Genomic DNA, 43544 nt, shown 5'->3' with positions numbered 1-43544 from the left:
CGCCGCCGGCGAAGGGCTCCGCGCGCGCGGAGCCCTTCGCCGGCGGCGCGGGAGGCCGGGACCGGGTGACGGCCGGGGTGACGAGCGGCCGGTCCGCCGTCACCTTCCGTGAGGCCAGGGGGTGCCGTTCCCACGCGCGAGTGACGGCAGGCCACAGGTAAGGCAAGAATGAACGAGCGGCACCGGTCGTCCGTACGGTGGAAAGACCCCTCGGACCGGCCGGTCCTGCCGCCGGACCGCGCGGAGCGGTCCGCTTCCTCGGGGTGGGCCCGGTCTGCGGCAGCGCGGCTGACGGCCCTATGAATTTACGGGCCTTAGGAGGGCCGGGTGACGACCTATGACGACCAAGCGAGCCTGACCGATCTGTCCACCACCGTCGAGCGGGTGCGCCGTTCGGTGGAGAGCGTGATCGAGGGCAAGCCCGAGGTCGTGCGCCTCTCCCTCACCGTGCTCCTCGCCGAGGGGCACTTGCTCATCGAGGACGTGCCGGGCGTCGGCAAGACCATGCTCGCCAAGGCGCTGGCGCGTTCCGTGGACTGCTCGGTGCGGCGCATCCAGTTCACTCCCGACCTGCTGCCCTCGGACATCACCGGGGTGAGCGTCTTCGACCAGCAGCGGCGGGACTTCGAGTTCAAGCCGGGCGCGATATTCGCGCAGATCGTCGTGGGCGACGAGATCAACCGCGCCTCCCCCAAGACCCAGTCGGCGCTGCTGGAGTCCATGGAGGAGCGGCAGGTCACCGTGGACGGCACCACGTACGAGCTGCCGAGCCCCTTCATGGTGATCGCCACGCAGAACCCCATGGAGATGGAGGGCACCTACCCGCTGCCCGAGGCGCAGCGGGACCGCTTCATGGCCCGGATCTCCGTGGGCTACCCCAGCGTGGACGCCGAGATGCGGATGCTCGACGTGCACGGCGGGGTCTCGCCGCTGGACGACCTCCAGCCGGTGGCCCACGCGCACGAGATCGCCAAGCTGGTGGAGACGGTGCGCACCGTGCACCTGGCCGAGCCGGTGCGGCGCTACGCCGTGGAGCTGGTCGCCGCCACCCGCAACCACCCCGAGCTGCGGCTCGGCGCCTCCCCGCGGGCCACCCTGCACCTGGTGCGGGCGGCCAGGGCGGCGGCGGCGCTGGACGGCCGGGAGTTCGCGCTGCCCGACGACGTGCAGGCGCTGGCCGGTCCCGTGCTGGCGCACCGGCTGCTGCCGACCGCGCAGGCGCAACTGGGCCGCAGGACCGCCGAGCAGGTGGTGGCGGACATCGTGCGGCGGGTGCCCGTGCCCGCCCCGTTCGGCCCCGACGTGCGGGGCGCCGCCGGCCGGAGGGTGTGATGGCGTCCCTGGCGTCGCCCGCGCCGCCGCCCTGGCCGGGGCCCGGTGACGCGGAGCCGGGCGACGAGGGCGGCCGGGCGCCCGGGGGCCGGGGCGGGGTGCGCACGGCGCTCGCGGGCCTGACCACGCGGGGCCGCTCCTTCCTGGCCGCGGGCGCCGCCGCCGGCGTGTGCTCCTACCTGCTCGGCCAGCCCGACCTGCTGCGGGTGGGGCTGCTGCTGGCCGCGCTGCCGCTGGTGTGCGCCGCGGTGCTGTACCGGACCAGGTACCAGGTTGCGGGCAGCAGGCGGCTGTCCCCCTCGCGGGTGCCCGCCATGTCCGAGGCTCGGGTGCACCTGCGGATGGACAACGTCTCGCGGCTGCCGACCGGGCTGCTGATGCTCCAGGACCGGGTGCCGTACGTGCTCGGCCCCCGGCCCAGGTTCGTGCTGGACCGGGTGGAGCCGGGCGGCTTCCGCGAGGTGTCCTACCGGGTCCGCTCCGACCTGCGCGGCCGGTACCCGCTCGGCCCGCTCCAGTTGCGCCTGTCCGACCCGTTCGGCATGTGCGAGCTCACCCGCTCCTTCAGCGCCTACGACACGCTGACGGTGGTGCCCGCCACCGAGAGGCTGGCGCCGGTGCGCCTGGCCGGGGAGTCCCCCGGCTACGGCGACAGCCACGCCCGCGCGCTGGCGCTGGCCGGCGAGGACGACCTGATCCCGCGCGGCTACCGCCACGGCGACGACCTGCGGCGGGTGCACTGGCGCTCCACGGCCCGCTACGGCGAGCTGATGGTGCGCCGCGAGGAGCAGCCGCAGCGGGCCAGGTGCACGGTGCTGCTGGACACGCGCCGGCTCGCCCACCAGGGCGCCGGCCCCGAGTCGTCGTTCGAGTGGGCGGTGGCCGGGGCGGCGTCGGTGTCCGTGCACATGCTGGAGCGCGGCTTCGCGGTGCGCCTGGTCACCGACACCGGGGACGCGGTTCCCGTGACCGACAACGGCGAGGGCGGCACCCGCGAGGCCGACACCGCCGGGCTGCTGCTGGACGCGCTCGCGGTGGTGGACTTCTCCGACGGCGCCGGGTTCTCCCGGGCGCACGACGTGCTGCGCGGCGGCGCGGACGGCCTGCTGGTGGCCTTCGCCGGGGCGCTGGACGCCGAGCAGGCCACGGTGCTGGCCAGGATGCGGGCCCGGGTCGGCGGCGCGGTGCTGTTCTGGCTGGACGGGCCGCGGTGGCAGGTGCCCGACGTGCTGCGCGGCACCGCGGCGCCGCACGCCGCGATGGGCGAGCCGGAGCGGATCCTGCGCGAGTCCGGGTGGAACGTGCAGCAGGTCGCGCCCGGCGACGAGCTTCCCGACCTGTGGCGGCGGACGGACACCTCGGGTGAGCGGTACCACGCTCCGTCCCACGGCGCGGGCGGCGCGGGCCCCGTGTCGTCCGTCGAAGGGGTGACGCGATGAGCGGGCAGATCCGGTTGACGCTGTGCGCCGCGCTGGCCTCGGTGCTCACCGCCTGCGCCCTGCTGCCGCTGGTGGGCTCCTCCTCCTGGCTGGCCCAGGCGGTGGCGCTGGTGGTCGCGCAGGCGCTGGTCGGGGCGGTGGCGCGGCGGGTGCCGCTGCCGCAGCCGGTGACGATACTGGTGCAGCTCGCGACGGTGCTGGTGCTGTTCGTGCTGGCGTTCGCCCGCGAGCAGGCGCCGCTGGGACTGCTGCCCGGCCCCGAGGCCATGGCGCATCTGCGGGACCTGCTGGACACCGGTGTCAACGACGTCAGCGAGTACCAGACCCCGGCCCCGCTCACCGACGGCATCCAGTTGCTGCTGGTCGGCGGGGTGGTGCTGATAGCGGTGGTGGTGGACGCCCTGGCGGTCACCTTCCGCAGCGCCGCTTCGGCGGGCCTGCCGCTGCTCGGCCTGTACTCGGTGGCGGCGGGCCTGGCGCCGGAGGACGAGGGCAGCCGCTGGCTGTGGTTCACCCTGGCCGCGGCGGGCTATCTGGCGCTGCTGCTCGCGGAGGGCCGCGACCGGCTCTCCCGGTGGGGCAGGGTGTTCTCGGCCGGGCCGCAGCGGGACGCGCAGGAGCAGCTCGGTCTGCTCGGCGGCCTCGGCGGCGGGCCGCGCACCCCGGCGGTGCGGGCGGGCCGCAGGATCGCGGGCGTGACGCTGGGCCTGGCGCTGGTGGTGCCGCTCGCGCTGCCGTCGCTCGGTGACGGCGTGATCGGGCCGGACGCCGCCGGCGGCGGAAGCGGCGTCGGCGGCTCGCCGGTCGCGGTGAACCCGCTGGTGTCCATGCAGGACAGCCTCAACCAGCCGGAGAACCGCGAGGTGCTGAAGTACCGGACCAGCGCGCAGAGCAACAGCGAGATGTACCTGCGGATCGTCGCGCTGGACGAGTTCGACGGCGCGGCCTGGCGCATGCCCGAGCGGGCCGGCACGGTCGTGCCCGACCAGCTACCGCCGCCGGAGGGCCTGTCCGAGGGCGTGAAGCGCACCCGGATCAACACCTCGCTGTCCACCGCGGGCTGGTACCGGCAGGAGTCGCTGCCCATGCCGTTCCCCGCGATGCAGGTGGCCGTGGACGGCTCGTGGAGCTACGACCCGGTGAGCAGGGCCCTGGTCGGCGACCGCGGCCAGAGCGCCGCGGGCCTGACCTACCAGGTGTCCAGCCTGGTGGTGGAGCCGACCGCCGAGCAACTGGCCGGTGCCCCCGCCCCGCGCCAGGTCATCGCCGACCGCTACACGCAGGTGCCGGAATCCCTGCCGGACGGGGTGGCCGCCGAGGCCCAGCGGATCACCGCCACCGCGGTGAACGACTACGAGCGGGCCATGGCCCTCCAGGAGTGGTTCACCGGCAGCGGCGGCTTCACCTACGACACGCGGGTCAGGTCCGGGACGGGCACCGGCGCGATCACCCGGTTCCTCCAGGACAAGCGGGGCTTCTGCGTCCACTTCGCGTTCACCATGGCCGCCATGTCCCGCACCCTGGGCATCCCGGCGCGGGTCGCGGTGGGCTACGTGCCCGGCACGCCCGACCCCAGCGGGGCGTACTCGGTGGGCCTGAAGGACGCCCACGCCTGGCCCGAGCTGTACTTCGAGGGCGCGGGCTGGGTCCGCTTCGAGCCCACCCCGGCCCGGGGCAACACCCCCGGGTACGCCGAGCGGCAGATCAGCGAGGACAACGCGGCCGTGCCGCCGGTGGTGCCGACGCCCACCCCTTCGGCGTCCACCGGCCCGTCCGCGCAGCCGGTGTGCGACGCGCGCGCCCAGCGCGCGGGCGAGTGCAGCACCGAGGACCCGCGGGCCGCGGGCGGCTCGGGCGGCGGCGGCTCGGACGACTGGCCGGTGGTGGCCGCGACGGCGACCGGTGTCGCGCTGCTCGCCGGGCTGCCGCTGCTGCCGCTGCTGTGGCGGCTGCGCACGCGCCGCGTCCGGCTGGGCGCGGGTGGCCTCGCCGCCTGGCAGGAGCTGCTGGACACGGCGTGGGACCTGGGTGTGCCGCCGCGCGCCAGCGAGACGCCGCGCCGGGCGGCGGAGCGGCTGGTCACCGAGGGCCGCCTCACGGGCGAGGCCGCACAGACCGCGCGCCGGGTCGCCAGGGCCGTCGAGCAGATGCTGTACGCCCCGGTGCCGGTCCCCGCGGCCGGTCTGACCGCGGACGTGCGCGCGCTGCTCGCCGCGCTGCGCGGGGCGGCGCAGCGGGGCGCCCGGGTCCGGGCGGTGCTGCTGCCCCGCTCGGCGGCGCGCGTGAGCTGGGCGCTCACGGTCCGCTGGGCGGCGCTGACGGCCAGGTACTCGGCGGCGGTCCGCCGCCTGCCGCTGCCGGGCCGGTCCGGCTAGCCGCCGGCCCGAGGGCGTACCGACGCTCCGGCCCCCGCCACTGCCCGTGGCGGGGGCCGGAGCGTTTGGCGTGGGAGCGTACGGGCAGCAGGGCCACACCGGAGGGGACACGCGGGTGCGGCGGGACAGCGGGAGGTCGAGGGGCCCGGCGGGGCGGCGGGCGGCCCGGTGAGGAGCGTGTGGGCGCGGGAGCGGGAGCCCACCGGGAGACGCCGGTCGACGGGCCCCGGCGGCGGGCGGCCCGGCGGCAGAGCAGGGCCGGGCACGGAAGTGCGTCAGGAGGCACGGGGCGGTGGGCAGCCCGGTGAGGAGGCGGCCGGGCACGGGAGACCGCCCTGGGGCGCCGGAGCGCGAGTGGCCCGGCGGAGAGGCGTGCGGGCGCGGGAACGCGGGATCGCCCGGGGGCGCCGGGTGGCGCGGGGCCGGCCGGAGGTGGGTGGCATCCGAGAGGGCCGGACCGCCTGGTGGGGCGGTCCGGCCATCGTCACGAGGTGGAGGAGCGGAGGCTCAGGGGCCCTGCTGCTCGTCCCTGCGGCGCTGCCACCGGTCCTCGATGCGGTCCATCATCCGGCCGCGCCTGCGTGGACGGCCCGTACGGCGGCCGCCCCCGACACCGGGGGCCGCCTGCTCACCGCGCTTGGGCGCACGGCGCCACCCGGTGATCGCGAGCGAGGCGCACCCCAGCATCACAAGGAACCCGACGACGCTGACCCACCACTGCTGGCCCACCATCCCGGCCATCAAGAGCGCGATGCCCACCAAGAAGCCCGCGACCGCCTGGTACACACGGCGTCGGGTGTATGTGCGCAGCCCGCTTCCCTCAAGCGCTGTCGCGAACTTGGGATCTTCGGCGTACAGCGCTCGCTCCATCTGCTCGAGCAGTCGCTGCTCGTGCTCCGAGAGCGGCACGGAGTCCTCCTACTCGTCGGTCGCGGGGGCGACCGGTGCGACCCCTTTCAAGGATAGGCAGGGAATCGCCGTCATGAAACCCGCCCCACTGCGCATGGCTCCTCACAGGCGCACTCGGCCGTCCTGTGGGACGATCTCCCACCGGCCGCCCGGGCACCCCTGTCCAACCTGGCATGTCTCCCCGTGTCGGAGCGCCGCACCAACGCTGATGTTGGGTGGTGCATTCCCCGTCCGTCGGCTCCTCATGCCGCACTGCCTCACCCAGATCATACGGGCCCGACCGGCTGATCGGGGGGCCCGCGAGGAGATGCCGGGGAGGCGGGCGGGAGCCGCGCTTCAGCGGCGCTCGGCCAGCACGTGAAGCTGGGTGGCGAACGAGTGGAACGCGGGCAGCTCGGCCGCCGCCGACTCCAGCCGCAGCAGCGCCTCCAGGGCCCCCGGCTCGGCGTCCACCAGCACGCCCGGCACCAGGTCGGCGAAGACCCGCACCCCGTGCACGGACGCCACTTCGAGGCCGGCGGTGGTGACCAGCTCCGTCAGGCTCTCCGCGGTGAAGCGGCGCGGCATCGGGTCGGCCTCGCCCCAGCGGCCCTCGGTGTCGGTGAGGGCGTGCCTGGCCTCGGTGAAGTGGCCCGCGATGGCCCGGGCCAGCACCGCGCCGTTGCGGTTGGCGGCGAGCAGGCTGAGGGTGCCGGTGGCGCGCAGGGCGCCCACGACGTTGCCGACCGCCTCCGCCGGATCGTCCACGTACTCCAGGACGCCGTGGCACAGGACCACGTCGTGGGCGCCGCGCTCCGCCACGTCGAGCAGGCCGTGGGCGTCGCCCTGCACGCCGCGCACCAGCCCGGCGACCCCGGCCTCCGCGGCCCGCCGCTCCAGCGCGAACAGCGCGTCCGGGCTGGGGTCGACCACGGTGACCCGGTGGCCGAGGCGGGCGACGGGCACCGCGAAGTTGCCGGTGCCGCCGCCGGTGTCCAGCACGTCCAGGGCGTCCCGGCCGGTGGTCTTCGACTGCCGGGTCAGGGCGTCGCGCAGCACGTCCCAGACCACGGCGGTACGCAGGGAGGCACGGGGACGCAGCGGGTCGGGCACGGCGGGCGCTCCTCGCATCGGTCGCGGTGGTGACCGGGGCACGGTCGGTTCGACGACCCCCACCATAGGGCCTCGCGCTCCCGCCCGGCCGCCCGCGGGCGGCCGGGCGCGCTCCCCGTACGGGCCTCACCCCGCCCGCGGTATTCGCTTCTCCGCCGGCGGGGCCGGCTCGCCCTCCTCCCCCTGGGCGGGCAGCGTCGGCTGGAGCGAGAGCAGCCGCTCGACCAGGCGCAGGAACATCCCGGCGGCGTGGATCAGGTCCTCCGCGTCCCGCTCGTCGGCGGCGCCGGCGATGCCCGCCTCGGCGCGCTGGCGGCGCGGGGCGCCGGAGGCGAACAGCGCCGCCCACTCGGCGAGCTCGGGCGCCACCTCGGGCAGCACCTCCCACGCGCTGCGGATGCGGCGCCTGCCGCGGGCGGTGGGCTCGGGACGGCCGCGCACGGCGAGCACCGCTGCGGCGGTGCGCAGCGCGGCGAGGTGGGCGGTGGCGTAGCGCTCGTTCGGTGTCGGCAGGGTGACGGCTTCCTCCAGCCCGCGGTGCGCCTGCGCCAGGAGATCCAGGGCGGCGGGCGGGGCCGGGCTCCTGCGGAGCACGGGGTGGACGTCGGCGGCCGGGCCGGAGCCGGGACCGCGGTTGGCTGCGGCGGACAGCGTCATGAGCAGCCTCCTCCATCTTCCTCGCCGGCGTCCGTGGCACGGACGCGCCGGCGCTCGAAAGTCCCCTGGCCGGGCTGGCCCGGGGCCGTTCACCGACATAGTGGGGCACACCACTGACAATCCGCTCTGACCTGCGGAAACGTCTCAACGCAAGGAGGAGGGAGGCGAAATGGGGAGGGACCGGCGGTCACGGGCGCCGGGCCGCGGCGGGGCGGCCGGCCCGGCGGGCAGGGCTCGGCGGACAGGGCGCGGGCAGGCGGCCGGAGGGGCCCCGGCAGGGGCGCCCACGAGGTGAGGGGGGCTCAAGCCGGGCCGGGTGGACGGCGCGAGGGGCGGCGGTCGCGCGGGTCCCCGCGGGGGCTCCCGGCGGGCGGCGGGGCCGCTCGGCGGGACGCACGGGGAGGGGGCGGAAGGTCCTGGGCCGGAGGCGCGCCGCGGGCGGGAGGGGCCCGAGGAGGGCCGGGAGGGCGCCGTGGAGGGGGGCCGGGCGAAGGGCGGGCCCCGTGGACGCCACGGGCCCCCGCGCGCCCGCGGCGTGCGGGCGCCGGTGGGCGGGGCCGGAGATGGGACGCCCGGCCAGGGGGTGGCCGGAGCCGGCCCGACATGAGCGGCTGGTGCCGTGTCAGGTGGCCTCCGACCGGCCGGGCGTCCCGGTTCGTGAGCGGCCCGTGCGGGCCGGTGGTGCGCCCCGGGCCCGGCGGCCTCCGGCCGGGCCCGGGAGCACGGGCGGGCAGTTTCCCCTCCGGTGCGGGACCGGTCACGGCGCCGTACCGCCGCCCCGTGTCGGCGGTCCGGCGCCGCACCGGCCGTGATGACGGCGGATCCGTCTTGCCTGCCGATCCCCCGTCGGACCCGCCGCCGGCCTGCCCCCGTTGGCCACAACTCTGTCGTTCCCGCCGGTGGGCCCCCATCCGTACAGGTACTCAACTCCGCGCCTGGGTAGGCGTACTCAACGGGTCCGCGTCCCTCCCCAGCCCGCCGTCCGCCGCGCCCGGCGCGCGGAGCGGCTCGGTTAGCATCGCTTGTCGCGCATACGGCTTGTCGCGCATACGGGGGGACGGAGGACGAGAGTGTCGGTGCTACCTCTGGTGTTCACCAGCGGCTGGGCCAGCGGGATCAACGCCTACGCCGTGGTGTTCCTGCTCGGAGTGCTCGGCGCGACCGGGGTGAGCGACGACGTGCCCGGCGCGCTCCAGCGCCCGGACGTGCTGGCCGTCGCGGGCGTGCTGTTCCTGTGCGAGGCCGTCGCGGACAAGATCCCGTACGTGGACTCGGTGTGGGACGCCGTGCACACCGTGGTGCGGCCGACCACGGGCGCCGTGGTGGCCGCGCTGCTCGCCGGGCAGGACGGCTCTGTGCCGCAGTTGGCGGCGGGCGCGCTGGGCGGCGGGACGGCGCTGGCGAGCCACCTGGTGAAGGCGGGCACGCGGATGGCGGTCAACACCTCGCCCGAGCCGGCCAGCAACATCGTGCTCAGCGTGCTGGAGGACGTCACCGTCGCCGCGCTGGTGGTGTTCGCGCTGTTCCACCCGGTGGCGGCGGCGACGATCGCGGGGCTGCTGCTGGTGGGCGGCCTGGTGGTGCTGGTCCTGGTGGCGCGGCGGATCGCGCGGTTCCTGCGCGGCCGGCGGGAGCGCCGGGCGGAGCGGGCGTTCGCGCGGGGCCGGACGCGGGTGTACCCGCCGCTGCGGTCCTGACCCGCCGGGCCCGGGCGCGGCCCGGCGGCGCGGCCCGGCGGGGGCTCCGGGCCGGTGTCAGTTCCCTTCCCGCTCGCCCCGGTTCGGGTCCGGCGCGCCGGGCCGGATAGAGTCCGTCTGCATGGCACGGATTGTGGTAATCGGCTCGGGTATGGGGGCGCTCGCCGCGGCGGCGCGGCTGGCCACCGTCGGGCACCGGGTCACGGTGTGCGAGCGCGCGGGGACGCACGGCGGCGCGGTGGGGCGCCACACACGGGGCGGGTTCTCCTTCGACACCGGGCCCGGCCTGCTGAACCTCCCGGCGGTGTACCGGGACCTGTTCATCAAGACGGGCAAGCGGACGCTGGAGGACAGCGTCGAGCTGCGCGAGGTGGACCCGGCGATCCGTCACCTGTTCCCGGACGGCACGTCGCTGCGACTGGCCAACGCCTCCCGGGCGGCCGTGCTCAAGGAGCTGGACACCGCCTTCGGCGCCGGCGCGGGCGCGCGCTGGTCGGACCTGCTGAACCGGGCCCGCGACGTGTGGGACGCCACCCGCAGGCCGCTGCTGGAGGAGCCGCTCGGGGACCGCGCGGCGCTGGCCGCCGACCCGTACAACCCCGTCCGCCCGCCGTGGCTGCGGCGCGGCCAGCCCACCCTCGCCGAGGTGGCCAGGCGGGAGCTGCGGCACTCGGGTCTGGCCGCGCTGCTGGAGGAGTACGCGCTGCGCCACGGCCTTGACCCGCGCACCGCCCCGGCCGGCGCGGTGGTGCTGCCGTACATGGAGCACAGCTTCGGCACCTGGTACGTGACCGGCGGGACGCGGGCGCTGGCCGACGCGCTGTTCAAGCGGTGCGAGGAGCGCCGGGTGGAGTTCCGGTTCGGCGCCGAGGTGGTGGCGGTGCACCGCAAGGACGGCCGGGCGTGCGGGGTGGAGCTGGCCGGCGGCGCGCACCTGGAGGCGGACGCGGTGGTGTGCGGCGTCCACGAGGCGGTGCTGGCGCGGCTGCTGGACGAGACGGCGGCGGAGCCCTCCGGGCCGGTGCCGCCGGGCCGGTTCTCGGTGTTCTGCGCGCTGCGCGGTGAGCGGCCCGCGGACGCCGTCCACCGCACGGTGGTGCACTCCCCCGACCGCAGCGCCCAGTTGACCGCCCTGTTCGGGGAGCGGCCCGCGCCGTGCGACCGGCCGACCGTGGAGGTGCTGCGGCCCGACGACGCGTCCGCGCACCCCGAGGGGCACGAGGCGGTGACGCTGCGGGTGACGGTGCCGCCGCAGGGCGCGGTGGACTGGACGGCGCCCGGCGTGGCGGACGTCTACGCGGAGCGGGTGCTGGACGCGGCGGAGGAGGCCGTCCCGGGGCTGCGGGAGCGGCTGCTGTGGCGGCACCCGCACACCCCGGCGGACACCGAGGCCGCCACGGGCGCGCCCGGCGGCGGGCTGCCCGCGCCCGCGCTGGCCGGGCAGGGCGGGGCGTTCCTGCGGGCGGACAACCGCTCGCCGGTGGCGGGTCTGTACCTGGTGGGCGCCTCCGCGCACCCGGGCGGCGGGCTGCCGCACACGGGCATGTCGGGGGCGATCGTCGCGGGGCTGATCGGGACGCCCTGACGCGGCGGCCCGCCCCGGCGCGGCCAAGGCCCGCCCCGGCGCGGACGGGGCGGGCCGGGCGGGCTCAGTGGCGGTACGGGTCGTAGCCGGCGGGAGGGTCGTTCGCCTCGGGCTGCCACCCCTGGCCCGGGTCGCCGGGGTCCGGCTGCGGATACGGTTCGGCGGAGGGCTGCTGGGGCACCCACACCCCGCCGGGCGGGGTGCTGTACGGGTCGTACGGGTCGTAGCCGCCCTCGCCGGGGTACGACGGGGCGGGCGGCTGCTGGGGCCAGCCCTGGCCCGTGTCCCAGGTGCCGTCGTGGGCGGGGTCCGCGGCGTAGCCGTGCTGCTCGTCCCAGCCCTGGCCGCCGTACCCGTCCTGCCAGCCGTAGCCCTGCACGTCCCGCACGTCCTGGGTGTGCGGCGGGTAGTCGGCCCAGCCGTGGCCCGCGCTCTGCTGGGCCACGGTGTCGTAGCCGGCCCACTCGCCGCCGGGCGGGGCGGCTTGGGGCTCGGGTCCGACGGTGAACGGGTCGTGGGCGCCGGGCGCGGGCGGCTCCTCCGGCGCGGCGGCGAAGGAGCCGTACGCCGCGTAGCCGCCGGTGTCGTCGTCCATGGTGTGCGGCTGGTACACGGGGGCGGCGGGCTCCGCCGCGGCGAGGTCGCCCTCGGGTTCGACCGGCGACACCGCGAGGGTGGGCGCCGATCGCCCCGCGCCGCGGCGGCGCCCCGGCACGGAGGGCCGCCCGGCCAGCGCCCACCCGGCGGAGAAGCCGCGGCGGTAGGACATGGTCACGAAGGTCTGCCCGGCGGCGAACGCCATCGCGCCGACCGCGATCAGGACGACCGACTTGGCGGCCACGCCCCCGACCACGCCGAGGAACCCGGCGAACGCCAGCACCCGCCACCTGAGCTGGGCCTTGTACTGGAACAGCACTTCGCCCAGCAGCCACAGCGCGACGACCCCGAACGCGATGTAGAGCACCGTGTACCCCATGGGCGCACTTTCCTTTTGCCGTCGATGGATGCCGTCGGCGGCCGTGACCGGCCGGTGGCACAGTGGTACGGCGCCGGGGCTTCCATCGGACGGTCAGACCGGTTGGTGCAGCCCGAGGTTCTGGTAGATCTCCAGCGTCGCCGTCGAGTGGTTCAGGGTAATGAAATGGAGGCCAGGTGCGCCTTCCGCAAGGAGCCTCTCGGACATCTTTGTGGCGTACTCCACCCCGATCGCGCGCACCGTGGCCGGGTCGTCCTCGACCGTGCGCAGCCGCTCGGCCAGCGCCGGCGGGAAGGCGGCATTGCTGAGCTGCGCGAAGCGTTCGATCTGCCGGACGTTCGTCACCGGCATGATCTCCGGGATGATCGGGGTTTCGCAACCGGCGGCGGCCACCCGGTCCCGCAGCCGCAGGTAGTCCTCGACGTAGAAGAACATCTGGGTGAGCGCGTAGTCGGCGCCGGCCCGGCACTTGTCCACGAAGTGGCGGACGTCGCTCTCCCAGTCGTCGGAGCGCGGGTGCTTCTCGGGGAACGCGGCGACGCCGACGCAGAAGTCCCCGGACTCCTTGATCAGCCGCACCAGGTCGACCGCGTAGGTCAGGCCCTTCGGGTGCGGCACCCACCGGCCCTGCGGATCGCCGGGCGGGTCGCCGCGCAGCGCCAGCATGTTGCGGATCCCGGCGTCGGCGTACTGGCCGATGATGTTGCGCAGCTCCGCGATCGAGTGGTCCACGGCGGTCAGGTGCGCGACGGGGGTGAGGGTGGTCTCCGAGGCGATCCGCTCGGTCACGCGGACGGTGCGCTCGCGGGAGGAGCCGCCCGCGCCGTACGTCACGGAGACGAAGGTGGGAGACACCGCCTCGATGCGGCGGATCGCGTCCCACAGGCTCCGCTCGCCCTTGTCGGTCTTCGGCGGGAAGAACTCGAAGGAGTAGGAGCGGTGCCCGGAGGCGATCAGGTCGCGGATGAGAGCCGCGCGATCGGTGCGGGTGGAAGGTCTGCCCAAGGCCATGGCGGAAGGCTAACCAGCGGAGCGGACCAGCGAGAACTCCGCGAAGGCGCGGTCTCACCCTCCGAGAGCACGACTGGAGCGCGGCTCCACCGCCGCGTCAGCCGCGCCGGGGCCGGGGATGGCCGGATCCCGGCGGGCACGGCGCCCGCCGGGACCCGGCCCCCGGGCTACGCCCGCTCCCGCAGCCGCTTGGCGAACTCCGCCGCCGCGGCGCCCGGGTCGTCCGCCTCGGTGATCGCGCGGACGACGACGACCCGCCGCGCCCCGGCGTCCAGCACCTGCTCCAGGTTGCCCAGGTCGATGCCGCCGATGGCGAACCAGGGCCTGGCCGGGGCCAGGCCCGCGGTGTACCGCAGCAGGTCCGGGCCAGGGGCGGGGCGGCCGGGCTTGGTCGGGGTCGGCCACACCGGGCCGACGCAGAAGTAGTCCACGCCGGGTTCGGCCACGGCCGCGTCCACCTCCGCCCGGGCGTGGGTGGACCGGCCGATCAGCATCCCCTCCCCGACGACGGCCCGTGCGGCGGGCACCGGCAGGTCGCCCTGGCCGAGGTGGAGCACGTCGGGGCCCGCGGCGTGGGCGACGTCCGCCCGGTCGTTGACCGCGAGCAGCCTGCCGTGGCGGCGGGCGGCCTCGGCGAACACCTCCAGGTGCGCCAGCTCCTCGCGGGCCTCCATGCCCTTGTCGCGGAGCTGGACGATGTCCACCCCGGCGGCCAGGACGGCGTCGAGGAACTCTGGCAGGTCGCCCTGCCGGGTGCGGGCGTCGGTGCACAGGTAGAGCAGGGCGCCGGCGAGCCGTTCGCGCCGGGTGCCGGCCCTCCCGTCGCTCACAGGGCGAGCGCCTGGGCGCGGCGCTTCACCTCGGTGCCCCGGTTCTCCCGCAGGGCCCGCACGGGCGTTCCCGGGAGGGTGGGGTCCTCGGTGAACAGCCACTCCAGGGCCTCCTCGTCGCTGAACCCGTCGTCCTTGAGGAGGGTCAGCGTTCCGGTGAGGCCCTTGACGATCCTGCCTTCGCCGATGAACTCGGCGGGGACGTGCAGCGCGCGGTTCTCGCCCCGGCGCACGGCGATGAGCAGGCCTTCCTTGACCATTTGCCGCACCCTCGTCACCTCCACGTCCAGCCGCTCCGCGATGTCGGGGAGGGTCAGCCAGGAGCCCACGAGTGCGTCAAGCTTCGCGTCGATCTCGGTCACGAAACAAGCGTGCCATCCCGGTGGGACATCCGGGTACTCACGACCCCCGCCCGTCCGGGCGAGACGGAGGCGCGGGGACCGCGCGGGGCGCGGAAGGGGCACGACGGGAAGACGCGGCGCGCCGCCGCGGGGGCGGGGCGGGGGCCCCGCCCCGTTGCCGTGCCGCCGCCGGGGAGGCGGGGTCTCAGGCCACCGCGGACTTCAGGGGGACGGAGGCGTCGGCGAGGAGGGGCCGGGCCATCGCGGCGCCCTTCTCGATCAGCTTGCGGCCCTGCGCCAGGTCGCGGGGGCGGCCCACCGCCAGCAGGGCGGCCAGCACCCCGTCCCGCAGCCAGCACACCGACCACGCCGCCTCGCCCGGGTCGCCGCGCCACACCAGCTCGTCCGCCGCCGAGTGGTGCCCGGCGTACTGGACGAAGCGGCCGAACTGCTCCGACCAGAAGTACGGCACCGGGTCGTACGCCGTCTCGGCGCCGAGCACGTTCGCCGCCACCGCCTTGGGCCCCTGCACCGCGTTGTCCCAGTGGTGGACCAGCAGCCGGGTGCCGTACCTGGCCGAGGGGAAGGAGGCGCAGTCGCCGACGGCGAACACGTCGGGCGCGGTGGTGCGCAGCCGGTCGTCGGCGAGGACGGACCCGTCGGGCCCGAGCGCCACCCCCGAGCCCTCCAGCCAGGCGGTGGCGGGCCGCGCCCCGATGCCGACCACGACGGCGTCGGCGGGCAGCCGCCGCCCGTCGGCGAGCAGCACCGAGCCGACCTCGACGGACCGCACCGCCACCCCGGTGATCAGCTCCGCCCCGGCCTCGGCGTACCAGGGCCGCATCCGCTCCCCGACCTCACCGGGCAGCGCCCCGGCGAGCGGGGTCGGCGCCGCCTCCACGACGGTGACCGGGCACCCGGCCTGCCGCGCCGCCGTGGCGAACTCGGCCCCGATCCACCCGGCGCCCACCACCACGGCCCGGTCGCCCCGCTCCAGCACGGGCCGCAGCGCGACCGCGTCGTCGAGGGTGCGCAGCACATGGACGCCGGGCGCGGCCCCGCTGCCGGGCAGCAGCAGCGGCTCCGCTCCGGTGGCCACCACCAGGCGGTCGTACTCGACGGGGCCCGCGTCGGTGAGCAGGGTGTGCTCGGCGGGCCGCAGCTCCACGGCGCGGCGGCCGAGCAGCAGCTCCACGTCCAGGGCGGCGAAGTCCACGTCGAACGCGGAGCTCTCGGCGGTGCCGAGCAGCAGCCCCTTGGACAGCGGCGGCCGGTCGTACGGCGGGTGGGTCTCGTCACCGGCCAGGGTCAGCCGCCCGGTGAATCCCTGTTCGCGCAGGCACACCGCCGTCTGCACCCCGGCCATCCCGGCTCCGACCACCACGACCCGCCGCATCCGCACTCCTCGTCCAAGCCATCGACAGACACTTCCCAGCAACCGGGGGCCGCGGGTGCGCCGCCCTCGGGACGATCACCGGCAGTCGGCCGCCGCGTCCACCTGCTCCACGACGCTGGTGCCGCTGCCCTCCTGGGACTCCCACTCCCAGGTCTCCTCCAGCCGCAGCCTGCCGTCCGGGAGCTCCACCACGGTGCTCACGCAGTGCCCCGACGAGGTGCCCCCGTCGGTGCGCAGTTGCACGTAGCGGAAGTCGAGGCGGTCGCCCTGCCTGGTGCCCACCAGATACCCCCGCTCGATCGAGCCACCCTCGTACGAGGCCCAGATCCGCCCGTCCGCCTCCCGGTAGCGGAAGCGGGTGAGCGTGCCGACCTCACCGCCCTCGGGGTCGGCCACGGGGGCGAGGACGAGTCCGTCGAGTGAGCGGGTCACGGAGGGCTCCGGGGGTGCGGTCGGCGGCAGGGGCTAGGCTGGGCAGGGTAGAGCACACGCGGGAGCCCGGACTCGACCGGGCTGAGAGTGGGGCTGGGCGGCCCCTGACCGTACGAACCTGATCCGGGTCATGCCGGCGAAGGGAGGGCACGTTCGTCATGCGATCCTCCGGTGGGGCGCCGCACCCGGACGTGGTGGTGGTCGGCGGCGGGGTCGTCGGCCTGGTCACCGCGTGGCGGGCGGCACAGGGCGGCCTGCGGGTGGCGGTGGTGGACCCGGAGCCGGGCGGCGGCGCGGCGCGGGTCGCGGCGGGCATGCTGGCCCCGGTCACCGAACTCCAGTACGGGGAGCAGACGCTGCTGCGGCTGAACCTGGCGTCGGCGGAGCGCTTCCCCTCGTTCGTCGCCGAGCTGGAGGAGGCGTCCGGCTACGACTGCGCGTACCGGGCGTGCGGCACGCTGGCGGTGGCGCTGGACGCCGACGACCGGGCGGAGCTGCGGGAGCTGCACGCGTTCCAGACCTCCCTCGGCCTGTCCGCGCAGTGGCTGACCGGCCGCGAGTGCCGCCGCCTGGAGCCGATGCTGGCCCCGGGGGTGCGCGGCGGGCTGCGGGTGGACGGCGACCACCAGGTGGACCCCCGCAGGATGGCGCACGCCCTGGTGCTGGCCTGCGAGCGGGCCGGGGTGGAGCTGGTCCGCGCCGCGGCGGCCGGGGTGCGGGTGAGCGGGGACCGGGCCACGGGGGTGGTGCTCGCGGACGGCTCCGTGCTGGCCGCGGACCGCACCGTCGTGGCGGCGGGCAGCCGCAGCGACCGCCTGGCGGGGCTGCCCGCGGAGGTGGTGCCGCCGGTGCGCCCGGTGAAGGGGCAGGTGCTGCGGCTGCGGATCCCGGCGCCGTTCGCCCCGTTCCTGTCCCGCTCGGTGCGGGCGGTGGTGCGCGGCGGGCACGTCTACCTGGTGCCGCGGGCCGACGGGGAGCTGGTGATCGGGGCGACCTCCGAGGAGCTGGGGGACGACACCACGGTCACCGCGGGCGGCGTGTACGAGCTGCTGCGCGACGCGCACGAGCTGGTGCCCGGCATCACGGAGCTGCCGCTGGCCGAGACCTGCGCGGGCCTGCGGCCGGGCTCCCCCGACAACGCCCCGCTGCTCGGGCCGACCGCGCTGCCGGGGCTGCTGCTGGCCACCGGGCACCACCGCAACGGCATCCTGCTGACCCCGGTCACCGGAGACGTGATGGCCCGGATCCTCACCACCGGCGAGGTGCCCGAGCTGGCCCGCCCCTTCTCCCCCGGGCGCTTCCCCGCCGCCGTCCCCCGCCGGGCGGAGCGCGCGCCCGCCCGGGCGGGGCACGCCGCGGGGCGGGCCCCCGAGCAGTCCGACGCGCATTCCGACGAGCGGAAGGTTGCCCCATGACCTCGACCGTCACCGTGTCCGTCTCCGTCAACGGAGAGCCCCGCGACGTCCCCGGGGGCACCACCCTCGACCGGCTCGTCGCCGCACTGACCACGGCGCCGTCCGGCGTCGCCGCCGCCGTCAACGAGGCCGTGGTGCCCCGGGGCCGGTGGGCGGCGACGACCCTGCGGGACGGCGACCGCGTCGAGGTCCTCACCGCGGTCCAGGGAGGCTGAGCACCACCATGGCGGACGACCCGCTGACCATCGCAGGCACCACCTTCGCCTCCCGGCTGATCATGGGCACGGGCGGCGCGCCCAGCCTGGACGTGCTGGAGCGCGCGCTGCTGGCCTCCGGCACCGAGCTGACCACCGTCGCCATGCGCCGGGTGGACCCCACCGTCAAGGGCTCGGTGCTCGGGGTGCTGCGGCGCAACGGCATCCAGGTGCTGCCCAACACCGCCGGGTGCTTCACCGCGGGCGAGGCCGTGCTGACGGCGCGGCTGGCCCGGGAGGCGCTGGGCACCGACTGGGTGAAGCTGGAGGTCGTCGCGGACGAGCGCACCCTGCTGCCGGACCCGGTGGAGCTGCTGGACGCGGCGGAGACGCTGGTGGACGACGGGTTCACCGTGCTGCCGTACACCAACGACGACCCGGTGCTGGCGCGGAAACTGGAGGACGTGGGCTGCGCCGCGGTGATGCCGCTGGGCTCCCCGATCGGCTCGGGGCTCGGCATCCGCAACCCGCACAACTTCCAGTTGATCGTGGAGCGCGCCGGCGTCCCGGTGATCCTGGACGCCGGGGCGGGCACCGCGTCCGACGTGGCGTTCGCGATGGAGCTGGGCTGCGACGCGGTGATGCTGGCGTCCGCGGTCACCCGCGCCCAGGAGCCGGTGCTGATGGCGGAGGCGATGCGGCACGCCGTGGACGCGGGCCGGCTGGCGCGGCGCGCGGGCCGGATTCCCCGCCGCCACCACGCGGAGGCGTCCTCCCCGGTGGCGGGCCTGGCCCACCTGGACCCGGAGCGGCCGGCGTTCTGAGGGCGGGCCCGGCCGGGCTCTCCCCCCGGACACCGGCGCGCGCGGAGCACTGACTTCGCCGCGCCCCGACACGGTGTGACCGCAACGGCGACGTCACGGTTCCGGCACAGATCACCGACCTGCCCCGCGAGCCCCTGCGGCGCGGCGTGCCGGGAACCCCCCGGCTCGTAGACTCCGTGACGTGGATATGACGGCGCAGGACCCGTCTCCCTCCTTCGGCGGCGGGGGAGACCCGCTCGTCGGGCGGACGCTCGACGGGCGCTACCGGGTCGAGGGGCGGATCGCCGGCGGAGGCATGGCCACGGTCTACCGGGCCGTCGACACACGCCTGGACCGGGTGCTGGCGCTGAAGGTGATGCACCCGCAGTTGGCCGCGGAGCCTGGCTTCGTGGAGCGGTTCATCCGCGAGGCGAAGGCCGTCGCCCGCCTGTCCCACCCGAACGTCGTCGGCGTCCACGACCAGGGCACGGACGGCGAATGGGTGTTCCTGGCGATGGAGTACGTCTCCGGGTGCACGCTGCGCGACGTGCTGCGCGGCCGCGGCGCCCTGCACCCGCGGGCCGCGCTGGACATCCTCGAGCCGGTGCTCGCCGCCCTCGGCGCCGCGCACCGCTCCGGTCTGGTGCACCGTGACGTGAAGCCGGAGAACGTCCTGATCGGCGACGACGGGCGGGTGAAGGTCGCCGACTTCGGCCTGGTGCGGGCGGTGGGCACGATCACGTCCACCTCCGCGGAGACCGTGATCGGCTCCGTGCCCTACCTGTCCCCCGAGCAGATCCAGCAGCGCACCGTGGACGCCCGCACGGACGTGTACGCGTGCGGGGTGCTGCTGTACGAGATGCTCACCGGCTCCCGGCCGCACGACGGCGAGCACGCCATGCAGGTGATGTACAAGCACGTCAACGAGGACGTGCCCGCGCCGTCGGCGAAGGTGCCGGGGCTCGCCGCCGAGCTGGACGGCCTGGTGGCCCGGTCCACCGCCCGCGAGCCGGGGCGGCGCCCGAAGGACGCGGCCGAGATGCTGCTGCTCCTGCGCGCGACCCGCCGGGCCCTCACCGACGAGGAGCTGGACGTCGAGCCGCCCGCCACCGCCGTGGCCACCGCCGTCGTGGGCGCCGGGGAGGAAGCGGCCCGCACCACCCGGCTGCGCCGCCCGGCCGGGGACGCGCTGAACCGCACCTCCAGGCTCCAGCTCCCGCCGGAGCCGGCCGGCCCCGGGACCCCGCCCGCCGACCCTCCCGCGGGGCCGCCGCCCGTGTCGTGGCTGCGGCGGCCGTGGCTGCGGCCGGGGCGCGCGGCGCTGACGATCACGGCGGTGGTGGCCGTGGTGGCGGGCGTCGCCGCGCTGGTGTGGTTCGTCGGCCTGGGCCGCTACACCACCACCCCGAGCCTGCTGGGCAAGTCCAAGGCGACCGCCGAGCACCAACTGGAGCAGGACGGGCTGAAGGCGCGGATCACGGAGGTGTTCAGCGAGAGCATCCCCGTGGACAAGGTCGTCTCCACGGACCCGGCGCAGGGCGAGCGGATCCGCGAGGGCGGCACGGTCACGGTGGCCGTGTCCAAGGGGCCGGAGCGCCTCGCGGTGCCCGCGGTGAAGGGCGAGAAGCGCAAGGACGCGGAGCGGCTGATCGAGGAGGCCCGGCTGACGGTCGGCACCGCCAAGCTGGCGTTCAGCGAGGAGGTGGACGAGGGCCGGGTGATCCGCACCGACCCGGCGGCGGGCAGCCGGGTCAAGCCGGACGCCCCGGTGTCGCTGGTGATCAGCAAGGGCCGCCCGGTGGACGTGCCGGACCTGGTCGGGCTCACGCTGGACGAGGCGCAGGACGAGCTGTCGGCGGCGGGGCTGGAGATGCGGACGTCCTCGCGGAAGGTGTTCTCCGACGAGGTGGACGAGGGCTCGGTGGTCCTCCAGTCGCCCGGCGAGGGGCGCCGGCTGGCCAAGGGCGCGCAGGTGACCGTGACGCTGTCCAAGGGGCCGCAGTTGTTCGAGGTGCCGGACGTGAAGGGCAAGAAGGAGGGCGAGGCCCGCGAGATCCTCGAGGAGGCGGGCTTCGAGGTGGACGTGTTCGACGCGCTGCCGGTGTTCGGCGACAACAAGGTGTGGCGGCAGTCGCCGGGCGGGGGCTCCCAGAAGCCCAAGGGCACCACGATCGACCTGACCGTGCGGTGAGGCCGCCGGTGCGGGGTCGCGGCGCCGATCTGGCATCCTCGGAGCGGTGAGCACCGAGCACCTCCGCAACCCCGTCGGCGGCCATGTCCCCGTGGCCGGCGGCCTGGCCGCCACCGGCCTGTCCTACGCCGACGCCGTCGCCGCCGAGGCCGTCCAGGTCTTCGTCGCCAACCCGCGCGGCTGGGCGACCCCGCCCGGCGACCCCCGCCAGGACGCGCTGTTCCGCGAGCGGGGCGTCCCCGCGTACGTCCACGCCCCCTACCTGATCAACTTCGGCTCCCACACCCCGGAGACGGTCACCCGCTCGGTGGAGTCGCTGCGCCACTCGCTGCTGCGGGCCCGGGACATCGGGGCGGCCGGGGTGGTCGTGCACACCGGCTCGGCCACCGGGGGCGTGCCGAGGCAGGCGGCGCTGGAGCAGGTGGGGCGGCATCTGCTGCCGCTGGTGCGGGAGGTGCTGGAGGAGGACGGCGCGCCGTGGCTGCTGCTGGAGCCCACCGCGGGGCAGGGCGCCTCGCTGTGCTCCCGGGTGGAGGAGCTGGGCCCGTACCTCGACGTCCTGGACCGGCACCCGAGGGTCGGGGTGTGTCTGGACACCTGCCACGCGTTCGCGGCCGGGCACGACCTGGCGGCGCCGGGCGGGGTGAAGGAGACGCTGGACGCGCTGGTGGCCGCGGTCGGGGAGGGCCGGCTGAAGCTGATCCACGCCAACGACTCCAAGGACGTGGCGGGGGCGCGGAAGGACCGCCACGAGAACATCGGCGCCGGCCACATCGGCGGCGCCGCGTTCGCCGACCTGTTCGCCCACCCCGCCACCGAGGGCGTGCCGCTGACCATCGAGACCCCGGGCCCGAAGGAGCGGCACGCCGCCGACATCGCCACCCTCAAGCGGCTGCGCCTGCCGTGAGGGGCGAGGGCCCGGCCCCGCCGCGGCGGGGCCGGGCCTACCGGCGCAGCGCCCGCACGAGCAGGTTCAGCAGGGCGGTGAAGTCCGCGTCGACGCCGGGGGTGTGCCAGTCCTGGGAGTGGGCGGGGTGGTGGTAGCGGTCGGTGGCGTCGAAGACCGCGCGCGCGGTGGCCTCGGTGTCGGCGAACACGGCGAACGCGCCCTGCTGCGCCCCCTCCCGGATGATCGCCGCGAGCTGCCCGACGAGGGCGGCCCGGTGCCGGTCCACCACCGTGCTGCTCTCGCCGACCAGCACCATGTACGTGGCGAACAGCTCCGGGTCGTCCCCGACCAGGCGCCGCTTGGCGGCGAACAGCTCCGTCAGCCAGCGCCGCAGCCGCCGCTCCGGCTCCCCGGGCCCCGCCGCGACGCCCCCGAGGGACGTCACGGTCCGCTCCAGCCAGCGCTGGGTGACCGCCTCGCGCAGCGCCGCCTTGGTGCGGAAGTGGCGGTAGACGCTGCCGTGGCTCACGCCGAGCGCGCGGGCCACGTCCACCACGGTGGCCTTGGCGGGGCCGTGGCGGCGCAGCACCTCCTCGGTCGCCTCGAGGATGCGCTCGGCGGTCAGCGGCTCGGTCGTGGCCATGGGGATGACCGTACCCGGCGCCGCGGTCAGCGCTCGCTGTCGAGAAGCGCCATCTGGTCCTCCGGGTAGCGGTCGCCCGCGGCGGCCCCGGCCGGCACGGCCTCCTCGACGGCGGCGAAGTCGGCGTCCTCCAGCGTGACCTCCAGGGCGCCGAGCGCCTCGCTCAGCCGGTCGCGGCGGCGGGCCCCGACCAGCGGCACGATGTCCTCGCCGCGGGAGAGCACCCAGGCGATGGCGATCTGGGCGACGGTGACGCCCTTGCGCTCGGCGATGCCGCGCAGCGCGTCGGCGAGGTCCAGGTTGCGCTGGAGGTTCTCGCCCTGGAAGCGCGGCGAGTGGGAGCGGAAGTCGTCGGCACCCAACTGCCGGTCCCGGCCGAAGTGGCCGGAGAGGAGGCCGCGGGAGAGCACGCCGTAGGCGGTGACGGCGATGCCGAGCTCCCGGGTGGCGGGCAGGATCCGCTTCTCGATGCCGCGGTCGAACAGCGAGTACTCGATCTGCACGTCCACGATCGGCGCGGTGGCGGCGGCGCGGCGGATGGTGTCGGCGCCGACCTCGGACAGGCCGATGTGGCGCACGTGCCCGGCCTCGACGAGTTCGGCGATGGCGCCGACGGTCTCCTCGATGGGCACCTGGGGGTCGACCCGGGCGATCCGGTAGACGTCGATGTGGTCGACGCCGAGCCGCTGGAGGGAGTACGCGGCGAAGTTCTTCACGGCGGCGGGGCGGCCGTCGAAGCCGACGAACTCGCCGTCGGGGTCGCGCAGCGCGCCGAACTTGACGCTGGTGAGGGCCTGTTCGCGGCGGCCCGCGGGGGCGGTGCGCAGGGCCTCGGCGATGAGCAGCTCGTTGTGGCCCATGCCGTAGAAGTCACCGGTGTCGAGCAGGGTGACGCCCGCGTCGAGGGCGGCGTGGATGGTCGCGAGGGATTCGGCGCGGTCGGCCTCGCCGTAGAGCGCCGACATGCCCATGCAGCCGAGGCCGAGGGCGAAGACGTCGGGGCCGGTCTTCCCTAACCGACGGGTGTGCATGTGGTTCCTCCCTGGAAGTGGGTGCGGGCGGGGCCGGGCGCCCCCGCGCACGCGGCGTTGGCGGTGCGGCGTTCACCCTGTCAGGACAGGTGACAGATATCAATACTTGTCACTCCATGAAGGCGCCATGAGCACCTCGTGACAGGTTCACGCCCCACTTCCGGCCGCGTCCCATTTCGGCCGCGCCCGCTTCCGGCCGGGATCCGCTTCCGGCCGGGGGCCGGGGCCCCGTCACGGCACGAGCCCCAGCCCCTCGTACGCCCGCCGCAGCCGCGCCACCCCCTCCGCGATCTCCGCGGTGCCGGCCGCGCTGACGTAGCTCACCCGCAGCCGCGGCCCCGGCGGCTCGGCCGCGAAGTACGCCGTGCCCGGGGTGACCGCCACCCCGGCGCGCACCGCCGCCGCCCCGAGCCGCGCCTCGTCGGCGCCCGGGGGCAGCTTCAGCCACAGGTGGTACCCGCCGACGGGGACGGTCGCGGGCAGCAGCCCCGGCAGGTGGTGGCGCAGCGCCGTCACGGCGGCCTCCCGGCGCTCCAGCAGCGCCTCGGAGATGGTGCGCAGATGCCGCCCCCACGAGGGCGCGCCGACCAGTTCCAGCGCGGTCTCCTGGAGCGGGCGGGGCACGAACAGGCTGTCCACCACCTGGGTGGCGCGCAGCCGCTCCAGGGCGGGCCCGCGCGCGGCGAGCGCGCCGATCCGCAGGCTGGGCGAGGTGGCCTTGGTCAGCGAGCGCACGTGCACGACGACCCCGTCGGCGGAGTCGGCGGCGAGCGGCGGCGGGACGGCGGACGGGACCGCGGAGGCGTCGGCGTGCACCAGGCGGCGGGCGAAGTCGTCCTCCACCACGAAGGCGCCCGCGGCCCGCGCGATCCGCAGCACCTCGGCGCGGCGCCGGGGCGAGAGCACCACTCCGGTCGGGTTCTGGAACAGCGGCTGGCAGACGAACAGCCGGGAGCCGGTGGACCGGAAGGCGTGCTCGAGCAGGTCGGTGCGCACGCCCTCGCCGTCCACGGGCACGGGGACGGGCCGCAGCCCCCAGGCGCGGGCGGCGGCGAGCGTGCCCGGGTAGGTCGGTGACTCCACCAGCACCGGCGCCCCGGGCGCGGCCAGCGAGCGCAGCGCGGTGGACAGCGCGTTCTGCCCGCCCGCGGTGATCAGCACGTCGGAGGTGCTGAGCACCCCGCCCGGGCCGCCGATGTCCCGGGCGAACCAGGCCCGCAGCTCGGTGAGGCCCTCCACGGGCGGGCGGGCCCAGGTGCCGGGGCGGCGGCCGGCCCTGGCCAGCGCCGCGCCGAGGGCCCGCTCGGGCTGGAGGCTGGGGTGGAGGTAGCCGCCGCCGAGGTCGATGACGTCCACGGGCGGGACGGTGAGGGTGGCCAGCACCCCGGAGGCGTCGACGCTGCGCGGCCCGGCCTCCCCCGCGGCGGTGCCGGACTCGGCGCTGAGCGCCACCTCCTGCCAGGAGACGTCGCCCACCGGTCCGGCGCCGGCGCGCGGCGCGGCCCGGTACACGCCGGAGCCGGGCCTGGGGACGACCAGGCCCTCGGTGGCGAGCTGGGCGATGGCCCGGGAGACGGTGACGGGGCTGACGCGGTGCCGTCTGACCAGCTCCCGACTGGACGGCAGCTTCTCCCCCACCGGGTAGCGGTCCAGCTCCTGCTTCAGGATGGCGGCCAGTTCGGCTACGCTGCTACGCTCGTACATGACGGCACAAGATAGCGCTATCGAGCCCCTTCCGATAGCGCAGCACCCCTCCCCTTCTGCCTCCTCCTCTGCCTCCCCCGCCGCCGCCTCCGGGGCCCGCGGCGGCACGCTGCCGGCCGCGCTCGGCGTGATCGCGTTCTCCTTCAGCTTCCCCGGCACGGTCTGGGCGCTGGACGGCCTCGGGCCGTGGACGGTGACGGGGCTGCGCGGGGTGCTCGCGGCGCTGCTGGCCGGGGCGTGCCTGGCCGCCTGCCGGGTGCCGCTGCCCGCGCGGCGGGACTGGCCGGCGCTGCTCACCGTGGCGGGCGGCTGCGTCGTCGGGTTCCCGCTGCTGAGCACCCTGGCCCTGCGGACGTCGTCCACGGCCCACTCCGCGGTGGTCATCGGCGCGCTGCCGCTGGCCACGGCCGCCCTGTCCGCGGCGCTGACCGGCACCCGCCCGTCCCGGGTGTTCTGGGGCGCCGCGCTGACGGGCGCCGCGGCCGTGGCGGGGTTCACCCTCCAGCAGAGCGGCGGCGCGCCGACCACGGCGGACCTGTACCTGTTCGGGGCGCTGCTGGTGTGCGCGGCCGGGTACGCCGAGGGCGGGCGGCTGTCGAAGCGGATGCCGGGCTGGCAGGTGATCGCCTGGGGCGTGGTGGCGGCGCTGCCGGTGATGGTGCCGACGGCGGTGCTCGGCCTGGCCGCGGAGCCGGCGCGGCTGACCGGGGAGTCGGTGCTGGGGCTCGTCTATGTGGCGGCGGTGTCGCAGTTCCTCGGGTTCGTCGTCTGGTACCGGGGCATGGCGGCCATCGGCGTGGCCAGGGCCAGCCAGCTCCAACTGGCCCAGCCGCTGGTGACGCTGGTGTGGGCGGTGCTGCTGATGGGCGAGCGGCTCACCTGGGCGGCGCCGGTGACCGCGCTGCTGGTGCTGGCCTGCATCGCGGTGACGCAGCGGGCGAGGGCGGCCTGACGGGGCTCAGCGCGCCCCCGCCGCCCACTCCGCCGCCGCCCGCTCGGCGAGCCGGACCAGGGTGGCGACGCCCGCCCCGGTGCCGCCCCTGGGCAGGTGGCCGCGCTCCCGGTCCGGGTTGTACGCCGGGCCCGCGATGTCCAGGTGCGCCCACGGCACCCCGGCGGGCGCGAACCGGCGCAGGAAATGCCCCGCGATCAGCGCCGACGCCGCCTTGCCACGGGTGCCCGCGGCCCCGGTGTTGGCCAGGTCCGCCACGTCGGAGTCCAGGGCGGCGCGCAGCTCGGGCGGCAGCGGCAGCGGCCAGGACGGCTCGCCCGCCTCGCCCGCGGCGGCGTGGACGGCGTCGCGGAACGCGTCGTCGCTGCCCATGATCCCGAACGTGTCCCGGCCCAGGGCGACCATGACCGCGCCGGTCAGCGTGGCCACGTCCACCAGGGCCCGCGGCCGCTCCTCGGCGGCCCTTGCCATGGCGTCGGCGAGCACCAGGCGGCCCTCGGCGTCGGTGTTGCGCACCTCCACGGTGGTGCCCGCGTACATGCGCAGCACGTCGCCGGGGCGGGTGGCGGTGCCGGACGGCATGTTCTCGGCCAGCGCCAGCCAGCCGGTGACGTTGACCGGCAGGCCGAGCCCGGCCACGGCCAGGACGGCGCACAGCACGGCGGCGGCGCCCGCCATGTCGTACTTCATGGTCTCGTTCTGGCCGACCCGCTTGAGGGAGATGCCGCCGGAGTCGTAGGTGATGCCCTTGCCGACGAACGCCAGCGCGCTCCGCCGCCCCGGGTGGGGCGCGTACCCCAGCCGGACCAGGCGCGGCGGCGCGGCCGAGCCCCGGCCGACGCCGACGATGCCGCCGTAGCCGCCGTCGGCGAGCGCGCGCTCGTCCAGCACCGCCACGTCCACCCCGCACCCGGCGCCCGCGGCCTCGGCCAGCGCGGCGAACACCGGCGGGGTGAGCGCGCCCGGCGGGGCGTTGACCAGGTCGCGGGCCCGGTTCACCTCGGCCGCCACCACGGCGGCCCGCGCCGCGGCCGCCGCGAACGCCTCCTCGCCCGACCGCTCGCACACCACGAGCACCTCGCCCGGCGGCGGCCCGGCCGCGGGCCCGGTGCGGTAGGCGGTGAACGCGTAGCCGCCGAGCAGCGCTCCCTGCGCGACGGCGTCCACGGCGGCGGGGTCGCCGCACGGCAGCAGCAGGGCGACGGTGCCCCGCCCGGCCAGCGCCCGCGCCGCGGTCCCGGCCGCCCGCCGCAGCGCCTCGGGCCCGTGCCCGGGGCCGAGCCCCGCCGCCGCCACGACCGGCGCGGGCAGGCCGGGCGGCGACGGCAGCAGGTGCAGCTCGTCCTCCTCGCCGCGCGCCCCGAGCGCCGTGAGCACCGCGGCGAGGTGCCCGCCGAACGCCCGGTCCACGTCCTGCCCTCCGGGCGCGACGACCGGGCCGCGCCCGCCCGCGGTCACCCCCACCACCAGCGCGTCCGCCCGCGGCGGGCCCCCGGCGGAGGGGACCAGCCGCAGGGCGGGCACGGCGGTCAGCGCGGTAGTGCTCACGACCGGCAGCGGTAATTCCACCGCACTCCCCTTCTCTCCACCTGCTCTTCCTGGGTCATCCCTGGTCTTCCCTGGTCTTCCTGCCCTTGCTCGTCCCTGCTCCTTCCCGCCCGTTCCCGCCCGTTCCCGCGCGCCCCGGCCCTACCGGGCCGCGTCCAGGGCCCGGGTCACGTCGGCCACGATGTCGTCGGCGTCCTCCACGCCGGCCGAGAAGCGGATGAACCCCTCCGGCACGTCGTCGCCGCCCCAGCGGCCCCGGCGCTCGGCCGTGGACAGCACGCCGCCGAAGCTGGTGGCCTCGCCGACCAGGCGCAGCCCGGACAGGAAGCGCTCGGCGTGCTCCCGGTCGGGCAGGGTGAAGGAGACGACCGGGCCGTAGCGGCGCATCTGCGCGGAGGCCAGGGCGTGGGACGGGTCGTCGGGCAGGCCCGGGTGGCGCAGCCCCGTCACCTCGGGCCGCTCCCGCAGCGCCCGGGCCAGCGCCAGCGCGTTGTCGGCCTGGCGGTCCAGGCGCAGGTGCAGGGTGGCCAGGGAGCGGTGGGCCAGCCACGCCTCCATGGGCCCGGGGATGGAACCGGCGGTCTTGCGCCACAGCCGGACCGTCCGGGCGTGCTCCTCGTCGCGGCAACTCACATAGCCGAGCAGGAGGTCGGCGTGGCCGGACAGCGACTTGGTGCAACTGGCCAGGGATATGTCCGCGCCCAGTTCCAGCGGGCGCTGCCCCAGCGGCGTGGCCAGCGTGTTGTCCACGACGACGATCGCCCCGGCGGCGTGCGCGGCCTCCGCGAGACGGCGGATGTCGCACACGTCAAGACCGGGGTTGGACGGTGTCTCGATCCACAGCATCCGGGCGCCTTCGAGCACCTCGAGCTGGGCGTCGTCCGCGGTGGGCGCCGACCGTACGGTGACCCCGTTCACCTCCAGCCGCTCCCGCGCCAGCGCCAGGCCCTGGTAGCCGTCGGACGGCAGCACCACGGTCTCCCCCGGCCGCACCAGCGACAGCAGCACCGCGGAGACGGCGGCCATGCCCGAGGCGAAGGCGACGGTGTGCGCCTCCCCGTGCGGCGCCTCCAACTGGGAGTACGCCTGTTCGAGCAGCGTCCAGGTCGGGTTGCCGTCGCGGCCGTAGGTGTACGGTCCGACGGGCTCGCCCGGAAGGTGGAAGTGCGAGGCGAACACCGGCCCCGGCAGCGCGGGGGCGTACGGCTCCGCCGGGGGGCGCCCGGCGTGCACGGAGCGGGTTCCCTCGCCGTACCGGGCGAGACTTTCGGCCATGCTTTCCTCCCGAGGGATGGGGCCCGGGGTGGGTCCAATTCCGGCCAGTCAACCACATCCGTCAACCGCGTTTGACGGCCGGAAATCGGCGGGGAAGGCCCGGGGCACCGCTATCCTCTATTGCCGGATAGCGCTTTCCACGGCACTCTGAACCCACGCCCCGGCCGCTTTGTGCATTCGCCTGACGAGAAGTCGGTAAACGTGACCCGGCTCACACAGGGCCCCGTAGACGCACGCGCCGGGCTGCGCGAAGCTCAAAGACCCCCCGCATCCCCATTACCCGGGGTACGGGTATCCGTTCCGCCCCCACGAGTGGAGGAGCACCATGGTCAAGATCTCGGTGAAGAAGGTCGAAGCCCCCCAGCAGGGTCCCCGCATGTCAGCCGTCATCACCTGCGGCTAGTCGCCGCTCCCGCGCAGGCGCGGCCCCATCCGCACACGGGCCGCGCCTGCCGCGCCCGGCCCGCCGAGAAAGGACACCGCCCATGAGCGCCCCCGCGCACACCCCCGCCGTCGCGCAGGCGGACACCGCCGCGGAAATCGAATACCCGAGACTGCGGCACTGCACTTTCCGGTGGACGTCCGAGGACGCCCCGATACTGATGATCGTCGGCAAGGAATACTTCGAGATAACCGAGGAGTTCGGAACCCGCGAGCAGTTCCTCACCATCAAACGGTACTTCGACGGCCGTCACTCCATTCCGGAGATAGCCAAGCTCGCGGGCACCGACGAGGACTCGGTGCGCGACATCGCAGAAACGTTCCGCTCCCTGGGGCTGCTGCACCGCGCCACCCCGCTGGAGTCCGTGCCCGGGGAGGAGTTCGCGGCGCGGATCAAGGCCAGTTGCGACATGTGGGGCAGGCAGATCGGCTACCACAACCTGTTCGCGGGACTGGAGTCCGGGGCGCTGCGCGGCGAGGTCTTCCTCGGGATGGTCATGGAGACCTACCACTATGTGAAGAGCGCGCCGAAGCACATCGCGACGGCGATCGCGCACTGCTCGGACGAGCGGCTGATCCCGCTGCTGTCGGACTATTTCACCGAGGAGTACGACCACTCCGGGATGATGGTGAGGGCGCTCCGGCACATGGGGTTGCCCGAGGAGCAGATCACCGGTGCGCATCCGCTGATCGGCACGTGGTCGCTCATCAACAACCTGTGCGAGATCGCCCGGCAGGACACGCTCTCGTACATCGCCTGCACCACGCTGTTCGAGGCGCGGGCCGACGATTTCGAGGCGGCGGCGGAGAGCCTGCACCGCGCGGCCCGGATGGCGGGCTATCCGCCGGAGTGCGCGGTTCCGCTCATCGCCCACATGCGGATGGATGTGCAGGCCGGGCATGTGGGGCTGCTGGACGAGGCGGTGAAAATCCTCGGCAGCATTCCGGCGGAGCAGGCCCACCGAGCGGTGAACAACCTGCACGACCTCAAGCACTCGTACGACCAGTTCCACGACCAGATCGTGCAGTACTACTCGGACATCGCGAACTACATTCCGCGGTTGAAGGTGGACTACTTCAGCCTGTGAGCGCCCGGAGCGGGGGCGGCGGCCGAATGGGCGCCGACGGTGGGGCCCGGCCGGACGCCGCCCCCCCGCTCCCCGCCTGCCCGTCCCCGGGGCCAGGCGGCCACCGCCTACAGTTCCGGGCCCTCCCCCGGGGCCTCCTGGTACGAGTAGCGCTGTTCCCGCCAGGGGTCGCCGATGTTGTGGTAGCCGCGCTCCTCCCAGAAACCGCGGCGGTCGGCGACCATGTATTCCACGCCGCGGACCCATTTGGGGCCCTTCCAGGCGTAGAGGTGGGGCACGACCAGGCGGACCGGGAAACCGTGCTCGGCGGTCAGCGGCTCGCCCGCGCGGTGGGTGGCGAACAGGGAGCGCTCATCGGCGAAGTCCGCCAGACGCAGGTTGGAGCTGAATCCGTACTCCGCCCACACCATCACATGGGTGACGTCCGGCGCGGGCGGCGCCAGCCGCAGGATCTCGGCGGTGGCCACCCCGTTCCACTCCACGTCCACCATCGAGAACTTGGTGACGCAGTGGAAGTCCGCGACCACCGTGGTGTGCGGCAGCGCCGAGAACTCGTCGTGGTTCCAGGTGTGCTTCTCGCCCGAGGCGGTCGCCCCGAAGACCTGGAACTCCCACCGCTCCCGCCGGAACCTCGGCACGGGCCCGTAGTGCAGGACCGGCCAGCCCCGCTGAGGCCGCTGGCCCGGCGGGAGCCTGCGCACCCGCTCGTCCTCACCCATGCCTCCATGGTGACAGACGCCCGTGCCCGCCCCCGCACCGGCCCACATCCGAAATTACCGCCCCATTAGGCGAGCCTCACCGAAGACCGGACTGAAGATAGGCAAGCCATAGTAAGCATGTACTTACTGGAAGCCAAGGCCCGAGGGTGTCAAGATGCGTTTCGAAGAGCTTTTGCCGCAACGCTTCGAGGAAGGCGCGTCATGCAGGGCGACCCCGAGGTCCTTGAATTCCTGAACGAGCAGCTCACCGCCGAGCTGACGGCCATCAACCAGTACTTCCTGCACGCCAAGATGCAGGAGAACTTCGGCTGGACCAAGCTCGCCAGGTACACCCGGTCCGAGTCCTTCGACGAGATGCGTCACGCCGAGGTGCTCACCGACCGCATTCTCCTGCTGGAGGGCCTGCCGAACTACCAGCGCCTGTTCCACGTCCGGGTCGGCCAGACGGTCACGGAGATGTTCCAGGCGGACAAGCAGGTCGAGATCGAGGCGATCGACCGCCTCCGGCGCGGCATCGAGGTGATGCGCGCCAAGGGCGACGTCACCTCGGCCAACATCTTCGAGTCGATCCTCGCGGACGAGGAGCACCACATCGACTACCTGGACACCCAGCTCGACCTGATCGAGAAGCTGGGCGAGCCGCTGTACCTGGCGCAGCAGATCGAGCAGCCGTCGGGCGACTCGGACTGAGCCGACCCCGGGGCCGCCGAGGGCCTCAGACGGCGGGCACGGGCTCCGCGGCGGTGACGGCCCGGTCCGCGGTGACGGGCGCCTTGCGCCGGGCGCAGGAGTCCGTGGTGCGGCCGAGCAGGGCCTGTATCCGCTTAACGCACCCGCCGCAGTCGGTGCCCGCCTTGCAGACGGACGCGATCTGCCGCGGCGAGCACGCCCCCGCCTCCCGGTGGGCGTGCACCTGCTGCTCCGTGATACCGAAGCACAGACAGACGTACATGCGGGTACACCCCTCGGAGCGGCTCGTACCGGACACAGTGAGGTTAACCTAACCTTACCCCCGGCGCCACCCCGCCCAAACGGGCATTCGACCAGTCGGGGCGCCGATACGGAGCACCGCCACCGCGCGCACGCGAGCAGGGGTGCGGCCCACCACGGGCCGCACCCCTGCTCGCGTTCTCGTTCCCGGCGCTCAGCTCTGCCGGTACATCTCCGCCACCAGGAACGCCAGGTCCAGGGACTGGCTCCGGTTCAGGCGCGGGTCGCAGGCCGTCTCGTACCGCTGGTGCAGGTCGTCCACGAAGATCTCGTGGCCGCCGCCCACGCACTCGGTGACGTCGTCGCCGGTCAGCTCCACGTGGATGCCGCCCGGGTGGGTGCCGAGGGCGTGGTGCACCTCGAAGAAGCCCTTGACCTCGTCCAGCACGTCGTCGAAGCGCCGCGTCTTGTGGCCGCTCTCCGCCTCGAACGTGTTGCCGTGCATGGGGTCGCACACCCACGCCGGGCGGGCCCCGGACGCGGTGACCTTCTCGATCAGCTCCGGCAGCCGGTCGCGGACCAGGCCCGCGCCCATCCGGGTGATGAACGTCAGCCGCCCGGGCTCCCGCTCCGGGTCGAGCCGCTCGATCAGCGTCAGGGCGTCCTCCGGGGTGGTCGTCGGCCCGAGCTTCACCCCGATCGGGTTGCGGATCCGGCTGGCGAACTCGATGTGCGCGCCGTCCAACTGCCGGGTGCGCTCCCCGATCCACACCATGTGCCCGGAGACGTCGTACAACTGCCCGGTCCGCGAGTCCACGCGGGTGAGCGCCGTCTCGTAGTCCAGCACCAGCGCCTCGTGGCTGGAGAAGAACTCGACGGTGCGGAACTCCTCCGGGTCGGCGCCGCAGGCGTGCATGAAGGTCAGCGCCCGGTCGATCTCGCGGGCGAGCGCCTCGTAGCGCTGGCCGGACGGCGAGGACCGCACGAAGTCCTGGTTCCAGGCGTGCACCTGCCGCAGGTCGGCGTAGCCGCCGGTGGTGAAGGCGCGCACCAGGTTCAGCGTGGCCGCGGAGGCGTGGTACATCCGCTTCAGCCGCTCCGGATCCGGGGTCCGGGACTCCGGGGTGAACGCCAGCCCGTTCACCGAGTCCCCCCGGTACACCGGCAGGGTCACCCCGTCCCGGGTCTCGGTGGGCTTCGAGCGCGGCTTGGAGTACTGCCCCGCGATGCGGCCGACCTTCACCACGGGCACGGACGCCGCGTAGGTGAGGACGGCGCCCATCTGGAGCAGCGTCTTGAGCTTGTTGCGGATCTGGTCGGCGGAGACGCCGTCGAAGGTCTCGGCGCAGTCACCGCCCTGGAGCAGGAACGCCTCCCCCCTGGCGACGGCAGCCATACGCGCGCGCAACTGGTCGCACTCGCCGGCGAAGACGAGCGGCGGATACGACTCGAGGTCCGCGATCACTGCGCGCAGAGCCTCGGGGTCGGGCCATTCGGGCTGCTGCGCCGCGGGCAGGTCTCGCCAGGTGTTTGCGTTCACGGTCACCCTCGCAAGGTTAAAGGGTGCGCAGAGGGCTCCGGAGCCCTGCCCACCAGATGAGACCGGTTACCGGATTCCGCCCACATGGGGAGATCCAGGTCACTACGCTGTGTCGCCAGGCAAAGACAACCCGTCAATATGTTGGGGGGAGCCGGCTGTGGGAACTGCGTACCGCGACCTGGACCCGACCTCGTCGGTGCTGGCGTTCTTCGGAGCGGAGCTGCGGCGGCTGCGGGAGGCACAGGGCCTCGACCAGAAGCAGCTCGGAGAGATCATCTACTGCACGGGCTCGCTGATCTGCCAGATCGAGCGGGCTCAGAAGGCCCCCACGCTGGACTTCACCCAGCGCGCGGACGCGGCACTCCACGCGGAGGGGGCGCTGCTGCGGCTGTGGGAGCTGGTGCGCAAGAGCGCGCTGCCGAAGTGGTTCCGGCAGTACGCGGCGCTGGAGGAGCAGGCGGTGTCCATCTCGTCGTTCCAGACGCAGGTGGTCTACGGCCTCGTGCAGACCGAGGCGTACGCCTGCGCGGTGCTGGGCGCCGTCCACAAGGAGAAGCTCGACGCACGGCTCACGACCCGTATGGAGCGCCAGCGGATCCTCGCCCGCCCGAAGCCGCCCCTGGTGTGGGTCATCCTCCACGAGGCCGCCCTGCACATCCCCGTCGGCGGGCGCGCGGTGATGCGCGAGCAACTGGCACACCTGCTGTCCTTCCGGAACAGCGACCACGTGAAGATCCAGATCCTCCCGTTCGCGGCGGGCGCCCACGCAGGACTCATGGGTTCCTTCAACGTCCTCCGCTTCAAGGACCACCCCGACCTCGGCTACACCGAGGGCTACAACTCCTCTCATCCGACCATCGATTCGGAGGAAGTCACCGAGCTCTCCCTCCGTTACGATCTGCTGCGAGCATCCGCACTGTCCGTCGAGGACTCGGCGGACTCGATCGCCCGGGTGATGGAGGAACGCTATGGGGAAGAGCAGCCCTGACCTGTCCGGCGCCCGCTGGCGCAAGTCCTCCTACAGCGGCGACACCGGCGGCCAGTGCGTCGAAGTGGCCGCCCTCCAAGGCGCCCAGTGGCGCAAGTCCAGCCACAGTGGGGACACCGGCGGCGACTGCGTCGAGGTCGCCGCCCTCTCCCCCGGCGTCGTCGCCGTCCGCGACTCCAAGGACCCCGACGGCCCGGCCCTCACCTTCACCCCCGAAGCCTTCACCGCCTTCGTCCGGGCCGCCGCGACCGGGGCGCTCCGCTAGGCGCCCCTACCGCTGCGGGCAGGGGTACTCCGGCCGGAAGCGGTGCGGGCTGCACGCGATCAGGCAGACGGACAGGAAGCGCTGCCCGCCCAGCCACCAGCCGCCCGCCACGTCCTCGCCCCCGGCGACCGCCAGGACCGCACCGCGAACCCGTGCCTCCGGCACCTCCACCGCGTGCTCCCGGGCCCGGGCGTCATCCCCGCGCGGGCCGGAACCACTTCGCCCGGCGGTTGGCCTCCCGGACGGCGACACCGAGCGCCTCGCCCGCGGAGACCGGCTCCACCTGCCCGACCGAGGCCGTCCACTCGGTGCCGCCACGGGGCGGCCGGAGCCACACGGTGGCCCCCGAGACGTCCATCACCCGGCCGACCCTGTCCTCGCGGTCCCGGACGTAGGTCCCCACCGCGGGCGGTTCCTGACTCACCATTCGGCCCCTTCGCCGTGCGTTGCGTAATCGGGACGTTAGGGACAGGGAGGCGGGGGCTGCCATGCGATGTTCTCGAATGTTCTCGAACCTCGGGTGGCTGTTCCCGGATGGTCCCGTGTGGTCTCGGGAAAGCCGTCCCGACGGGGGGGGCGGTGCCGTGGATGCTTGTCGGGTCACACGCCATTCGAGAGAGGCGGTTACATGGCGCGACGACTGCGCTTCATCGGGACGGGGTCGAGCAACGGCGGTTGCCCAACCGTGCACGAGGACGCGGACAGCGGGGAGATCATCGTGCAGGGGAAGCCCCTCACCGACGAGGAGGACATCGCCCAGCTCCGACACCTCGGCGAGGGCGAGGTGCCCGTCGTGGTGCCCCGCGAACTGCTGGTCGACTTCGCCCCCAAGGAGGTCACCCGCGTGCCGCGCATCATCGATCTGGACGAGTTCGGCAGGCTCTTCGAGACCTTCGAGCACACCGCGTGGCGGCTGGAGACCCGCCGCCGGTACGCCTCCGACGAGGCCACCGACGCCTACGCCCAATTCACGGCGGGCGAGCCCGTGCGATGGGACTTCACCAACGAGTGGTGCCGCAACGTGCGGGCGCAGACGGAGCAGCGCAAGCGGTTCGAGCGGGTGCGCATCGTGGACAGCCCGCCGACGCCCGGTCAGCTCTTCCTGCTGGAGAACGCCAAGCGGAACGGCGCCGCCGGTGAGGACATCCGCAACCTGTGGCGCGCGGACGCCGACCGGATCGGGCTGCCCGCCGAGGACTTCTGGCTGTTCGACTCCCGGCTGGTCGCGCTGCTCAACTTCGACCAGGACGACAACCTGCTCGACGTCGAGCTGATCACCGAGCCGGTGAGGGTCCTGCGCTACGCCCAGGTCCGGGACGCGGCCTGGCACTACGCCGTGCACTCCCCGACCTTCGTCGCGGAGATGCCCGCGCACTAACGTGTGACCGGTGAGCACCGACTTCCAGCACGCGAGACAGGCTCTCGGGGAACGGCTGAGGGAGCTGCGCCTTGCGGCCCCCGGAGGTCGGCTCACCGGCCCGCAGTTGGCCCAGCGATTGGGCTGGCCGCACTCCAAGATCTACAAGCTGGAGAACGGCCGCCAGACAGCGACCCATGAGGATCTGCGCGCCTGGGCGGAGGCGACAGACCAGCCGGACGCCGCCGAGGAACTGCACGCGCGCCTCAGAGGGCTCGAGTCCCAGGTCAGGTCGTGGCGCCGCCAGCTCGCCGCGGGGAACCGCCCGGTCCAGGAGGCGCACAACGCCGCGCAGGCCGACGCGGCGGTGCTGCGCGCGTGGGAGTCGTCCTGGATCGTCGGCGTACTCCAGACCCCGGACTACGCGCGTGCCGTCCTCACCCGCTTCGCCGAGCTGCACGGGGCCGGGCGGGACATCGACGACGCGGTGCGGACCCGGATGAAGCGCCAGGAAGGGCTGTACGACTCGGGCAAGCGGTACCACATCCTGCTGTGGGAGGCCGTGCTGCACGCCCGGATCTGCCCGCCGTCCGTGCTCGCCGCGCAACTGGACCGCCTGCTCGGCGTGATCGGCCTGGACACCGTCGAACTGGGTATCGTCCCGCTCACCGCGCAGTTGAAGATCCCCGCCGGTGTCGGCTTCTGGATCTACGACGACCGCCAAGTGGTGGTGGAGACCTGGCACGCGGAACTGTGGCTCGACGACGCCGACAGCACCGCCACCCACCTGCGCGTATGGCAGACCCTCCGCGAATCCGCCGTCTTCGGGGCCCAGGCGCAGCAGCTCATCGCCGAGGTGCGGCGGGCGTTGCCGGTGTGATCCGGCTGGTCGGGGGGTGGTCGCTCTGGGAGGCTCGGGGCATGACCGATCTTGGGAACCAGAGGGACTACTGGGACTCCGCGGGCACGGAGAAGACCTTCGGGTACCCGGTCGAGCCGTCGTGGCTGGAGCGGCTGGACCGGCGGGCCCGGATCCTGGACTACGGCTGCGGGTACGGGCGGCTCACCGGGGAGCTCGCCGAGCTGGGCTTCACGGACGTGGAGGGCGTGGACGTCGCGCCGAACCTGCTGGCGCGGGCCCGGGAGGAGCACCCGGGGGGCCGGTTCACCCTGCTCCAGGACCCGCCCCGGCTGCCCCACCCGGACGGCGCGGTGGACGCGGTGCTGCTGTTCGCCGTGCTGACCTGCGTGCCCACCGACGCGGCGCAGCGGGAGCTGGTCGCGGAGCTGCTGCGGGTGCTGCGGCCCGGGGGGCTGCTGTACCTCAGCGACCTGTGCCTCCAGGACGACGAGCGCAACCGCGCCCGGTACGAGCGCTTCGCCGGGCGGTACGGCACCTACGGTGTGTTCGAGACCAGCGACGGCGCGGTGGTGCGCCACCACACCCCGCGGTGGCTGCGGGAGCTGTTCGCCGGGACGGACGTGGAGGAGGCCAGGGAGGTCCCCGGCCGCACCATGAACGGCCGCCCGGTGGTGGCGACGCAGATGCTGCTGCGCCGGGCCGGGTGAGGGCGGGGCGCGGTGGGCGTCAGGAGCGGCAGGTGGTGCCGTCCGCGGGGACGGTGCCGTCGAGGAGGTAGGCGTCCACCTTCGCGGTGAGGCAGTCGTTGACGCCGTAGGTGCCGTGGCCCTCGCCGCGCACGGTCAGGTGGACGCCGACGCCCTCGCCGAGGCCGTCCGCCATGCGCTTCGCGCCCGCGTACGGGGTGGCCGGGTCGCCGGTGTTGCCTATGACGAGGATCGGCCCGGCGCCGGGCGCGCTGACGTCGAGCGGGGCCTTGCGGCCGGTGACCGGCCAGTCGGTGCAGCCGAGCAGGCTCCAGGCGAGCGCATCCCCGAAGGCCGCCGACGCCTCGCGGAACTCCGGCAGGTGGGCGCGCACGTCCGCCACGGTGTACCGGTGGCCGGAGTCGGCGCAGTTCACGGCGATGTTGGCGTAGGTGCTCGTGTCGTAGCGGCCCTGCTCGTCGCGGCCCGTGTAGGCGTCGGCGATCGTCAGCAGCGTGGTGCCCTCGCCGGACCGGCGCACCTCGTTCAGACCCTGGGCGAGGGCGGGCCAGTACTCCTGGTCGTAGAGGGTGGCGACGACCCCCATGGTGGCGGCGTCCTCGGTGAGCCTGCGGTCGCCGTCGTCGGTCGGCAGCGGCTCGGCGTCGATGTCCTCCAGCAGCCCGGCGAGGTCCTCGCTGGAGTCGATCGGGCAGTTCCCCCGCGTCTGCTCGTCGCACGCCGCCACGAAGTGGTCCAGCGCCAGCTCGAAGCCCTCGGCGTTGCCGAGCGCGTCCGCGAGGTCGTCCTGGGTGGGATCGACGACGGCGTCGAAGACGGTGCGGCCGACGTTGCGCGGGAACAGGTGGGCGTAGACGCCGCCCAGCTCGGTGCCGTAGGAGACCCCGAAGTAGTTCAGCTTCCGGTCGCCGAGCACCTGCCGCATCAGGTCCAGGTCGCGGGCCGCGCTGGCCGTGTCCACGTGCGGCAGCATCCGCCCGGCGCGCTCGGCGCACTTGGCGGCGACCTCCTTGGCGTCGGCGAGCAGTCGCCGCTCCTCGGCCGCCGTGTCCGGGGTGCTGTCACCCGCCTCCTCGGCGTCCATCTCCGCGTCGGTCAGGCAGCGCACCCCGGAGCTCTCGCCGACGCCGCGCGGGTCGAAGCTCACCAGGTCGTAAGCCTTGTGCAGGGTGCCGTAGTCGTCGGCGGCCAGGGAGGGCAGGATCGACACGCCGGAGCCGCCGGGGCCGCCGAAGTTGAACACCAGCGAGCCGACGCGCTCCTTCGGCCGGGCCGCCTTGGCCCGGATCATCGCTACGCCGATCGTCTCGCCGCCCGGCTCCGCCCAGTCCAGCGGGGCCTTGAGGGTGCCGCACTCCCACGCCGTGCCGTTCAGCGGCTGGGGCCGGTCGCCGCCGCCCTGGTTCACCGTCGGCGCCCCGCAGGCCCGCCAGGCGATCCGCTGGCCGGTGAGGGAGGCGGGCAGGGCACCGGCGGACGGGGGCGCGGAGGACGGCCCCGCGGAGGACGGGGCGGTGGCGGACGGGGAGGCGGGCCGGGCCGAGTCCGACCGGTCGCCCTCTCCGTCCTGGCAGGCCGTGAGCAGGGAGACCGTCAGCGCGGCGGCGGCCGCCAGGGCCGTGCCCCGGGCGGTGAGCGGCGTTCTCATCAAAGGGCCCTCGCGGTTGTGGGACGTCGGTCGGGACGTCGGTCGGGACGTGCGGGTGGTGCCGTCGGCGGGGACCGTGCCGCGCGGGGGGCGGCCCCGGTGCGGGGCCGCCGGGTCACCGGTGTCGCCGATGACCAGGATGGGCCCTGCGCCCGGCGCGCCGGGCGCCGGGGCGGGCGGAGACGGGTCGGGGGGCGAGTCAGGGGCGGGTCAGGGCTCCGCGTCGTACACCAGCAGGCCGTCCGGGCGCAGGCGGACACCGCGGGTCGGGGTGTGCGGGACGAGGCGGCCGCCGGGCATCAGGTGCCGGACCTCGGCGCCGCGGGCCAGCACCGCGTAGTCGGCGATGATCCGGCGGTGGCAGCGCCACCACACGGACTCCGCGCACATCACCGCCGTCCTCGCGGCGCGGCACTCGCCGAGCAGCACCTCCATCGCGGCCAGGAACTCCGGGGTGCGGGTGTGGGCGGCGTAGCCGCGGAAGGAGGCGTTGCGCCACGCCGTGTCCGGGGAGTCCTCCGGCACCCGGCGGAAGCCGCCCAGGCGCCGCTCCCAGCGGTAGGCGATGCCGGCCTGCGGCAGCGCGCGCTCCAGCTCGGCGCGGCCCGCGTCGGGGTTGCGGCGGCTGCCCGGGGCGGTGCGGACGTCCACCACCGCCCGCACGGCGGCGCCGGTCAGCCAGGCCGCCAGTTGCTCGCGGCCGGAGGTGCCGTGGCCGAAGGTGAGCAACTCCGTCACCTTTCCAGCATCGCGCGCCCGCTGCCGTACGGGCGGGCGGTGCGCTACAGTTCGCCGCATGTTCGCGCGCATCGTTCAGGACTGGTGGTGGCACGCCCAAGCGGCGGCCGCCTGATACGCGCGATCTCGTTTTCGCCGGCCGCCCCGAGGGGCGGCCTTTCTGCTGTGTGCGGCGGCTGTCCCTCCTTCCGGGGCTTTCGAGGGAGAGGCAGGACGCACTGTGCGTGGTCACGACAGCGGGGGAATCGGTGGGGGCGGGGACGCGGGGAGCGCCGCGCGCGGCGGGGGTGCTGGCGGGGCGGGCGCCCCGGCGGTCGGCGCCGCGGAGCTGGTGCGGATGGCCCTCGATCCCGACGCCGGGCCGTTCGCGCTGATCAAGCGGGGCGGCGAGGTGGTGGAGGCGCTGTTCGGCCCGGTCGGGGAGGTCGAGCGGCTCGCCGACATCGCGCTGCCCTCCGGGGCACCCGCCGGCGGGGAGGCGGTCGCGGACGCGCTGGCCGTGGTGCCGTTCCGGCAGATCCGCGAGCGCGGGTTCGACGTGCGGGACGACGGCACGCCGCTGCTGGTGCTGCGGCCCGAGCGGGCGTACACCGTCGGGCTCGCGGAGCTGCTGCGGGAGCTGCCGCGGGTGCCCGCGGTGGTGGAGGACGGCGCGTTCGACGTGGACGACGAGGCGTACGCGTCCGTCGTGGAGCGGGTCGTCGCCGACGAGATCGGGCGCGGCGAGGGCGCCAACTTCGTCGTCCGCAGGACGTTCGGCGGGCGCGTCCCCGGGTTCGGCGCGACCGTGGCGCTGTCGCTGTACCGGCGGCTGCTCGCGGACGAGCGCGGCGCCTACTGGACGTACCTGGTGCGCACGCCGGACCGGACCCTGCTCGGCGCAAGCCCCGAGGCGCACGTGCGGATGAGCGGCGGCGTCGTCACCATGAACCCGATCAGCGGCACCTACCGCTACCCGGCCTCCGGGCCCTCGGCCGACGACCTGCTCGCGTTCCTCCACGACGCCAAGGAGATCGAGGAGCTCACCATGGTCGTGGACGAGGAGCTGAAGATGATGTGCGCCGTCGGCGACCTCGGCGGGCAGGTCCTCGGGCCGCGGCTGAAGGAGATGGCGCACCTCGCGCACACCGAGTACGAGCTGCGCGGACGCAGCACCTGGGACGTGCGGGACGTGCTGCGGGAGACGATGTTCGCGGCCACCGTCACCGGGTCGCCGGTGCAGAACGCCTGCCGGGTGATCGAGCGGCACGAGTCCGGCGGGCGCGGCTACTACTCGGGGGCGCTCGCCCTCATCGGGCGGGACGCGGGCGGCGGGCAGACACTGGACTCGCCGATCCTCATCCGCACCGCCTACCTCGACGGCGACGGGCGGCTGGAGGTGCCCGTGGGCGCCACCCTGGTGCGGCACTCCCGGCCCCGCGACGAGGTCGCCGAGACCCACGCGAAGGCCGCCGGGGTGCTGGCGGCGCTTGGTGTGCGCCCGGCCGCCCCGCGCGCCGCGGCGGACGGGGGCGCGCGCCCCGCGCTGGCCGACGACCCCCGGGTGGCGCGGGCGCTGACGGCGCGCCGGGCGAAGCTCGCGCCGTTCTGGCTGCGGATGCACACCGGTGAGGCGCCGGGGCCGCTGGCCGGGCACGCCCTGGTCGTGGACTGCGAGGACACGTTCACCTCGATGCTGGCCCACCTGCTGCGGGCCACCGGTCTCACGGTCACCGTGCGGCGCTTCGACACCCCGGGGCTGGCCGCCGCGGCGCTCGGCCACCCCGGGCCAGTGGTGCTCGGCCCGGGGCCCGGCGACCCCGCGGACGCGGACGACCCCAGGATGCGGATGCTGCGCCGGCTCGCCCGCGACCTGCTGCGCGAGCACCGGCACGGGCTGCTCGGGGTGTGCCTGGGGCACGAGCTGCTCGCGGCGGAGCTGGGGCTGCCGCTGGTGCGCAAGGCGGTGCCGTACCAGGGTGCGCAGGAGACCGTGGACCTGTTCGGGCAGGCCGAGACCGTGGGGTTCTACAGCACGTTCACCGCGCGGTGCGGGGACGGTGACGCGGAGCGGCTGGCCCTGGCCGGGGTGGAGGTGGCACGGGACGCGGTGAGCGGGGACGTGGTGGCGCTGCGCGGGGCGGGGCTCGCCGGGGTGCAGTTCCACCCCGAGTCGGTGCTGACGCTGGACGGGCCGGGCATCGTCACGCGGCTGCTCCAGCCGGTGCTCGTCGGGCGGTGACGGGATCCGGGGCGCGCCCTGTGCGGAGGGGGCGCGCCCCGGTGGCCGTGCGGGGGGCGGGGGCCTCAGCCGAAGAAGACCCCGGCCTCCTGGTACAGCGACGGGTCCACGGTCTTCAGCTTGGCAGTGGCGTCGGCGAGCGGCACCCGCACGATGTCGGTGCCCCGCAGCGCGACCATCCTGCCGTAGTCGCCCTCCTTGACCGCGTCGATCGCGTGCAGGCCGAACCGGGTGGCCAGCCAGCGGTCGAACGCGCTCGGGGTGCCGCCGCGCTGGATGTGGCCGAGGACCGTGGTGCGGGCCTCCTTGCCGGTCTTCTCCTCGATCTGCTCCGCGAGCCACTCGCCGATCCCGGACAGCCGCACATGGCCGAAGGAGTCCAGCATCTGGCCCTTCGTCACCATCTGGCCCTCCTTGGGCACGGCGCCCTCGGCGACGACCACGATCGGGGCGTACTTGATCCGGAACCGGCTCTCCACCCACGCGCAGACCTGGTCCACGTCGAACCGCTGCTCGGGGATGAGGATGGCGTTGGCGCCGCCGGCGAGGCCCGCGTGCAGCGCGATCCACCCGGCGTGGCGGCCCATCACCTCCACCACCAGCACCCGGCGGTGGGACTCGGCGGTGGTGTGCAGGCGGTCGATGGCCTCGGTGGCGATGTTGACGGCCGTGTCGAAGCCGAAGGTGTAGTCCGTGGCGGACAGGTCGTTGTCGATGGTCTTGGGCACGCCGACGGTGTTCACGCCGTACTCGACGAGCCGGGCGGCGACGCCCAGGGTGTCCTCGCCGCCGATGGCGACCAGCGCGTCCACCTCGAACTTCGCCAGGTTGTCCTTGATCCGGCGGATGCCGTCGTCCACCTTGAGGGGGTTGGTCCGCGAAGAGCCGAGGATCGTGCCGCCGCGGGGCAGGATGCCGCGCACCGCGGGGATGTCCAGGGGCTGGGTGTCGCCCTCCAGCGGGCCGCGCCAACCGTCGCGAAAACCGACGAACTCCAGGCCGTACTCCTGCACGCCCTTGCGGACGACAGCGCGGATGACGGCGTTGAGACCGGGGCAGTCACCGCCGCCGGTGAGAACTCCAACGCGCATGGCTCTTCCCTTCCGAGCGCTCGCTGAGTGACGTCCAACTCACGCAACGTTAACCGCGCCGGGGGGTTGAGGGGATCGCCCTGGATTCCGTTTTCTTTTGTTTTTCGGGTGGATTCCGGAGAGGAGTGTCCGGTTCTTCACCCGTAGGGGGGTTGAAAGATCATTTGGACTGGTTTTCGGGGCCTGATTGGGGCGGGCGTTGGGGCGGGGGGGGAGGCTCGCCCTGCTCGGG

At 74.9% G+C, this 43544-nt stretch carries 41 protein-coding genes and 1 riboswitch; of the genes, 19 read left to right on the top strand and 22 right to left on the bottom strand.

Annotated features, from left to right (window positions below; translation table 11 throughout):
* Positions 1–327 precede the first annotated feature (327 nt).
* From ACYVO2_RS15015 to ACYVO2_RS15005, 3 genes are read left to right on the top strand one after another with little or no spacing between them, the layout of a single operon-like run.
* On the top strand, positions 328–1332 hold the full coding sequence (locus ACYVO2_RS15015) for an AAA family ATPase (RefSeq protein WP_461008276.1): 1005 nt from the start codon (positions 328–330) through the stop codon (positions 1330–1332).
* A complete protein-coding gene (locus ACYVO2_RS15010) occupies positions 1332–2771 on the top strand; it encodes a DUF58 domain-containing protein (protein WP_461008275.1) in 1440 nt (479 codons plus the stop codon). Before ACYVO2_RS15015 ends, ACYVO2_RS15010 begins: the two co-directional genes overlap by 1 nt.
* Complete coding sequence (locus tag ACYVO2_RS15005; protein WP_461008274.1) at positions 2768–5146, top strand: transglutaminase TgpA family protein; 2379 nt, start codon at positions 2768–2770, stop codon at positions 5144–5146. Before ACYVO2_RS15010 ends, ACYVO2_RS15005 begins: the two co-directional genes overlap by 4 nt.
* 507 nt (positions 5147–5653) lie before the next feature.
* Here ACYVO2_RS15005 and ACYVO2_RS15000 read toward each other — a convergent pair.
* The 3 genes from ACYVO2_RS15000 to ACYVO2_RS14990 all read right to left on the bottom strand — a co-directional run bounded on the left by ACYVO2_RS15000 (position 5654) and on the right by ACYVO2_RS14990 (position 7804).
* The gene (locus ACYVO2_RS15000) at positions 5654–6055 is read right to left on the bottom strand and encodes a DUF3040 domain-containing protein (protein WP_461008273.1); all 402 of its coding nucleotides are present in this window, start codon (positions 6053–6055) and stop codon (positions 5654–5656) included.
* Between the two features lie 336 nt (positions 6056–6391).
* Positions 6392–7147, bottom strand: coding sequence for a methyltransferase domain-containing protein (locus ACYVO2_RS14995; protein ID WP_461008272.1), 756 nt, complete (start codon positions 7145–7147; stop codon positions 6392–6394).
* 126 nt (positions 7148–7273) lie between these two features.
* Complete coding sequence (locus ACYVO2_RS14990) at positions 7274–7804, bottom strand: SAV_6107 family HEPN domain-containing protein (RefSeq protein WP_461008271.1); 531 nt, start codon at positions 7802–7804, stop codon at positions 7274–7276.
* A gap of 1070 nt (positions 7805–8874) precedes the next feature.
* Between ACYVO2_RS14990 and ACYVO2_RS14985 the strand changes: the two genes are divergently transcribed.
* Both ACYVO2_RS14985 and ACYVO2_RS14980 read left to right on the top strand, forming a co-directional pair.
* Complete coding sequence (locus ACYVO2_RS14985) at positions 8875–9501, top strand: DUF4126 domain-containing protein (RefSeq protein WP_461008270.1); 627 nt, start codon at positions 8875–8877, stop codon at positions 9499–9501.
* Positions 9502–9622: 121 nt separating this feature from the next.
* A complete protein-coding gene (locus ACYVO2_RS14980) occupies positions 9623–11086 on the top strand; it encodes a phytoene desaturase family protein (protein ID WP_461008269.1) in 1464 nt (487 codons plus the stop codon).
* Between the two features lie 64 nt (positions 11087–11150).
* Here ACYVO2_RS14980 and ACYVO2_RS14975 read toward each other — a convergent pair whose 3' ends face one another.
* From ACYVO2_RS14975 to ACYVO2_RS14950, 6 genes are all read right to left on the bottom strand, one after another.
* Positions 11151–12062, bottom strand: a complete 912-nt coding sequence (locus ACYVO2_RS14975; protein WP_461008268.1) for a hypothetical protein — start codon at positions 12060–12062, stop codon at positions 11151–11153.
* A gap of 93 nt (positions 12063–12155) precedes the next feature.
* Positions 12156–13073, bottom strand: coding sequence for a methylenetetrahydrofolate reductase [NAD(P)H] (gene metF / locus ACYVO2_RS14970; RefSeq protein WP_461008267.1), 918 nt, complete (start codon positions 13071–13073; stop codon positions 12156–12158).
* Between the two features lie 167 nt (positions 13074–13240).
* A complete protein-coding gene (gene thiE, locus ACYVO2_RS14965) occupies positions 13241–13903 on the bottom strand; it encodes a thiamine phosphate synthase (RefSeq protein ID WP_461008266.1) in 663 nt (220 codons plus the stop codon).
* Positions 13900–14265 (bottom strand): Rv2175c family DNA-binding protein, encoded by a 366-nt coding sequence (locus ACYVO2_RS14960; protein ID WP_461008265.1) that lies wholly within the window; start codon positions 14263–14265, stop codon positions 13900–13902. The genes thiE and ACYVO2_RS14960 overlap by 4 nt, the downstream gene beginning before the upstream one ends.
* A 184-nt stretch (positions 14266–14449) precedes the next feature.
* Positions 14450–15640, bottom strand: coding sequence for an NAD(P)/FAD-dependent oxidoreductase (locus ACYVO2_RS14955; protein ID WP_461008264.1), 1191 nt, complete (start codon positions 15638–15640; stop codon positions 14450–14452).
* 75 nt (positions 15641–15715) lie between these two features.
* Entirely contained in the window at positions 15716–16072 is a 357-nt protein-coding gene (locus ACYVO2_RS14950) for a hypothetical protein (protein WP_461008263.1), read from the bottom strand.
* Positions 16073–16120: 48 nt separating this feature from the next.
* Positions 16121–16234: riboswitch (TPP riboswitch) on the top strand.
* Between ACYVO2_RS14950 and thiO the strand changes: the two genes are divergently transcribed.
* The 5 genes from thiO (at position 16231) to ACYVO2_RS14925 (ending at position 21582) form a co-directional block, all read left to right on the top strand.
* A complete protein-coding gene (gene thiO / locus ACYVO2_RS14945) occupies positions 16231–17487 on the top strand; it encodes a glycine oxidase ThiO (RefSeq protein ID WP_461008262.1) in 1257 nt (418 codons plus the stop codon). Its footprint overlaps the riboswitch before it by 4 nt.
* Positions 17484–17702 carry a sulfur carrier protein ThiS gene (thiS, locus tag ACYVO2_RS14940; RefSeq protein ID WP_461008261.1) on the top strand — a complete coding sequence of 73 codons (219 nt, stop codon included), beginning with the start codon at positions 17484–17486 and terminating at the stop codon, positions 17700–17702. Before thiO ends, thiS begins: the two co-directional genes overlap by 4 nt.
* 8 nt (positions 17703–17710) lie before the next feature.
* Positions 17711–18505, top strand: coding sequence for a thiazole synthase (locus tag ACYVO2_RS14935; RefSeq protein WP_461008260.1), 795 nt, complete (start codon positions 17711–17713; stop codon positions 18503–18505).
* Between the two features lie 187 nt (positions 18506–18692).
* Positions 18693–20675: a Stk1 family PASTA domain-containing Ser/Thr kinase gene (gene pknB, locus ACYVO2_RS14930; protein ID WP_461008284.1), complete on the top strand. Its 1983-nt coding sequence runs from the start codon at positions 18693–18695 to the stop codon at positions 20673–20675.
* 46 nt (positions 20676–20721) lie between these two features.
* Positions 20722–21582: a deoxyribonuclease IV gene (locus ACYVO2_RS14925; protein WP_461008259.1), complete on the top strand. Its 861-nt coding sequence runs from the start codon at positions 20722–20724 to the stop codon at positions 21580–21582.
* Between the two features lie 37 nt (positions 21583–21619).
* On the opposite strand, the gene ACYVO2_RS14920 is transcribed toward ACYVO2_RS14925, so the two are convergent.
* The 3 genes from ACYVO2_RS14920 to ACYVO2_RS14910 all read right to left on the bottom strand — a co-directional run bounded on the left by ACYVO2_RS14920 (position 21620) and on the right by ACYVO2_RS14910 (position 24942).
* A complete protein-coding gene (locus ACYVO2_RS14920) occupies positions 21620–22207 on the bottom strand; it encodes a TetR family transcriptional regulator (protein WP_461008258.1) in 588 nt (195 codons plus the stop codon).
* 26 nt (positions 22208–22233) lie between these two features.
* A complete protein-coding gene (locus ACYVO2_RS14915) occupies positions 22234–23238 on the bottom strand; it encodes an aldo/keto reductase (protein WP_461008257.1) in 1005 nt (334 codons plus the stop codon).
* Between the two features lie 231 nt (positions 23239–23469).
* A complete protein-coding gene (locus ACYVO2_RS14910) occupies positions 23470–24942 on the bottom strand; it encodes an aminotransferase-like domain-containing protein (RefSeq protein WP_461008256.1) in 1473 nt (490 codons plus the stop codon).
* Between ACYVO2_RS14910 and ACYVO2_RS14905 the strand changes: the two genes are divergently transcribed.
* On the top strand, positions 24941–25894 hold the full coding sequence (locus ACYVO2_RS14905; RefSeq protein WP_461008255.1) for a DMT family transporter: 954 nt from the start codon (positions 24941–24943) through the stop codon (positions 25892–25894). The two genes, ACYVO2_RS14910 and ACYVO2_RS14905, sit on opposite strands and share 2 nt — an antisense overlap.
* 6 nt (positions 25895–25900) lie before the next feature.
* Here the strand turns inward: ACYVO2_RS14905 and ACYVO2_RS14900 are convergent, their stop codons facing one another.
* Positions 25901–27418 carry a leucyl aminopeptidase gene (locus ACYVO2_RS14900; RefSeq protein ID WP_461008283.1) on the bottom strand — a complete coding sequence of 506 codons (1518 nt, stop codon included), beginning with the start codon at positions 27416–27418 and terminating at the stop codon, positions 25901–25903.
* Between the two features lie 165 nt (positions 27419–27583).
* A complete protein-coding gene (locus tag ACYVO2_RS14895; protein WP_461008254.1) occupies positions 27584–28717 on the bottom strand; it encodes a cystathionine gamma-lyase in 1134 nt (377 codons plus the stop codon).
* A 485-nt stretch (positions 28718–29202) separates the two neighbouring features.
* Between ACYVO2_RS14895 and ACYVO2_RS14890 the strand changes: the two genes are divergently transcribed.
* Complete coding sequence (locus ACYVO2_RS14890; RefSeq protein WP_461008253.1) at positions 29203–30246, top strand: thiaminase II/PqqC family protein; 1044 nt, start codon at positions 29203–29205, stop codon at positions 30244–30246.
* 107 nt (positions 30247–30353) lie between these two features.
* Here ACYVO2_RS14890 and ACYVO2_RS14885 read toward each other — a convergent pair whose 3' ends face one another.
* On the bottom strand, positions 30354–30965 hold the full coding sequence (locus ACYVO2_RS14885) for a sulfite oxidase-like oxidoreductase (RefSeq protein WP_461008252.1): 612 nt from the start codon (positions 30963–30965) through the stop codon (positions 30354–30356).
* Positions 30966–31166: 201 nt separating this feature from the next.
* Between ACYVO2_RS14885 and bfr the strand changes: the two genes are divergently transcribed.
* Positions 31167–31655 (top strand): bacterioferritin, encoded by a 489-nt coding sequence (gene bfr / locus ACYVO2_RS14880; RefSeq protein ID WP_461008251.1) that lies wholly within the window; start codon positions 31167–31169, stop codon positions 31653–31655.
* 25 nt (positions 31656–31680) lie between these two features.
* On the opposite strand, the gene ACYVO2_RS14875 is transcribed toward bfr, so the two are convergent.
* Both ACYVO2_RS14875 and ACYVO2_RS14870 read right to left on the bottom strand, forming a co-directional pair.
* A complete protein-coding gene (locus ACYVO2_RS14875) occupies positions 31681–31917 on the bottom strand; it encodes a (2Fe-2S)-binding protein (RefSeq protein WP_461008250.1) in 237 nt (78 codons plus the stop codon).
* A 192-nt stretch (positions 31918–32109) separates the two neighbouring features.
* Entirely contained in the window at positions 32110–33441 is a 1332-nt protein-coding gene (locus ACYVO2_RS14870) for a class II 3-deoxy-7-phosphoheptulonate synthase (RefSeq protein ID WP_461008249.1), read from the bottom strand.
* Between the two features lie 151 nt (positions 33442–33592).
* On the opposite strand from ACYVO2_RS14870, the gene ACYVO2_RS14865 reads away from it, so the two are divergent.
* Both ACYVO2_RS14865 and ACYVO2_RS14860 read left to right on the top strand, forming a co-directional pair.
* Positions 33593–34423, top strand: coding sequence for a helix-turn-helix domain-containing protein (locus ACYVO2_RS14865; RefSeq protein WP_461008248.1), 831 nt, complete (start codon positions 33593–33595; stop codon positions 34421–34423).
* Entirely contained in the window at positions 34404–34688 is a 285-nt protein-coding gene (locus tag ACYVO2_RS14860; RefSeq protein ID WP_461008247.1) for a DUF397 domain-containing protein, read from the top strand. The genes ACYVO2_RS14865 and ACYVO2_RS14860 overlap by 20 nt, the downstream gene beginning before the upstream one ends.
* Positions 34689–34694: 6 nt before the next feature.
* Here the strand turns inward: ACYVO2_RS14860 and ACYVO2_RS14855 are convergent, their stop codons facing one another.
* Both ACYVO2_RS14855 and ACYVO2_RS14850 read right to left on the bottom strand, forming a co-directional pair.
* Complete coding sequence (locus ACYVO2_RS14855; protein WP_461008246.1) at positions 34695–34859, bottom strand: hypothetical protein; 165 nt, start codon at positions 34857–34859, stop codon at positions 34695–34697.
* A gap of 22 nt (positions 34860–34881) precedes the next feature.
* Positions 34882–35091 (bottom strand): hypothetical protein, encoded by a 210-nt coding sequence (locus ACYVO2_RS14850; protein WP_461008245.1) that lies wholly within the window; start codon positions 35089–35091, stop codon positions 34882–34884.
* Positions 35092–35316: 225 nt separating this feature from the next.
* On the opposite strand from ACYVO2_RS14850, the gene ACYVO2_RS14845 reads away from it, so the two are divergent.
* The 3 genes from ACYVO2_RS14845 to ACYVO2_RS14835 are packed head-to-tail and all read left to right on the top strand — an operon-like array spanning position 35317 to position 37614.
* On the top strand, positions 35317–36066 hold the full coding sequence (locus tag ACYVO2_RS14845; RefSeq protein WP_461008244.1) for a DUF6879 family protein: 750 nt from the start codon (positions 35317–35319) through the stop codon (positions 36064–36066).
* A gap of 10 nt (positions 36067–36076) precedes the next feature.
* Positions 36077–36925: a helix-turn-helix domain-containing protein gene (locus ACYVO2_RS14840; RefSeq protein ID WP_461008243.1), complete on the top strand. Its 849-nt coding sequence runs from the start codon at positions 36077–36079 to the stop codon at positions 36923–36925.
* Between the two features lie 41 nt (positions 36926–36966).
* Positions 36967–37614 (top strand): class I SAM-dependent methyltransferase, encoded by a 648-nt coding sequence (locus tag ACYVO2_RS14835; protein WP_461008242.1) that lies wholly within the window; start codon positions 36967–36969, stop codon positions 37612–37614.
* A 19-nt stretch (positions 37615–37633) separates the two neighbouring features.
* Here the strand turns inward: ACYVO2_RS14835 and ACYVO2_RS14830 are convergent, their stop codons facing one another.
* Both ACYVO2_RS14830 and ACYVO2_RS14825 read right to left on the bottom strand, forming a co-directional pair.
* Positions 37634–39262 carry an alpha/beta hydrolase gene (locus ACYVO2_RS14830; protein ID WP_461008241.1) on the bottom strand — a complete coding sequence of 543 codons (1629 nt, stop codon included), beginning with the start codon at positions 39260–39262 and terminating at the stop codon, positions 37634–37636.
* 210 nt (positions 39263–39472) lie between these two features.
* Entirely contained in the window at positions 39473–40000 is a 528-nt protein-coding gene (locus tag ACYVO2_RS14825) for a DUF488 domain-containing protein (protein WP_461008240.1), read from the bottom strand.
* Positions 40001–40337: 337 nt separating this feature from the next.
* Between ACYVO2_RS14825 and ACYVO2_RS14820 the strand changes: the two genes are divergently transcribed.
* Complete coding sequence (locus ACYVO2_RS14820) at positions 40338–42221, top strand: anthranilate synthase family protein (RefSeq protein WP_461008239.1); 1884 nt, start codon at positions 40338–40340, stop codon at positions 42219–42221.
* Positions 42222–42286: 65 nt separating this feature from the next.
* On the opposite strand, the gene ACYVO2_RS14815 is transcribed toward ACYVO2_RS14820, so the two are convergent.
* Positions 42287–43312: a 6-phosphofructokinase gene (locus ACYVO2_RS14815; RefSeq protein ID WP_461008238.1), complete on the bottom strand. Its 1026-nt coding sequence runs from the start codon at positions 43310–43312 to the stop codon at positions 42287–42289.
* Positions 43313–43544 lie beyond the last annotated feature (232 nt).

This window comes from Streptomyces capparidis, from assembly GCF_054782095.1.
The sequence above is the reverse complement of the archived record's forward strand: the minus strand, read 5'-3'. Positions and strand labels throughout refer to the sequence as shown.

What these genes read in the sequence shown, in the direction of transcription:
- ACYVO2_RS15010 (WP_461008275.1), top strand. Translation starts at nt 1,332, where the DNA reads ATGGCGTCCCTGGCGTCGCCCGCGCCGCCGCCCTGGCCGGGGCCCGGT.
- ACYVO2_RS15005 (WP_461008274.1), top strand. Translation starts at nt 2,768, where the DNA reads ATGAGCGGGCAGATCCGGTTGACGCTGTGCGCCGCGCTGGCCTCGGTG.
- ACYVO2_RS14990 (WP_461008271.1), bottom strand. Translation starts at nt 7,804, where the DNA reads ATGACGCTGTCCGCCGCAGCCAACCGCGGTCCCGGCTCCGGCCCGGCC.
- ACYVO2_RS14980 (WP_461008269.1), top strand. Translation starts at nt 9,623, where the DNA reads ATGGCACGGATTGTGGTAATCGGCTCGGGTATGGGGGCGCTCGCCGCG.
- ACYVO2_RS14975 (WP_461008268.1), bottom strand. Translation starts at nt 12,062, where the DNA reads ATGGGGTACACGGTGCTCTACATCGCGTTCGGGGTCGTCGCGCTGTGG.
- metF (WP_461008267.1), bottom strand. Translation starts at nt 13,073, where the DNA reads ATGGCCTTGGGCAGACCTTCCACCCGCACCGATCGCGCGGCTCTCATC.
- ACYVO2_RS14955 (WP_461008264.1), bottom strand. Translation starts at nt 15,640, where the DNA reads ATGCGGCGGGTCGTGGTGGTCGGAGCCGGGATGGCCGGGGTGCAGACG.
- thiO (WP_461008262.1), top strand. Translation starts at nt 16,231, where the DNA reads ATGCGATCCTCCGGTGGGGCGCCGCACCCGGACGTGGTGGTGGTCGGC.
- thiS (WP_461008261.1), top strand. Translation starts at nt 17,484, where the DNA reads ATGACCTCGACCGTCACCGTGTCCGTCTCCGTCAACGGAGAGCCCCGC.
- ACYVO2_RS14935 (WP_461008260.1), top strand. Translation starts at nt 17,711, where the DNA reads ATGGCGGACGACCCGCTGACCATCGCAGGCACCACCTTCGCCTCCCGG.
- pknB (WP_461008284.1), top strand. Translation starts at nt 18,693, where the DNA reads ATGACGGCGCAGGACCCGTCTCCCTCCTTCGGCGGCGGGGGAGACCCG.
- ACYVO2_RS14920 (WP_461008258.1), bottom strand. Translation starts at nt 22,207, where the DNA reads ATGGCCACGACCGAGCCGCTGACCGCCGAGCGCATCCTCGAGGCGACC.
- ACYVO2_RS14915 (WP_461008257.1), bottom strand. Translation starts at nt 23,238, where the DNA reads ATGCACACCCGTCGGTTAGGGAAGACCGGCCCCGACGTCTTCGCCCTC.
- ACYVO2_RS14905 (WP_461008255.1), top strand. Translation starts at nt 24,941, where the DNA reads ATGACGGCACAAGATAGCGCTATCGAGCCCCTTCCGATAGCGCAGCAC.
- ACYVO2_RS14910 (WP_461008256.1), bottom strand. Translation starts at nt 24,942, where the DNA reads ATGTACGAGCGTAGCAGCGTAGCCGAACTGGCCGCCATCCTGAAGCAG.
- ACYVO2_RS14895 (WP_461008254.1), bottom strand. Translation starts at nt 28,717, where the DNA reads ATGGCCGAAAGTCTCGCCCGGTACGGCGAGGGAACCCGCTCCGTGCAC.
- ACYVO2_RS14890 (WP_461008253.1), top strand. Translation starts at nt 29,203, where the DNA reads ATGAGCGCCCCCGCGCACACCCCCGCCGTCGCGCAGGCGGACACCGCC.
- ACYVO2_RS14885 (WP_461008252.1), bottom strand. Translation starts at nt 30,965, where the DNA reads ATGGGTGAGGACGAGCGGGTGCGCAGGCTCCCGCCGGGCCAGCGGCCT.
- bfr (WP_461008251.1), top strand. Translation starts at nt 31,167, where the DNA reads ATGCAGGGCGACCCCGAGGTCCTTGAATTCCTGAACGAGCAGCTCACC.
- ACYVO2_RS14875 (WP_461008250.1), bottom strand. Translation starts at nt 31,917, where the DNA reads ATGTACGTCTGTCTGTGCTTCGGTATCACGGAGCAGCAGGTGCACGCC.
- ACYVO2_RS14860 (WP_461008247.1), top strand. Translation starts at nt 34,404, where the DNA reads ATGGGGAAGAGCAGCCCTGACCTGTCCGGCGCCCGCTGGCGCAAGTCC.
- ACYVO2_RS14845 (WP_461008244.1), top strand. Translation starts at nt 35,317, where the DNA reads ATGGCGCGACGACTGCGCTTCATCGGGACGGGGTCGAGCAACGGCGGT.
- ACYVO2_RS14835 (WP_461008242.1), top strand. Translation starts at nt 36,967, where the DNA reads ATGACCGATCTTGGGAACCAGAGGGACTACTGGGACTCCGCGGGCACG.
- ACYVO2_RS14830 (WP_461008241.1), bottom strand. Translation starts at nt 39,262, where the DNA reads ATGAGAACGCCGCTCACCGCCCGGGGCACGGCCCTGGCGGCCGCCGCC.
- ACYVO2_RS14820 (WP_461008239.1), top strand. Translation starts at nt 40,338, where the DNA reads ATGGCCCTCGATCCCGACGCCGGGCCGTTCGCGCTGATCAAGCGGGGC.
- ACYVO2_RS14815 (WP_461008238.1), bottom strand. Translation starts at nt 43,312, where the DNA reads ATGCGCGTTGGAGTTCTCACCGGCGGCGGTGACTGCCCCGGTCTCAAC.